We start from the raw sequence: 57,671 nt of genomic DNA, 5'->3' as shown, positions 1-57,671 counted from the left end.
GAGCCCGAGGTCCTGGGCGACGCGTTCATCCGCGATCCGGCCGGCTGTTCCGCCCGGACGGATCGCCGCAAACACCGTATCCGTTCCCGTGAGCGCTTCGCTGAGCGACGTGGTGGCAATGACTTTGGGGGGCAGCCCGACGGCGGAGCTTCCGTTCGGCGCGGTGGCCGCCCCTGCGAGGGACCGCAGCACGGCGCTGATGGCGGCCAGGCGTCCGGGATCGACGTCGTAGAGCACCAGCTCGCGGACCAGGCCGGCATATGGCCCCGAGCAGAGCGCCCGGTACACCAGGGGAACCCGGAATCCGCCGCCACCGGCGATCATGAGCCGCATGGCAAGGAGTCTATGCGCAGTCACCCTCTGCGCGCCCATCCTCCATGCCCACCCACCGTCCGAGCCGTCTCGGACCGGCCGCAGACTCTGCCGGACCGGCCGCACCCCCAGATCTCGGGGTTTCAACCACAAGGCCCACAGCGTAATGTGCCGAACATGGATGCGATTCCCGCACGCCGCTTCGATCCGCTGTCTGCCGTCCGCACGCCGTCGGCCGGAGGATTTGACCTGCTGCTGGCCGGAACGGTGTTTCAGGACATTATCTTCACGGGGCTGCCGCATGCGCCCGAACCCGGAACCGAAATCTGGAGCGAGGGGATGGGAAGCTGCCCCGGCGGCGTGGCCAACCAGGCCATTGCGGCTGCCCGGCTGGGGCTCCGGACCGGGCTGGCGGCCGCCTTCGGCGATGACGGCTACGGGGACTACAACTGGAAAATCCTCGCAGGGCAGGAGCACGTGGACCTGTCCCTGTCCCGGCGGGTTCCGGGGTGGCATTCGCCGGTGACGATCTCCCTGAGCGTCAACCACGACCGCTCCATGGTCACCCACGGGCATCCCGCGCCCGTGTCGTCGTCCGAGCTGATCGGCCGGCCGCCTCCCGCGCTGGCCGCGGTGGCGGACCTTGGCCACGAGCTGGAACCGTGGGCCCTTGAGGCCCACGGCGCGGGCGTGAAGCTGTTCGGCGACGTGGGCTGGGACCCCAGCGGCGAATGGTCACAGGCGCGGCTGGAGAACCTGCGCTACTTCCATGCCTTCATGCCCAACCAGCGCGAGGCCATGGCCTTCACGGGCAAGGGCGATCCCTGGGCCGCCCTGTACTCCCTCGCGGACCGCGTGCCCGTGGCGGTGGTGACGCTGGGCCAGCAGGGATCCATGGCCGTGGACTCCGAAACGGGCGAGGAGGAATGGGTGCCGTCCCTGCCGGTGGCGGCCTACGATCCCACGGGGGCCGGGGACTGCTTCGGGGCGGCGTTCGTCGTCGGCTGCCTGGCGGGGTGGCCGCTGGGAGACCGGCTGCGGTTCGCCAACCTCTGCGCCGCGCTGGCCGTGCAGGAGGTGGGCGGATCCCTCGCCGCGCCGGGCTGGGGCGACATCGCCGACTGGTGGAAGCGCGCCAACGCCCGTCCGGAACGCCGCGGCAGCCAGTGGCTGCGCCGCTACGCGTTCCTCGCGGACATCGTCCGGGACGTGCCACCGGAAGCCCAGCGGAGGGCGGCGGCCACCATCGCGCACCTCTCGGACGCCTGACCCGTCCCGAGTCACATCCCGTTTCCAGGGAATTATCCGGCCCGCAACGCCAGCATTAGAATCAGTAGAGTGACTTATCCAGCAGCAACAGGAGACCTCCAGCCTGTATCAGGCGCCGTCCGGCCGCCGTCCTATGAACGGTCCGCCGTCATTGACCTCGAGGCCATCCGCCACAACGTCCGGCGCCTAACCGCCGCCGCTTCGCCGGCGCAGGTCATGGCGGTGGTGAAGGCGGACGCCTACGGTCACGGCGCGGTGCCCGTGGCGCGCGCCGCCCTCGAAGCGGGAGCCGGCTGGCTGGGCGTGGCGCATATTTCCGAAGCCCTGGCCCTCCGCGCCGCCGGCATCGAAGCGCCGCTGCTTGCGTGGCTGCACACGGCGGAAAGCAACTTCGGCGCGGCGGTGGCCGCCGGCGTCGACATCGGGTGCTCCGGCTGGGAGCTGGAACGGATCGTGGCTGCCGCCCGCGAACAGGAGCGGCCGGCACGCATCCACCTGAAGGTGGACACCGGCCTCGGGCGGAACGGCGCCACCGTGGAACAGTGGGACCGTCTGGTGGGCGAGGCCATGGAGTACCAGGACGAGGGACTGCTGCGCGTGGTGGGCATCTTCTCGCACCTCGCGGTCGCCGACGAACCCGAACGCCCGGAAACGGATGAGCAGCTCGCCGCGTTCCGCGAAGTCCTCGCCATCGCCGAGGACGCCGGCGTGGACCCGGAAGTCCGGCACCTGGCCAACACCCCGGCCACGCTGTCCCGGCCGGACACGCATTTCGACCTCGTCAGGGTAGGACTGGGCATCTACGGACTGTCGCCGTTCGTGGGGCAGACGCCCGCTGAACTGGGCCTCCGCCCGGCCATGACCCTGCGCACGGTGGTGGCCCACTGCAAGGACGTGCCGGCCGGCCAGGGCGTTTCGTACGGCTTCAACTACCGCACCTCCGGCGCCAGCACGCTGGGACTGATCCCGATGGGCTACGCGGACGGCGTCCCGCGCGTGGCCACCGGCGGCCCGGTGCGCGTGGAAGGCGTAACCTACCCGGTGGTGGGCAGGATCGCCATGGACCAGATGGTGATCGACCTCGGCCCCCGGCACGTCTCCGCCGGCGGGCACAGCGTCCTCGGAGCCGAGGCGGAGCTCTTTGGCGACGGCGCCGACGGCGGCCCCACCGCGGACGACTGGGCCCGCGCCGCCGGCACCAACAACTACGAGATCGTGACCCGCATCAGCCCGCGAGTCCCGCGGACCTACGTCAACGAAACGCCCGTCAACGAAACGGCCGTCGACGAATCGCTCGCGCCGTGAACCTTCCGGCGGCCGGCACCGCGCCCCTCTGGGTCCAGACCCTGAGGGTCTCGACGGCGGAGCAGACCCACGCGCTGGGCGCGGCGCTGGCGGAGCTGCTTCGCGCGGGGGACCTGCTGGTCCTCACCGGCGAACTCGGCGCCGGCAAGACGACGTTCACGCAGGGCCTCGGCGAGGGCCTGGGCGTGCGCGAGGGGATCATCTCGCCCACGTTCGTGCTGGTGCGCATCCACCCGAACCTCCCCGACGGGCCCCGCCCAGGCGGCCCCGACCTGGTCCACGTCGACGCCTACCGGCTGGGATCGGCGTCGGAAATTGACGACATCGACCTGGAAAACACGCTGGACTCCTCGGTCACCGTGGTGGAGTGGGGACGCGACCGGGTGGAACACCTGAGCGAGAGCCGGCTCGAGGTGGAGCTGCACCGCTCCATCGGCGGCGCGGCGGCCGCCCACGCGGCCGGCGTCAGCCCACTTGATGGCAACCCAACCGGTGGCGCGGCACCAGAGGCGGTCCTGGACTTCGACACGGACGACGACGACGAGCCCCGCACCATCATCATCCGCGGCTTCGGGCCGCGCTGGGCGGACCAGCCCGTCCTCAAGCAGGCCTCCGAAGGGACACGCTGATGCTCATTCTTGCCATCGACACCTCCGCCGTGGCCAGCGCCGCGCTGATGTCCGACGACGCCATGGAGGGCGTCGTGGGAAGCTTTTCCACCGAGGACACACGGACGCATGCCGAGGTGCTCGCGCCGGGAATCGAGAATCTGCTGGCCGAAGCCGGCGTGACCGGTGCCGACATCGACGCGATCGTCGTCGGAGTGGGCCCCGGCCCCTTCACCGGGCTCCGCTCCGGGATCGCGACAGCCCGCACGCTGGCCCATGTGTGGAACAAGCCGCTGCACGGGCTCATGAGCCTGGACGCCGTCGCCCTGGAAGTGGCCGAATCCACCGACGCGCCGGCCGAGTTCCTCGTAGCCACGGACGCGAGGCGCAAGGAGGTGTACTGGGCCCGGTATACGCTCACCGCCGGCCAGCTCCCGAAGCTGGTGGACGGGCCGCATGTGGGCTTCGCCGCGGATCTTCCGGACCTGCCGGCCTACGGAGCCGGCGCCGGACTTTATTCGGATGTCCTCCGCGCTGATCCGGACTTCAGCGAGGAGCATCCGGACGCGCTGTACCTGGGACAGTTCGCGCTCGCCAAGCTGGCGGCGGGGGAGACGCTCCTCGACTCCACGCCGCTGTACCTCCGCGAGTCCGACGCCCAGGTTCCCGGCCCCCGGAAGCGGGCCCTGTGAGCGGCCTGCCCGGAAAGCCAGTCCGTCCCGACGCCGCCGTGACGGTACGGGACATGCTGCCGGCTGACATTCCCGCCGTCCATGAGCTGGAGGTCCGCCTTTTTCCCGCGGACGCGTGGCCGCTGCACATGTTCGTCGACGAACTGGCCCAGCCCGAAACCCGCCGGTACCTGATCGCCGAGGCGCCGGACGGGATCGTCGGCTACGCCGGCCTCATGTGCGTCGAGCCGATCGCGGACGTCCAGACGATCGCCGTCGTGCCGGAGTATGAGGGCAGGGGCATCGGCTCGGCCCTGCTCAGGGAGCTGATCAACGAGGGGCGCCGGCGCGGCGCGGCTGACGTGCTGCTCGAGGTCCGGGCCGACAATCCGCGCGCCCAGCAGCTGTACCGGCGGTTCGGGTTTGAGCAGATCCACGTGCGGCGGAAGTACTACCGTGACGGCGTGGACGCCCTCATCATGAGGCTCCAGCTGGAGGACGTCCTGGCCCTGCACGAGGACGTCATTCACCCGGCCGATGGACAGCAGGACGCTGTGCAGCAGGGTCCCGCGCACCAGGACGCCGCTCAGCGGCACGACCCGCGCCGTTCCGGCGAGACCACCCCGACGAAGGCAGACCAACAATGAACCGTTCGCAGCCACTCGTGCTCGGCATCGAGTCCTCGTGCGACGAAACCGGCGTCGGCATCGTCCGCGGCACGGAACTTCTGACCAACACGGTGTCCTCCTCGATGGACGAGCACGTCAGGTTTGGCGGCGTCATTCCGGAAATCGCATCACGCGCGCACCTGGATGCGTTCGTTCCGACCCTCGAGGCCGCGCTCGCCGAGGCGGACGTAACGCTGGATGAGATCGATGCCATCGCCGTCACCTCAGGACCCGGGCTGGCCGGGGCCCTGATGGTGGGGGTGTGCGCGGCGAAGGCCCTGGCCGTCGCCACAGGCAAGCCCCTGTATGCGATCAACCACCTCGTCGCCCATGTGGGCGTCGGGCTCCTGGACCCACGTCCCGGCGGGGCCGGGGAAACCGGGAACGGCCCGGCGCTCCCGGAGAACTTGGGCGCCCTGCTGGTTTCCGGCGGGCACACCGAGATCCTGCGGATCCGCAGCATCACCGACGACGTCGAGCTGCTGGGCTCCACGATTGACGATGCCGCCGGCGAGGCCTACGACAAGGTGGCGAGGATCCTGGGCCTGGGCTATCCCGGCGGCCCGGCCATCGACCGGCTGGCCCGCGAGGGGAACGCCAAGGCCATCCGCTTCCCCCGGGGCCTGACCCAGCCCAAGTACATGGGCACCGCCGAGGAGCCCGGGCGGCACCGCTACGACTGGTCCTTCAGCGGGCTGAAAACCGCGGTGGCCCGCTGCGTGGAGCAGTTCGAGGCAAAGGGGGAGGCCGTTCCGGTGGCGGACATCGCCGCGGCGTTCCAGGAGGCCGTGGTGGACGTCATCACGTCCAAGGCGGTTCTGGCCTGCCGGGAGCACGGCCTCACCAATGTGCTGCTGGGCGGCGGAGTGGCTGCGAACTCGCGCCTCCGCCAGCTGACCGAACAGCGCTGCTCCGCCGCCGGGATCAGGCTGCATGTGCCTCCGCTGGACCTCTGCACGGACAACGGCGCCATGGTGGCCGCCCTCGGTGCGCAGCTGGTCATGGCGGGCATAGAGCCCAGCGGCCTCGCCTTCGCCCCGGATTCGTCGATGCCCGTCACCACGGTTTCGGCGCCGGCACCGGAAGCCGCCCAGACGGCGGCCGTCTAACCTGCCTCGCGAGCCCACGGAGTCCGGCAGCAGCCAGCGGGGACTTCAACCGGGCGGGCCTTCAACCGGGCAGGCCGCGCTTACGCCGTGGGCCCGTTCCGCATCTGCTCGACCAGGTCCAGCACCACGGCCTGGAGGTTGCCGCCGTTCTCCGCAGCCACGCGCCGCTGGCGCTGGTAGCCGGCTCCGCGGCTGATGATTTTTTCGACGTCGGCCAGCTCATCGGGGCAGCCCAGCTTCGCGGCGATGGGCTCGAGCCGGTTCAGGGTCTCCAGCAGGTGCTCGGTGACCAGCTGCTCGTTGCCCTCGGCGTCCAGGATGATGATCGCATCCATGCCGTACCGGGCAGCGCGCCACTTGTTTTCCTGGACGTGCCACGGCGGCATGGTGGGAATGGTGCCGCCGTTCTCCAGCGTGGTGGAGAACTCATGCACAAGGCACTGCGTCAGGGCAGCAACGGCGCCCACCTCTTCAAGCGTGGCCAGGCCGTCGCAGATGCGCATCTCGATGGTGCCGAGGTTCGGGACCGGCCGGATGTCCCAGCGGATTTCCGAGAGTGTGTCGATCACGCCGGTGGTGAACATGTCCTGGACATAGGACTCATATTCTTCCCATGAGCGGAACTGGAACGGCAGTCCCGCCGTCGGAAGCTGCTGGAACATGAGGGCGCGCTGGGACGCGTAGCCGGTGTCCTCGCCTCCCCAGAACGGGCTGGAGGCGGACAGCGACTGGAAGTGCGGGAAGTAGTTGACCAGGCCGTCCAGCACGGGGAGGACCTTCTCGCGCCGGTCGAGGCCCACGTGCACGTGCACGCCGTAGATGACCATTTGGCGGCCCCACCATTGCGTGCGGTCGATCAGCTTGGCGTACCGTTCCTTGTCCGTGACCGGCTGCAGCTGCGGAGGGCTGAAAGGGTGGCTGCCCGCCGAGAAAACTTCCACTCCCATGGGATCGGTGACTTCGCGGACGGCCGCCAGGGACCGGCTGAGGTCCTCTTTGGCTTCCGCGGCGGTCTCGCAGATCCCGGTGACCAGTTCCACGGTGTTCAGGAGCAGTTCCTGCTTGATGTGCGGGTGTTCGTCGTCCTCGTTCAGCTCGGGGTGGTTGGCGGACACCCCGCGCAGGACCTCGTTTGCCACGGACGCCAATTCGCCGGTCTGAGCATCAACCAGGGCGAGTTCCCATTCCACACCAAGAGTTGATTGCCGGGATGAAGCGAAATCAATCTTCATGTGTTCCTCTCGCAGTTCTGCTGTCCCGTGGTGGCCGTTTCTGGCAGAACGGCTGGCAGGGGAACGGTCTTTCAAGTCTAGTGCAGGGGTAGCATCGAGATGATGGCTTGGTTACAGAGAGCGCGTGAAAGTTTTCACAGGACCACCTTCCCGCACCAGACCAATGACGGACCCGCCCCTTACCGGCCTGCCCGGACGGCGGCAGCCCTCGCGGCGCTGCTCGCCCTGGCGTCGTGCACTGCCCCGCCACAGCCGCCTCCCTCGAGTGCGGCTGCTCCGGAGGCCCCTGCGCCGGATCAGGGAGAATCCCCGACGGCGGCCCTGCCGGCTCCCGCATCGTCCGCACCGAAGACTGCGGACGGGAAACGGGGAACGGCACCCCTGGGCTGGGGTCCGCAGCAGCGGGACCTCGAGGCGGCCAGCGCCGCCGTCGCACGGATGACGCTGAGCGAGAAGGCCGGGCAGGTGCTCCTGCCGTCCTTTGCCGGCCTCGATCACCGGACCCAGGCGGCCACCGTTGAGCGGCTTCATCTCGCCGGATCAATGATCATGGCCGACAACGTGCCCGGGACTCCCGGCGGACTGGTCGACGTTCCGGCGCTGACCGCGGCGACCCGTCGGCTCGACGCGGCTTCGCGGTCCGGCGGACGAACCTGGCCCGGCCTGATCGGCGTGGACCAGGAAGGGGGAATGGTGCAACGCGTGGGTGCCCCGCTCACCGGCTGGCCGTCCCCCATGAGCTATGGCGCGGCCGGCAGCGTCCCGCTGGCAACCCAGGCCGGCGCCGGGCTGGCGGCGGAACTCGCGGCCGTCGGATTCACGGTGGGCTTCGCGCCCGACGCCGATGCCACCATAGGTCCCGCCGATCCCACCATCGGGGCCCGCTCGATGTCAGCAGATCCCCGCGCGGCGGGAATCCTCAGCGTCGGCTTCTCCAAGGGCATGCTGGAGGCCGGTGTGCTGCCGGCCGCCAAACATTTTCCGGGGCACGGCTCGGTGACGTCCGATTCGCACACGGACCTGCCGGTCCAGAAGGCCACAGTGGCCCAGCTGAAGGCCAGGGACTGGAAGCCCTTCCAGGCCGCTGTGGCGGCAGGTTCCCCGATGATCATGACCGGACACATCGCCGTTCCTGCCCTGGAGCCGGGCGTTCCGGCGTCGATCTCGAAAGCCACCTACGCGGCCCTGCGGGGTCTGGGGTTCAAGGGAGTGGCCGTCACGGACGCGCTGAACATGGGCGCCGTGAGCGGCCGGTACCCCCAAGGCTCGGCGGCCCCCGCCGCGCTGGCCGCCGGTGCCGATCTGCTGCTGATGCCGGTGGATGTGAACACAGCCCACTCGGCCATTGTCAAAGCCGTCGGGGCCGGAAAGCTTCCGCTGTCACGCCTGGATGAGGCCGCGCGGCGGGTGGTCACGATGATGATCTGGCAGGGCCGCACAAAGGCGCAACACCCTCCGGCGGCTCCGGGCAGCGGCGAGAGCTTGTCCGCCGAAGTCTCCGCCCGGGCCGTCACCGTTCTCTCCGGACGGTGCAGGGGGGCGCACGTGGCGGGCCGCGTCCGGCTGGCCGGAGGCACGGCGGGGGACAGGGCCCGCTTTGCCGCTGCCGCCAGGGAGCAGGGGATCACGCTGGGGGCGGGGCCGCTGGTCACTCTCATCGGATACCGCGGCGCTCCCGCGGGCGGCGACATTGCCGTTGCCCTGGATGCGCCCTGGCCGCTGGCCCGTTCCGCCGCGCCCACCAAGATCGCCTTATACGGCCGGACGCCCGCCGCGTTCAGGGCCCTCCTGGCCGTCCTGGCGGGCAAGGCCGCAGCCACCGGAAAGCTGCCGGCCGCCGTCGGAACCTACCGCCCTGGTTCCGGCTGCCGCTGACGTCCGTGTCACAAAAGTCGGTGTCATAAAGGAAAGAATCCGGATCCGCACGGCCCGCCGGGGTGATCGCGCCGCGGCATGACCGTTTAATGGAGGAGTGCCGATTCTGAACAAAGACATGACCCTGTGCATCTCCCTCTCGGCCAGGCCGAGCAACAACGGGACGCGCTTCCACAACTACCTCTACGACCAGCTTGGCCTGAACTGGATCTACAAGGCCTTTGCGCCCACCGACCTGGCCCAGGCGATCGCCGGGGTCCGCGGCTTGGGGATCCGGGGCTGCGCCGTTTCCATGCCGTACAAGGAAGACGTGATCGCCCTTGTGGACGTCATGGACCCGTCGGCCAAGGCCATCGATTCGGTCAACACCATCGTCAATGACGCCGGCCGGCTGACGGCCTACAACACCGACTACACGGCGATTGAGCAGCTGCTCGAACGCAACGCGGTGCCGGCCGGGTTCTGCGTGCTGCTCAAGGGTGCCGGCGGAATGGCCAAGGCCACGGCGGCGGCGCTGCGCGATGCGGGCTTCAAGGACGTCACCATCATCGCCCGGAACGAGGCCGCCGGCCGCGCGCTGGCCGACCTCTACGGCTTTGCCTGGCGCGCGGACCTTGGCACCGGACCGGACGCCGCGGCGGACATGATCATCAACGTCACCCCTGTTGGCATGGCCGGGGGACCGGACGCCGAATCACTTTCTTTCCCCGCTGAGGCCGTCGAGGCCGCCAAGGTGGTGTTCGACGTCGTGGCCCTGCCACCTGAGACGCCGCTCATCAAGGCGGCCCGCGCGGCCGGCAAGAAGGTCATCACCGGCGCGGAGGTCGCCACCATCCAGGCGCTGGAGCAGTTTGTGCTGTACACCGGCATCCGCCCCACCGACCAGCAGGTGCGGGACGCCGAAGCGTTCGTTCGCGCGCAGTAGCCAGGCCGCGCAGCAGTCAGGCGTGCAGTAGTTACGCCGCGCAGTTCGGCGCCGCAGCGGCCGGCAGCCGGTTACTGCGGCTCCACCGAGACGGCCACCCGTTCCTCCCCGATCCGGGTGAGGACCAGGGTGGCTGTCTTCTTTCCGGTGCTTTTCCCTCCGGACTTCGAGCCGGGCAGCAGCTGCTTCCGCAGCTCTTCGGGGGTGACGGACGTGCCCCGCTTCTTGATGTCCAGCACGCCGATGCCGTTCTGCCTGACCCAGGCCTTGAGCGCCTTCACGTTGTAGGGCATGACCTCAAGGACCCTGTAAGCCCGCGCGAAGGGCGTGTCCACGAGGTTCGGGGCGCAGATGTAGGCGATGTGCTCGTCAACCAGATGGCCGCCCAGCTCGAGGGCAAGGTCGGCCACGAGCCCGGCACGGATCACGGCGCCGTCCGGTTCGTACAGGTAGCCCTCCACCGGGCCCACCGGAGCAACCGGACCGCCGCCGAACCCCGCCGCGCTGGTGAGCTCGGCCGCCCCCTGCGGCCCGATGACCAGCGCTGCGCGCCGGATGCCGGGGCGCGCCACCGCGTTGAACCAGAGCGCGACCTCGGTGACGTCACCGCCCACCGAAACCCACTGCGCTTCGCAGCCCCGGGGCACGGACTCGTGCGGCATGCCGGGCCCCATCTTGACGCCGACGGCGCGCCCGGCTGCGGCGAGCGACTCCGCGAAGGACAACGGAGGCGAAAAGGCCTCGGGGTCCCAGATCCTTGTGGTTCCGGAGGTGGACGTGGTGCGCCGGGCAGGATCCAGCCAGACGCCGTCCTCGTCACCGAGCGGAACCGAGGTCGCGTCCGAGTGCACCACGGTGGCGTGCGGGAAGGGAATGAGGTTGATGGTGGCGCACGCGGCGGTGGTCTCGTCGAGCTCCACGGCCGTCACGGCAATATCGAGGGACGCGAGTGCCATGGAGTCCGCGCCGAGGCCGCAGCCGAGGTCGGCCACGTGCCGGACGCCTGCCTCGGCGAAGCGCTGGGCGTGCCGGGCCGCGACGCTGAGCCGCGTGGCCTGCTCAAGGCCAGCCTGGGTGAACAGCATCTGCCGGGCGAACTCGCCGAACTTGCCCTCGGCTTTGGTGCGCAGCCGGGACTGCGTCAGCACTGCGGACACGAGCTCGGGGGAGTGCCCCGCCTTGCGGAGGCTGGAGTTGAGCGCGAAGGACTGGTCCTCCCGGTACGGACCCAGCGATGCCAGGAGCTCCCATCCTTCCTCGGTCAGGAGGTGGGCGATCTGGTCCTGCGGTGCTTCAGACATGGAGTCAAGCCTAGTGGAGGGGCCCGCCGGTGCTGTTGCCGATAGGGTGGTCTGAATGGAATCCAGCGCAACGCCCAGTCCTGACCAGCCCAACCGAAGCCGCACTGACCTGGTCCGGCATGCGCGAGTGGTCCGGTACGCACGGCCGGCCCTGATCGCCGGCGCTGTTGCCGCCGTCGTCTGCATCGTGCTGCTGGTGATCATCTTCCTCCTGGACTCCTTCAACGCCACCGTCTATTCGGTGGGCGGCAAGAACATCAGTGACGCGACCGACGAAGCCCGCCAGATCCGGGAGCTGTACTCCGGCGCCCGCATTGGCGGCGTGGTGTTCCTGATCGTCTCCGTGCTGGCGGCTGCCGCCTCCGCCGTCGTGCTGTTCCTGCAGCGGAAAAACGCGCCGGCGGCGGACGGTGAAGACGAAGAAGACCTGGGGTTTGACGACCTCGCCGGCCGCTGACGGCTGCCGGGAGGCCGCCGACTGCATCCTGCCGGCTGTTCACCGCGGATGAAATTCTGGCACTCACCTTGACCGAGTGCTAACCCCTTACATAGAGTCGTCATTAGCACTCTCCCTAGGAGGGTGCTAACACATGAAGAACTGCCAGCCAGGCTGCTGCCGGCACCGCGACGACGGTTTGCACGCTCAGGCGCAACAGTTCTACTGTCCATGAATTTGCTGACGAAAAGGAGAGGTCCGAGTGTCGGTCTCTATTAAGCCTCTTGAGGATCGTATTGTTGTCCGCCCGCTCGAAGCCGAGCAGACCACGGCTTCCGGCCTGGTCATCCCGGACTCCGCGCAGGAGAAGCCGCAGGAAGGCGAAGTTGTTGCAGTAGGCCCCGGCCGCTTCGATGACAACGGCAACCGCGTTCCGATCGACGTAGCCATCGGCGACGTCGTTATCTACTCCAAGTACGGCGGAACTGAAGTCAAGACCGGTGGCACCGAGTACCTCGTGCTGTCTGCCCGCGACGTTCTGGCGATCGTCGTTAAGTAACTCTTGGACCCCCGCGCCGCCGATCTTGTCTGACTGGATCAGCAGCGCGGGGTTTCTGTCTTGAAAGGACAAAACCATGGCAAAGCAGCTCGCGTTTAACGACGCTGCCCGCCGGTCGCTTGAAGCCGGCATCGACAAGCTCGCCAACACGGTCAAGGTGACGCTCGGCCCCCGCGGCCGCAACGTCGTGCTGGACAAGAAGTGGGGCGCCCCCACAATCACCAACGATGGCGTGACCATCGCCCGGGAAGTCGAACTGGACGACCCGTACGAGAACCTTGGTGCCCAGCTGGCCAAGGAAGTAGCCACCAAGACGAACGACGTCGCCGGTGACGGCACCACCACCGCCACCGTGCTCGCACAGGCGCTGGTCAAGGAAGGCCTGCGCAACGTTGCTGCCGGTGCCGCCCCGGGCCAGATCAAGCGCGGCATCGAGGTTTCCGTCGAAGCCGTTGCTGCCCGCCTGCTCGAGAACGCCCGTCCCGTTGAAGGCACGCAGGTTGCCAACGTTGCGGCCATCTCGGCCCAGAGCGATGAGATCGGCGAGCTCCTGGCCGAGGCCTTCGGCAAGGTCGGCAAGGATGGTGTGATCACCATCGAGGAATCCTCCACCACGCAGACCGAGCTGGTTCTCACCGAGGGCATGCAGTTCGACAAGGGCTACCTGTCCCCGTACTTCGTCACCGACGCGGAACGCCAGGAAGCAGTGCTTGAGGACGCCCTCATCCTGATCAACCAGGGCAAGATCTCCTCGGTGCAGGACTTCCTGCCGCTGCTGGAGAAGGCGCTGCAGAGCTCCAAGCCGCTGTTCATCATTGCCGAAGACGTCGAGGGCGAGGCACTGTCCACGCTGATCGTCAACCGCATCCGCGGCACCCTGAACGTCGTTGCCGTCAAGGCTCCGGGCTTCGGCGACCGCCGCAAGGCCATGCTGCAGGACATCGCCACCCTCACCGGTGCGCAGGTTGTCTCCCCGGAGCTGGGCCTCAGCCTGGATTCCGTTGGCCTCGAGGTGCTGGGCACTGCCCGCCGCATCACGGTCACCAAGGACAGCACCACCATCGTTGACGGTGCCGGATCGGCCGAGGACGTCGCGGCACGCGTCGCCCAGCTGCGCGCCGAGCTGACTCGCACCGACTCCGACTGGGACAAGGAAAAGCTCCAGGAGCGCCTGGCCAAGCTTGCCGGCGGCATCGGCGTGATCAAGGTCGGCGCAGCCACCGAGGTCGAGCTGAAGGAAAAGAAGCACCGCATCGAAGATGCAGTGTCCTCCACCCGCGCCGCCCTCGACGAGGGCATCGTGGCCGGCGGCGGCTCCGCGCTGATCCACGCACTGAAGGCCCTGGATGAGGATCCGGCCGTCACCGCGCTCGAGGGTGACGCAGCCGCTGCTGTGGGCATCGTCCGCCGCGCTCTGGTCCAGCCGCTGCGCTGGATCGCCCAGAACGCCGGCTTCGACGGCTACGTGGTAGCTGCCAAGGTTGCCGAGCAGGACACCAACGGCGGCTTCAACGCCAAGTCCGGCGAGTACGTGGACCTGATCGCGGCGGGCGTCATTGACCCCGTCAAGGTCACCCGGGCAGCCCTGCGCAACGCGGCCTCCATCGCCGCGCTGGTGCTCACCACCGAGACCCTCGTGGTTGAGAAGCCTGCCGAGGAACAAGAGCACGCGGGCCACAGCCACTAGGCTGTAGCCTCACTCAAGCCTCGCGAGGGGGCCGGCCCAGCTGCTGCTGGGCCGGCCCTTTTCGTTGCCCGAGGAGGCCCGCAGGGAGCGACACGCGGAGCCGCCGATTGGTCTGGAAGATCACGAATTGGTAACATGGATGCTTTGTGCCGCGGCTTTGGAAAGGTTGTTTGTGTCAGCGAGAACGATGGAACCGCCGCACCAGGAACCGGACCACCAGTCACACCAGTCACACCGGGAACCGCGGGCCGCCCGGGTGAAGGCCAAGGCGGGGTACCGCCCCGAGGTCCAGGGCCTCCGCGCCCTGGCCGTGCTCATGGTGGTCACGTACCACGTGTGGCTCGGCCGCGTCTCCGGCGGGGTGGACATCTTCCTGCTGATTTCAGCGTTCCTGCTGACCCTGTCGTTCGTGCGGAAAGTGGAGAGCGGCAAGCCGCTGCGCCTGGTGAGCCACTGGCTGCACCTCTTCAAACGGCTGATTCCCGCCGCTGTCGTGGTGATCCTTGGTGTTCTTGCGGGCACCTGGCTGGTGATCCCGCAGAGCCGCTGGCCCGACGTCCTCAATGAGGCCTGGGCTTCCCTGCTGTACCGGCAGAACTGGCTGCTGGCGGAAACCGCCGTCGACTACTACGCCCAGGACCATGCCGGAGCCAGCCCGCTGCAGCACTTCTGGTCCTTGTCCATCCAGGGCCAGGTCTTCATTCTCTGGCCCCTCATCTTCGCCGGCGCCGCCGTGGTGTGGCGGATTTTGCAGCGCCGACGGAAGGTCAGTTACCGGCTGGTCCTGATGGTCGCCTTCAGCGGCATCTTCATCGCCTCGCTCATCTTCTCGGTCGACCAGACCGCCACGAACCAGGCGTACGCATACTTTGATACCCGCACCCGGCTCTGGGAGTTCGCACTGGGATCCCTCCTGGCGCTGTCACTGCCCTACCTGAAACCCGGTAAAGCCCTCCGTATGGTGCTGGGGTGGGCGGGGCTCGCGGCCATGATCTCCTGCGGCCTGGTGCTCACCGTCGACCGGTCCTTTCCTGGCTTCATCGCGCTGTGGCCCACGCTGGCGGCGGCGGCCATCATCGTTGCCGGCCAGAGCGGCAGCCGGTTCGGCGTGGACCGCGTCCTGAGCTCGAAGCCCCTGGTGGCCCTCGGGGACAACTCCTACGCCATGTACCTGTGGCACTGGCCCGTCCTGGTCCTGGCGCTGGCCGGCACCGGAGTCGTCGCCCCCAACCTCGTCCAGGGCCTGGCGATCGTGGCCGCCTCGGTGGTGCTTGCCGTGCTGACCACCCGCTTCGTGGAAAAACCGCTGCGTGAATGGCACTGGCCGCAGCTGCGGGCGTGGCGCACCGCCGTCGTGATCGTTGCCTGCGGTGCCCTGCTGGCCGGTCCCGTTGCCGTCTGGCAGACGCGCCTGACCGCGGACGAAGCGGCGGCCGCCGCGCAGCCGCGGGAGCTGACGCCGGGTGCGGCCGCCCTTGCGCCCGAAAATGCCGGCAAGCCCACTCCCGAGGCCACCGTGATTCCGGCACCTGCCGCCATGAAGAACGAGTGGGCGGACATCGACGGACTGTGCACGGACGGCAACGTCCCGAGCGACCCGCTGCTCAGCGGCTGCCTGCAGAACAGCCGGCCGGACAAAGTCAAGAAGCGCATTGTGGTGCTCGGCGACTCCCATGCCCAGCAGTACATGGCCGCACTCGGCCCCATCGCCAAGGAACACGGCTGGGAAGTGGTGACGCTCCTGAAGGGCAACTGCCGGTTCGGCGCCGAATCGCCTGAGCGCGACGCCGACTGCAACGCCTTCAACAAGGCCAGCGCGGCCTACGTGATGGAGCACAAGCCCGACGCCGTGTTCACGGTGGCGACCCTGACGCACAAGGAAGCGCCCTTCGAGACCGAAGTGCCCGGATACCTGGACGGCGTCAGGCCGTTCACTGACGCGGGAATGGATGTGGTGGGGATCCGGGACAACCCGCGCTTCAACATCAACATGCCCGAATGCGTCCAGAAGTACGGCGCCCAGGCAGCCGAGTGCAACGCGCCGCTCGGCGAGTCCCTGGCAGAGTCATCGCCGCTGGACGCTTACAAGGGCAGGGTGGACGGCCTGCACCTGATGGACATGAGCGACTTCATTTGCGCGGACGGCATCTGCCCGGCGGTGGTGGGCAACGTGTACGTCTACAAGGACGACAACCATCTGACCAAGACGTATGTGCAGTCGATGATCCCGATGTTCGAAAAGCGCCTCCTCGCCGCCACAGGCTGGAAATAGCGGCAGCCTGACCATGGCGGCCGCCGGCCCCGCGTGCCATTGCTCACATTGCGGTTCCGGAATATGGGGATCGCCGCGGAGGTTCTAGAATTTATTCAATACTTCTGCACAGGCCAGTCCCGTAATGACGGGCTGGTCATCAGCTGCAACCCCTACCCGTGAACCCCATAACCAAGGTAAGAGGCGCACTCATGACCCAGCCCGAACACGACCCCTTCGGCTTCGTCGGCCTGACGTACGACGACGTCCTGCTGCTTCCCGGCCACACGGACGTCATCCCGTCCGATGCGGACACGTCCTCCAAGATCTCCAAGCGGATCACCGTCCAGACGCCGCTGCTCTCTGCAGCCATGGACACCGTCACCGAGTCCCGCATGGCCATCGCCATGGCACGGCAGGGCGGCCTGGGCGTCGTGCACCGCAACCTCGCCATCGATGACCAGGCCGACCAGGTGGACCGCGTCAAGCGCAGCGAATCCGGCATGATCACCAACCCGCTGACCATCCGCCCCGAGGCCACGCTGCAGGAACTCGACGAGCTCTGTTCGCAGTACCGGGTTTCCGGACTTCCCGTCGTCGACGAAGGCAACCGGCTCCTGGGCATCGTGACCAACCGGGACACCCGCTTCGTGCCGGAATCGGACTTCCCCCTCCGCCTGGTCAGCGACGTCATGACCAAGATGCCGCTGGTCACCGGCCACGTCGGGATCAGCCGCGAAGAGGCCTCCCACAAGCTGGCCACCAACAAGATCGAGAAGCTGCCGCTCGTGGACGAGCAGGGCCGGCTCAAGGGCCTCATCACCACGAAGGACTTCACCAAGGCCGAGCAGTACCCGCTGGCCACGAAGGACGACGAAGGCCGGCTGCGCGTCGGCGCCGCCATCGGTTTCTTCGGTGACGGCTGGGAACGCGCCATGAAGCTCGTGGACGCCGGCGTTGATGCGCTCTTCGTGGACACCGCCAACGGACACTCCCAGGGCGTGCTGGATATGATCCGCCGCCTGAAGTCGGATCCGGTCGCGGCGCACGTGGACATCATCGGCGGCCAGGCCGCCACCCGCGAAGGCGCGCAGGCCCTGATTGATGCCGGCGCCGACGGCATCAAGGTGGGCGTGGGCCCCGGATCGATCTGCACCACCCGCGTGGTGGCCGGTGTGGGCGTTCCCCAGATCACCGCCATCTACGAGTCCGCCAAGGCGGCCATCCCGGCCGGCGTCCCGCTGATTGCCGACGGCGGCCTGCAGTACTCGGGCGACATCGGCAAGGCGCTGGTCGCCGGAGCCGACACCGTCATGCTCGGGTCGCTGCTGGCCGGCTGTGACGAGTCCCCGGGCGAGCTGATCTTCGTCAACGGCAAGCAGTTCAAGAGCTACCGCGGCATGGGCTCGCTGGGCGCCATGCAGTCCCGCGGCAAGAACACGTCCTACTCCAAGGACCGCTACTTCCAGGCCGACGTTTCCGGCGACGACAAGCTCATCCCGGAAGGCATCGAAGGCCGCGTGGCCTACCGCGGGCCGCTCGCTTCGGTCGCGTACCAGCTGGTGGGCGGACTGCGCCAGACCATGTTCTACGTCGGTTCGCCGACCATCGCCGAGCTGAAGGCCCGCGGCAAGTTCGTGCGGATCACCCCGGCCGGGCTCAAGGAATCGCACCCGCACGACATCCAGATGACCGTCGAGGCCCCGAACTACGGTTCACGCTAAGCAGCACCGCCGGTTGAGCCTGGGGGGTGGCTCAACCGGCGGGGCCGTGCAGGACTAGGCTGAATCCATGTCCCAACCACGGCACCCCGTCGAGCTGAATCCGAAAAAGGAACTCCAGCGGCGGCTCGCCCTGAAGCCCTACGCCCGAGCTGTGGCGCAGGTGCTAAGGGTCAGTTTCAGGGCCTCGCCCGGGGCTGTTGTCATGAAGGTGGCGGGATCCCTGATCTCGGCTCTGCTGCCGCTCGTCACCACGTATTTCGCTGCGCTCACCACCACGGCGTTGGCGGCGGCCTACACCGGGGACGCCGCTGCGGGGCAGCAGGCGATTGTCTATGTCATCATCACGGCCGCCCTCGGCCTTTTCTGGGGCGGATTCAGCAGCGTGGACCGCTACATCCAGCAGCTGATGAGCTTCAAGGTGGGCGCCATCGTCGGCGACCTCATGTACGAACGCTTCCTCGCCCTGGAGTTCTGGCGCTACGACGACAAGGAAACGGTCGACCTGTACGACCGCGCCAAGCGATTCTCCGACTCCTACGCCAGGGTCCTGGACCGGATCGCCGCGATCTTCACGCAGCTGGTCTCGGTCATCCTGGCCATCGGCGCGCTCCTGCTCGTGAGCTGGTGGATCGCCGTGATCGTGCTGGTGGCGATTGTTCCCAGTGTCTACCTGCAGTTCAAACTCTCCCGCGAGCAGATTGCCCACTGGAACACCCAGGTGGACTCGCGCCGCCAGCGCCGCATGATCGAGACCAACCTGCTCCGGCCCCAGCACATCGCCGAAATGCGGCTGTACGGGATCGTCGGATACCTCATGGGGCTGCGCTCGAGGCTGCGTGAGGCCGACGAGCGGCGCAGGCTCGACTTCCAGAAGCGCTACATTCCCAAGCAGCTCGCGGCGGACGCCCTGCAATATGGCGCGGAAGTGGTGTCGCTGATCTGGGTGGTGGGCCAGATCATCGCCCGCGCCCAGCCGGTGGGCCAGTTCCTCTATGTGCAGCAAATCGTCAGCCGTGCCCTGTCCACGGCCAACAACCTCGTCTCCTCCCTGAGCTCCATCGACGAGGACCTCGCCAACCTCAAGGACTACGAACTGTTCATGGCGCTGCCGGTCCACTCCGACCATTCGCCGCCCGTCCTGGGGGCGCCGAAAATGGTCGAGCTGCGCGATATCCGGTTCACGTACACGGGCAGCGAACTGGAGGTCATCAAAGGCATTTCCCTGACCATCCGGGAGGGCCAGCACATCGCGATCGTGGGGGAGAACGGGGCAGGCAAGTCCACCCTGATCCGGATCCTCGCCGGGCTGTACCGGCCCGATTCGGGACAGGTGATGCTCGACGGCGTGGACCTCGCCGCCGTCGACGTCACATCCTGGCATCGCCACCTGGCGGTGCTGAGCCAGGAATTCCTGAAGTACGAGTTCGCCACGGCTGCGGAAAACATCTACTTCGGCGATGTCGACGCCCCGCGGGACGACGCCCGTATCCGCACGGCGGCCGCGGACGCCGAGGCACTGGACTTCATCAACAAGCTGCCCAACGGCCTGGACAACCACGTGAGCAACTGGATGGAGGACCCGCGCGGCCGCAAGGGCAGCGGACTGTCGGGCGGCCAGTGGCAGCGGCTGGCCATGGCCCGGAACTTCTACCGGAATGCGTCCTTCATGGTGATGGACGAGCCCACCTCCGCCATCGATGCCCTCGCCGAGCACCGGATCTTCAGCCGGCTTTTCGCTGACCGGAGCAGCACCATCATCGCCATCAGCCACCGCCTCGCGACGATCGAGAAGGCAGACATCGTGTACATGCTGGAGGACGGACGGATAGTCGAACGGGGCACGCACAAGGAGCTCGTGGCCCTGCGTGGCCGCTACTTCAGGATGTTCGAATCCCAGCTCAGCGTGGACGAGGGAGTCTGACGGCGGCTTCCGCAGTTGCCGGCCTCCGCAGAAAGCAGAAAGCAGGAAACCGCCGGCCGCGCAGTGCGCAGCCGGCGGCCTGATGGGGCCTGATCCCCCTACGAGGTGCTCACCGCGGTGTCATCGATGGCGAAGAGCGTCTGCAGGGATGAATCCTCGGCACCCAGGAACCTGAGCGTGATGCTCTGCCCCTTGTAGGCGGTCAGGTCCAGTTGCTTCTGCACGTAGCTGGAGGACTTGTTGAGGTTGGAGTAAGTGGCAAGCGTGGTTGTCACGCCGCCGCTGATGACCTGGACCTTGAGCGTGTCGTAGACCTTGTTGGGCGTGGTTTCGTCAGACAGTACCTTCAGGTAGAAGGAGAGAGCGGCGCCGGATACCGCCGCCGGGACGGCGAAGGCCTGGTCCAGCTTGAAGGAGGTTACCTGGCCCCAGCCGTTGAGGCCGGCGAATCGGGTCCCGGTCCGGGCGTTTGCCCGGGTCTCAAAAGTGTCGGCATGATCGGAGGTCCAGGAGACTGCGCCCTCCTCGAAGCCGGGGTTCAGCAGCAGGTTTCCCGCGGGCGGCGGCGGGGTCACGCCCCGCCATAGTTGGAGTAGTAGGACAGCGTGCCGCTCGGGTTGCTGGCGGCCACGCTCACCCCATTGCCGCAGTTGGCGGGCCGGAAACCGGACGCGTCCTGGTTGCTGTTGCCTGCCGCCACCACCACCGTGGTTCCGCGGGAAACGGCGGAGTCGATGGCCGTCTGATAGGTGGTGCCGCAGGCGCCCGAGCCGCCGAGGCTCATGTTGATGACCTTGGCGGGGTTGGCGTTGGCGGGGATGCCCGCGACCGTTCCGCCCGATGCCCAGACGATGGCTTCGGCGATGTCTGACAGGGAACCGCCGCACTTGGCCAGGACCCGCACCGGCACCACCTTGGCGCCGGGGGCCACGCCGGCCACTCCGGTGGCATTCACGGCGGTGAAGTCCCACTGCTCGCTGTAGCGGGTGTCGTCCGGGGTCAGGGCCGCCCTCATGCGGGCGTCGGGCTCCACTGAATGCACCGCCCCGGACGCGGCAATCCCTGCCATGAAATCCTCGGCGGCCTGGCCGGAGAGCGGCTTGTCGGCTCCGATCAGGGTGCCGCCGGTGGCCAGCGTCCGCAGCTCCTTCACGGACACGCCCTGATCCCGGGCCGCCTTGCCCCAGGCATTGGCGCGGCCCCTCGGCGTGGCGTTGGCCGCGTCCTTCGTGAAGCCCACGATGAATCTCGTGTATGCCTCTCCGGAGGCTGGCTCCTGCACGGCCACGGTGCTGCGTGCGGATGTGGTGCTGTCGACTGCTCCAGGGTTGGCGGAGACGGGCGAAGCGGCGAAGGCCAAGGTGCCTACGACCGCCGTCAGCGATAACGCCAGGGCGCGGGTGGTCCTGGCTGTTGATGCACTTCCCATTGGATCTGCTTTCTCGCATCGGGCACACGGGTAGCCCGAAGTTGGGTGGAGTGAAAAGCGGCCACCTGGCGTCTCAGCCGGTAACCGAGAGCAAACTTAGGTCTATTTTCATGTTCTGTAAACCGTTGACAAAAGCGGTCAAGAGAGTGTGAACTGTCAGTTCCTGTTCGTCCCGCCAGGCCGTCATCGGCCGCAGCCCGCGAGGTCAAGTAAAGTGGTCACGTGACTTACGAGATTGAGATTGGCCGTGGCAAGCGTGGGCGTCGTGCCTACTCCCTGGATGACATCGCGATCGTCCCCAACCGTCGTACGCGTGACCCCAAGGATGTCTCCGTCTCGTGGCAGATCGATGCCTACAAGTTCGACATGCCCGTCATCGCCGCGCCGATGGACTCCGCCATGTCGCCCGCGACCGCCATCGCGCTGGGTCGCCTCGGCGGACTCGGCGTCCTTGACCTCGAGGGCCTCTGGACCCGGTATGAGGACCCGCAGTCCGTGCTGGACCAGATCGCCGCGCTGGAGGACGAGACCAACAGCCCCGCAGTCACCCGCCGGATGCAGGAGCTCTACCAGGCGCCCATCCAGCCGGACCTGATCACCTCCCGCCTCGCGGAAATCCGGGCCGCGGGCGTCACCGTGGCCGGTTCCCTCACCCCGCAGCGCACCCAGGAGCACTACAAGACCGTGCTGGCGGCCGGCGTCGACATCTTTGTGATCCGCGGTACCACCGTCTCCGCGGAGCACGTTTCGAAGGACCACGAACCGCTGAACCTGAAGCAGTTCATTTATGAACTCGACGTCCCCGTCATCGTGGGCGGCGCTGCCGGCTACACCCCGGCCCTGCACCTGATGCGCACCGGCGCGGCCGGCGTGCTGGTCGGCTTCGGCGGCGGCGCCACCACCACCACCCGCCGGGCGCTGGGCATCCATTCGCCCATGGCATCCGCCATTTCCGACGTCGCCGCGGCCCGCCGCGACTACATGGACGAGTCCGGCGGACGCTACGTGCACGTGATTGCCGACGGCGGCATGGGCGCCTCGGGCGACATCGTCAAGGCCATCGCCATGGGAGCCGACGCCGTCATGCTCGGCAGCGCCCTGGCCCGGGCTGAAGAGGCACCCGGCAAGGGCTGGCACTGGGGCCAGGAGGCGCACCACCTGGAGCTGCCCCGCGGCGACAGGGTCAATGTCGGCACCGTGGGTCCGCTGGAGGAAGTGCTCTTCGGCCCGGGCCACCACACCAACGGCACCTCGAACCTCATCGGTGCGCTGCGACGGTCCATGGCAACCACCGGCTACTCGGACCTGAAGGCGTTCCAGCGGGTCGACGTCGTGGTGTCGCCCTACTCCGGCAACTGACCCTTTCGCGCCTGCCGCACCCTGCCCATCCGCTGACGTTGGAAGTAGTCTAAGGAACTACAACGTCGGCGAGGATGGAGGCCTGTCATGAGCGGTTTTGCTGAAGGTGCGGAGGCGAGCAAGGGAGCCTTGGGCCCCGAGGCGCGGGAAGCTTCGCTCGCGGCGCTCAAGGCCACCACGGAGCCGGGCAAGGAACTGGACATCCTCGTCGTGGGCGGCGGAATAGTCGGGACCGGCACGGCCCTCGACGCAGTGACCCGCGGCCTGAACGTGGGCATCGTGGAGGCAAGCGACTGGGCGGCGGGGACGTCGTCGCGCTCCTCCAAACTGATTCACGGGGGTCTCCGCTACCTCGAAATGCTGGACTTCGGGCTCGTGAAGGAGGCGCTGCACGAACGTGGCCTGCTCCTCTCCGAACTGGCGCCGCACCTGGCGCGGCCCGTGCCGTTCCTCTACCCGTTGTCCAAGTCGTTCGAGCGGCCGTACGTCGGGGCGGGCATTGCGCTGTACGACATCATGTCCATCTCCGGCGGCCACAAGCGCGGCGTGCCCTTCCACAAGCACTTGACCCGGCGCGGCACACTGCGGGCGGCGCCAAGCCTGAAGGACGACGCCTTCGTGGGCTCCATCCGCTACTACGACGGCCAGGTCGACGACGCCAAGTACGTGGCCAACCTCATCCGCACCGCCGCCTACTACGGGGCCCACGCCGTCAATCGGGTGGCCGTGGTGGACTTCCTCCGCGAGGGGGAGCGCGTTGTGGGGGCCAAGGTGGTCAACCATGAGGACGGTTCCACGTTCAAGATCCGGGCCAAGCAGGTCATCAACGCCACGGGCGTCTGGACGGACGAGACCCAGGCCATGGTCACCGAGCGCGGCCAGCTCAAGGTCCGTGCCTCCAAGGGGATCCACCTCGTGGTGCCCCGGGACCGTTTCCAGTCAACCGTGGGCCTCATCCTGCGCACCGAAAAATCCGTGCTGTTCGTCATCCCGTGGGGACGGCACTGGATCATCGGCACGACGGACACCGACTGGCACCTGGACAAGGCCCACCCTGCGGCATCAAGCAAGGACATCGACTACCTTCTGGAGCACGTGAACAGGGTGCTCAAGCGTCCGCTCACCCGGGAGGATGTGGAGGGCGTTTACGCCGGCCTGCGGCCCCTCCTGGCCGGGGAGAACGACTCCACGGCCAAACTGTCCCGCGAACACATCGTGGCCCATCCCGTGCCGGGGCTTGTCGTGGTGGCCGGAGGCAAGTGGACAACGTACCGGGTCATGGCCAAGGACGCCGTGGATGAAGCCAGCCGCAGCATGGACGAACGCGTCCCCCCGAGCTGCACCGAATCCGTACCGCTGCTGGGCGCCACCGGGTTCAAGGCCGCCTGGAACCGGCGCAACCGCACCGCGGAGGAGACCGGCGTGCACGTGGCGAGGGTTGAGCACCTGCTGAACCGGTACGGGTCCATGGCGACCGAGGTGCTGGCCCTCATCCATGAAAAACCCGAGCTCGCGGAGCCACTGCCCGGCGCTGACGATTACCTGCAGGCCGAGGCCGTGTACGCGGCAACCCACGAGGGGGCCCGGCACGTCAACGACGTCCTGACCCGCAGGACCCGCATTTCCATTGAGTCGTGGGACCGGGGTGTGTCCGCCGCGCCGGTAGTCGCTAAGCTTATGGGAGAAATTCTTGGCTGGAGCGATGCGCAGCGGGAAAGCGAAATCAAGCATTACCTTGCGCGGGTGGAAGCCGAACGGCTCAGTCAGCAGCAGCCGGACGACGAGTCCGCAGACGCTGCCCGGCTGGGCGTGGAAGACATCGTCCCGTTGCGCTGAAATCACAAGCCGCCGCGGAAATGGGGCTCCGGGCCTCACTGAAGGGACACCACTTGGCGGAACCACTGGACCGTTATGATGCTGAACTCACCACACCGGAGATGGTGATTCTGGAGATGGACGCCACGGACAAGCTGGATGCGTCGACCCAGCTTGCCCGCAGGCTCTACGACGCCGGCCGGATCTCTGACCTCGAGGGCTTCCTGGGGCACGTCAACGCACGTGAACACCAGCTCGCCACCGGGCTTCCCGGGGGCGTGGGCCTGCCGCACGCCCGCAGTGAATTCGTCTCCCGGACCTCCATCGCCGTCGGCATCACCAAGTACGGCAGGGCCCTCGATTTCGGGGCCGCGGACGGCCCCGCCACTGTCGTTCTGCTCATCGCCACCCCGGCAAGCTCGTTCTCGGACCACCTCGAGGTGCTGGCCACCCTGGCCAGGTCGCTGTCCAAGGAGTCCTTCCGGGAATCGCTGCGCCGCGCCTACGACGCCGAAGTCATCGCGGAGCTGATCAACTCAAGCCTGGTGTTCTTCGACCACTAAAGATTGGGGCAGGCCCTTTCGTGTCGACTCCGTCGCCACGTAGGGACCCTGCTGCCCCACTCTAGGGGCAGGCCCTTTCGTGTCGACTCCGTCGCCACGTAGGGACCCTGCTGCCCCACTCTAGGGGCAGGCCCTTTCGTGTCGACTCCGTCGCCACGTAGGGACCCTGCTGCCCCACTCTAGGGGCAGGCCCTTCTCCAGCCCGTTTCGTTGTTCTACGCGGGGACGAAGTACGGTTAAGGGGTGTGGAAAACAGCCCTCCAGCCCCGGTGGATCGCAGGCCTCGTCTTTGCGATCGTCATTTCGGGTGTCTTCGTGCTGTTGAGCCAGTGGCAGTTCGGCCGGTCCACCCAGCCCGAGGTGCCCATCAGCCCCACCACCGAGGAAGTCAAGAACCTCACCGACACCCTGAAACCCGGCGAATTCTTCCGGGGTTCGGTGGCCGACCAGATGGTGACCGCCACAGGCACGTACGACGGCTCCAGGCAGGTCCTCGTTCCGGGCCGGCTCAAGGACGGCAAGACGGGATTCTGGGTGGTGACGGCGTTCGCCGTCGCGGATGCCCCCGTGCTCAAGGGCGCCGCAGCCTCCCCGGAAACCTGGATACCCGTGGCGCGCGGATGGATCGCCGATCCCGCCGAAGCCGCCGACCCGCCGTCGGGCACTATCCGGCTGACCGGACGGCTCCTGCCGTCCGAGGCGCCGGTTCCCAACACGGCTCCCTCGCCCGGGCAGGCATCCGCCGTCTCTGTCGCCGAACTCATCAACATCTGGAACGTCAGCAGCTACCCGGCCTTTGTTTCGGCCACCGCCGAAATTTCCGGCACGTCCGACGTCGGTGCTGCCGCCGCCGGCAGCGCCCTCCGGCCGCTGAGCATCGGCGCGCAGCCGCCGCCCCCCAAGGTCAACTGGCTGAACCTCTTCTACTCGGTGGAATGGATCGTCTTCGCCGGGTTCGCCCTCTTCATCTGGTGGCGGCTGGTCAAGGATGACTACCGGCGCAGCCTCGAGGAAGAGGAAGACGACGGCGGCGACCACACGCCAGAAGACACGCCCCAGCCAGACGCGACCCACCCTGGCGCGACCCAGCCAGACACGACCCAACAAAAGGTACAGCCATGATCGAACCCAAGCCTGCCATCCAGCCGCAGCCGTCGAACCAGACGGGCACAGGAGCGGCGAAGAAGCGACGCTTCGGCGGAACGGAAGCGCAGATTCGCTCGGCCCTGAAGTTCTACAAGGTCATGGCGTACCTCACGGGCGCCATGCTGCTGCTGCTCTGTTCGGAGCTGGTGGCGCGCTACGCCTTCGGCCAGTACTTGTTCGCGGGCGGAACCAACGCCGTCACGGGCCAGCCGTTCGGCTTCGGATTTGCCGAGGCCGAGCCCAAGGGCGTGCTCAACGGATTCAACGTGTCGGTGGCGGTGCTGATTGTCCACGGCTGGATGTACGTGGTGTACCTCATGTCGAACTTCCGGCTCTGGACGCTGATGCGCTGGCCCTTCGCCAAGATGATCCTGCTGGCACTGGGCGGCGTGGTGCCGTTCCTCTCCTTCATCGTGGAGAAGAAGTTCCACGCCGAAGTTGACGCCGAACTGGCAGCCAACCCCCAGGCGGCCAGCCGGTACTAGTCCCGGCCGCCGGTGCGCCGGAGTTTCATGCGTCACAGCGGGCGCCCTCAAGATGCGTCGGGGCAACGGTGCAAAGTAGTCTAGGACAGTGACTACTCCCACTGCATCCCAAACTTCCCAGAAGCCGGTGCTGGTTGTTGACTACGGTGCCCAGTACGCGCAGCTGATTGCCCGCCGCGTCCGGGAAGCGAATGTGTATTCGGAAGTGGTTCCGCATACCTACAGCACCGAGCAGCTCCTGGCCAAGAACCCAGCCGCCATCATCCTGTCCGGCGGACCCTCCAGCGTATACGCGGACGGCGCCCCGAACGTCGGAGCCGACCTCTTCGAAGCCGGCATCCCGGTTTTCGGCATCTGCTACGGCTTCCAGGCGATGGCCAACGCGCTGGGTGGCAAGGTGGCCCAGACCGGACTCCGTGAGTACGGTTCCACCGAAGCCACCGCAGTGGGCGGTGCCCGGTCCATCCTGTCCGGCGTGCCTGAACTGCAGAACACCTGGATGAGCCACGGCGACTCCGTCCAGGAAGCACCCGAGGGCTTCGACGTCCTGGCAACCACCGCCGGCGCTCCTGTAGCTGCGTTCGCCAATGAGGAAAAGTGCCTCTACGGCGTGCAGTGGCACCCGGAAGTCAAGCACTCGGCGTACGGCCAGCAGGTGCTGGAGAACTTCCTGTTCAAGGGCGCCAAGCTGGAACCCAACTGGACCACGGGCAACATCCTCGAAGAGCAGGTTGACCGCATCCGCAAGCAGATCGGCGATGCCAGGGTTATCTGCGGCCTCTCCGGCGGCGTGGACTCGGCCGTCGCCGCCGCCCTCGTCCAGCGCGCAGTCGGCGACCAGCTGACCTGTGTGTTCGTGGACCACGGACTGCTCCGTGAAGGCGAAGCGGAACAGGTTGAGCGGGACTTCGTTGCTGCGACCGGCGTGAAGCTCTACGTCGCCAATGAGCAGGAACGCTTCCAGGCAGCCCTCGCGGGAGTCAGCGATCCCGAAACCAAGCGCAAGATCATCGGCCGCGAATTCATCCGTGCCTTCGAGGAGGCGGAACTGGCCATCATCGCCGAAGCCGCGGCCCACGGCGAGAAGATCAAGTTCCTGGTCCAGGGCACCCTGTACCCGGACGTCGTCGAATCCGGCGGCGGCGAAGGCGCTGCGAACATCAAGAGCCACCACAACGTGGGCGGCCTGCCCGAGGACCTGCAGTTCGAGCTCGTCGAGCCGCTTCGTGCGCTGTTCAAGGACGAGGTCCGTGCCGTCGGCGCCCAGCTGGGACTGCCGCAGGAAATCGTGGGCCGCCAGCCTTTCCCGGGACCGGGCCTCGGCATCCGCATTGTCGGCGAAGTGACCAAGGAACGCCTGGACCTGCTCCGCAAAGCCGACGCGATTGCCCGTGCCGAGCTGACCGCAGCCGGACTCGACAACGACGTGTGGCAGATGCCGGTAGTGCTGCTGGCGGACGTCCGCAGTGTTGGCGTCATGGGCGACGGCCGTACCTACGGCCACCCCATCGTGCTGCGTCCCGTTTCGTCCGAAGATGCCATGACGGCCGACTGGTCACGGCTCCCGTATGACCTGCTGGCCCGCATCTCGAACCGGATCACCAACGAGGTGGAAGGCGTCAACCGCGTGGTGCTGGACGTGACCAGCAAGCCGCCGGGAACCATCGAGTGGGAATAGCGTTTTGAGTGGCCGGTCTCCGCAGGGAGGCCGGCCACTTCCCTTTTGTCCCCGTCGTCCGGGCAGCTGTTTGGTCCGGCAATCCGGGACACGGTTCGAAATCCGCCGCAACTTAGCCCGTTCCAGTGTTGCGGTCTCTCACCCGTGGCTGTTTGCGGCTACGCTCGAAAGTATGCCCGTATGGTCCAAGGCGTCACGTGCAAGCGCAGAAAAGAAGGCAGCAGTGTCAGTTGGTCAGGTCGACTCCGAGGGTTCGGAGGAGCTCAGGAAGTGGCTGTCCGGGCTCAAGCCCGTTACCGGGGCGGACACCATGCTGCGCTTCACCAAAACCCCTGAGGGCTCGATCGACCTCACCAACGCGCACCCGTCCGGCCTTGCGCAGCTCATGGCCGGGCGCCGCACCCGGCTTTCCACGCTGATCCGCGACCAGCAGCAGTACGTTGTGGCTGCAAGGGCCTCCCGGAACCTGCGGTCCAAGATTTTCGAACTGGCCAATGACCGCGGCATCGAGGCCGGCTACTTTTCGGCCGGAACCGTGGTGTGGACGTCCGCCGTCGGCGGTAAGCCGCAGCGTATCTCGGCGCCGGTCATGCTGACCGCCATCTCCCTCACCATCCGCCCCGGCGAAGGCGACTACGAGCTGCAGCTCACGGAACAGGCCCGCATCAATCCGGCCCTGATCCGGCACCTGAAGACCATCCACGGCATCGTGTTCGACGTCAACGCCGTGACCCGGATGGCGTACAGCACAGCGCGCTTTGACCCCCAGCCCGTCCTGGACCGCCTCAGCACGCTGGTCAAGCCGATCCACGGCGCCGAGGTGGAGCACAACCTGCTCGTCTCCACATTCGCGGACCTGTCCGGCAACCTGGATGACCCCTGGATCAACCAGCAGAATACGCTGGTGGCCTCCCTTGCCCGGGCCGCCTCGGGCGAACTCGTGGACGTGCCCGCGCTGCAGCCCGGCCGCTTCCCGAGCGTGGACGAGCGGGACCCGGCCAGTGAGCTGCTCCTTCTGGACGCGGACGCGGACCAGCAGTACGTGATTGACGCGGTCCGGGCCGGGGACTCGCTGGTGGTCAGCAGCCCGCCCGGGACAGGGCAGACCCAGACGGCGATCAACACCATCGGCGCTTTGGTGGACGAAGGCAAAACTGTCCTCGTGGTGGGGGACCGGCGCGCCAGCCTCAACGAAGTGGCCGGCAGGCTCGAGGACCTGGGCCTGGAGTCCATCTTGTTCCAGCTGTCCGGCAGCGCAACGCCCCAGCAGCTCAAGGGCCAGCTGGTCCGGGCCATCGTGCGCAACGAGAAATCCAGCGAGCCGCAGCTGGGCAACCTGCACAAAACTCTCATCGAACACCGGCACGCCCTGATGGACCACGTGGCGTCGCTGCACAACGTCCGCAAGCGATGGGGCTGCTCGCCGTACCAGGCGATGCAGTCGCTGGCGGAGCTGACCTCGATTCAGCCCGCCCCGGCCACCACGGTCCGGCTGAAGCGCAGCGTGCTGGACAGCATCAGGGACCGCGAGGAACTCGCTGGCAGGCTGAAGCGCGCGGCCGAGCTCGGCAGTTTCAGCAGCGCCTCCACCTCGAGCCCCTGGCACGGTGCCCGGCTGGTGACCCGCAAGGAGACCGAGGAAGCGCAGGACCTGGCGCGCTCGGTGGAGAAAAAACTGCCGCTGCTGTACGAGCGCATGAAGGACGTGGCAGGCCACGCGGAAATCCGACTTGGTACGAACTTTGCCGAGTGGGGCTCCCAGCTCAAGCTGCTGGTCGCCGTCCGGGAGAGCCTGGACAAGTTCACGCCCGACATCTTCGACCGGCCGGTGCACGACCTCATCTCAGCGACCGCGTCATCCGCCTGGCGCCGTGAGCACAACATCGACATGGCGTCGATGCAGCGTTCGCGCTTGCGCAGGGTGGCAAAGGAGTATGTCCGGCCCGGCGTGCACATCGCCGATCTTCACAGTTCACTGGTGCTGGTGCAGGAGCAGCGCGCACAGTGGTCGGACTACGCCACGACGCAGCGGCATCCCGCGGTGCCGTCCGGGCTGGCCGAGATCAGCATCATGTACCGGGGGCTGACCCGCGAACTGAAGCTGTTGGGCAATGCGCTGCGGCACACGGCGGCGGGCGGAGCCTTGGAAGATACGGCCTACCCGGAACTCATGGAACGGTTGGAACGGCTCGTGGCCGACACCCAGACGCTCAAGACGCTGCCGGAGCGCACGCTGCTGATCGAGAACATGCGCGAGCACGGCCTGGGCGAATTGCTGGCAGACCTCTCGGAGCGCGAGGTCCCCGCCGAGTCCGTAGCCGCGGAGCTGGAGCTGGCCTGGTGGCAGTCCGCCCTGGAGGCCATGATCAGCGGCGATGACTACCTCGCCATGTCCGACGGCGACGCCCTGCGCCAGCTTGAAGCCGAGTACAGGCTGGCCGACAACGCCCATATCGCCAGCGGCGCCGGACGGCTCCGGTGGCAGCTTGCCGAGCGCTGGCGCGCCGGGATCGCCCAGAACCCCCGCCAGGCGGACCTCCTCAGGAGCCTGCTCAAGGACGGGCGGGTGACTCTGGCGGCGCTGACTGCCCAGGCGCCGGAGCTGGTTCCCATGCTGGTTCCTGTCTGGTCGGTGAGCCCCTACCTGATGACGGGTCTTCTCCCGGCCGAGCAGAAGTTCGACGCCGTGGTCATCCTGGACGCCGAAGCGACCTCGCTGCAGGCCGTCCTGCCGGCAATTGCCCGCGCAAAGCAGGTGGTTGCCTTCGGCGACGACAAGATCGCAAGCCCGCGCACGTTCACCGTCGCGGTCGAGCGGCTCGCCGCCGGCGAGCAGTCGCACCAGAGTGTTGAGAGCGCCTTCACTGCGTTGGCGGCGGTCCTGCCGACGTGGCGCCTGCACTCCGTCTACCGCGCGGTTGACGAGGATCTGGTGCTCCAGCTGAGCAAGGGCTTTTACGACGGCGGCCTCCGCCGCCTGCCCGAAGGCCAGTCCGCCACGGGGCTGGACCGCGCCCTGCTCGTGGAGTACCTACCCGAGGGCACGGGACTGCCGAGCGCCGATCACGAGGGCGTGGAGTCGGTGGTGGCAGAGGTCAACCGCGTGGTGGAGCTGGTGTTCGAACACGCCCGGCTCCGGCCGCGCACAACGCTGGCCGTCGTCACAGCCAGCCTCCGGCACGCGGCGAGGATCGGCGAGGCCATCCGGCTGCAGCTGCCCAACCATCCGTCGCTCGCAGGATTCTTCACCGCCGGCGATGAATCGTTCCGAGTGGTGGATCTGGAGCGCGCGCAGGGGCTGGTCCGCGATCACGTGATTTTCTCCCCGGGCTACGGCCGCACACCCCACGGGCGGGCCCTGCACAACTTTGGTCCGCTGTCCGCCGAGGGCGGCCGGGCCAAGTTCGCCCTGGCCATGACCCGGGCCCGCCAGTCTTTGCACGTCCTGACGTGCTTCAAGCCGGAGGACCTTGACCGGACCCGGCTGGCCCACGGGGCGGTGGACCTGTACGAACTGCTGGACCGCGAGATCTCAGGCAACACGGACCTCGGAACCCCGGCGTCCCGGGCGGCCGCGAGCGAGCAGGCGCTGGGGGCGGATCCGCTCGTGGCGGACCTTGGCGACCGGCTCCGGGCACGCGGGGCCCGTGTCTGGCACCAGTACGACGGTGTCATCGACGTTGTGGCCGCGGCCGACCCTCTGAGCACCATGGGCCGGGACGAAGCCGAGATTCCGCGGCCGGTGGCCATCGAGTCCGACGGGACCGAGCAGTACCGGCAGATGACGGTGCGGGAACGCAGCAGGCTGCGCCCGCAGCTGCTGGAGCGCCTTGGCTGGCGTTACCTGCCGCTGTGGACGATCGAAGTCTTCACGGACCCGTCGGCCTGCGCCGACCGGATCGGCGGCTACCTCGGACTCGAGAAGCCCGCGCTTCCGGTCCGGTCCGTGGGATCGCCGGGCTTCCTGGACGACGACGTCAGCACTCTGGCCGAGGGGCCCTACGAGGACGGTGACGAAGGCGACTACGAGGGCGACTACGGCGGCTCGTACGACGATGACCACCAGGGTTCGGACGAGGGTGTCGGGACCGGCGGCGGGAAGGGCTTCGGGGCGGCTGAAGGGTTTGCCGACGGCGGCGCCGAAAAAGAATACAGCGGCGCCCCTGAAAACGGCTATGAGAACGACTACGACGGTGATACCGCGGACAGGAAGGACGGCACGCAGTGAACGCCGGTGCACTGAACGAAGGCTCGCGGAAGGGCAATGGCTCCCGGGATGAGGATGCCCCCGGCGCGGCGGAGAAGACCCCCGGGCCGGCTAAGAAGACCCCGAAGCCGGTGAAATCGGCGGGCGTGGTGCCAAACAGGGCGTCCGAGGACGATCCCCGTGCCTGGGGCGACTCCGGTTCCGACAACGACCACGATGCCTGGCTGAGGGAGCAGAAGCCCCCTCACTGGGGTTAACTGCCCGCGGACCCCACGAGTACGAAGAACAGCTTTCCCTGGGTTGACGCACCCGCCAGCGCACTGGCCTGGGCCGGTGTGGCCGCCACCACTATCAGGCCCTCCGAATCGCCGGTGCCCAGCCACTGACCGCTCTGGCCTTCTTGAGCCGACGTCCACAGCACCGGCACTGAGCTGGCCAGCACTTTTGACGACGACGCCTGCTCGTAGCCGTTGCCGTTCGTCAGCACGATGTTGACCAGCTGGCCGGGGGAGACCAGCTGGATGGACGCAGGATCAGCCATGCGCAACGGCACTGCGGCCGAACCCGGCGGAGCTCCTGTGAGCAGGCCGGGGCCCACGAGTTGGGCGTCCGAGAGCAGCTGCCCCTTGCGGAGAGGGGCGGCCAGCTGTTTTCCCTCCAGGCCCGAGGTTTCCGTGAAGGACCCGGCAGCCAGCAGGGCCGGCGGGATGCTGACCGCCGCCATGTCGCCGCCGCCCAGCGCCGCTCCGGCCGGAAGGTCCCGCGCCGCGGCTATGGCCTTGACGGTGTGGGCGGGGGCGGGGGTGAGCTGGTGGACGGCAACGCCGGCGGCCAAACAGAGCAGCAGCGACACGGCCAGGCGGCGGTTGCGGGTCAGCCAGCCAGTGACGTGCAGGGAACGGCGTTGCGGGCGGCCCGAACCTCCGGGCAGCCCGTTGCGGCGGCTGGCGCGACCGGCGGGACGGGAGGTCCGTACTGGGAGAATTCCGATGGCTGGCATACTGCCACGCTACGGATCCTGGGCCACTGGGTGACAGGCGCGAGTTGCCCTATGTGGAAAAGCGGCCCGTGAAGGAGCCGCCTATGTGGACATCCACCGGGCGGATATCCTGCCGGAGCTCCGGCAGGCCATCCGGGCGGCGTCAGGTGGCGGAAGCGGCGGAGGCGGCGGGCGCGGCGGGGGCCGAAGCTGCCGGTGACGGCGAGACCGTGCTGCCCTTGGCGTCGCGCGAATCTGTCCGGTAGAACCCGGATCCCTTGAAGACAACGCCGACGGTGTTGAACTTCTTGCGAAGGGTTCCCTCGCACTGGGGGCAGGACGTCAGAGTGCTGTCAGTGAATGACTGCACGATGTCGAAGGCATGGCTGCAATCCTTGCAGGCATAGGCATACGTGGGCACTGTGGATCCTCCTCGTGGACAAACGACAGGTCCCGTGCTGCCAAGCTTCATTTCCCGGACGTTCCGTGACGGACGTCCGCGGCGGAAATGACCCCTTTAGCAGTCGCAGGGCCTGAGTGCCAATTCTATCACCCCGCCGAGGCCGCTTTCACGCCAGCGGGACGACGCCCGATGGCGTGAGAACCGCATCGACGGGCCGGTCGAAGCTTTCAGCCGGGATGGCCGACACGGGCAGGAGTTCCGCGTCGTAGATGACAGCGGCCCTGGGGACGTGCATGCCGGTGGCGTCCACCTCCGCCAGGAACTTGTCGTAGTACCCGCCGCCCTGCCCGATCCGGTTGCCGCTCATGTCCACGGCCGTGGCGGGGAGGAACATGGCAGCCACCTCCTTCATGACCTCGAGGCCGTGGCGCTCTCCGGCCGGCTCCTGGATGGGCGCGTACCTGCTGCGGACAAATTCGGTGGCGGGGTACCAAAACACCCAGCTCAGGGCGCGGTCCGGTTCGCAGACGGGAAGCAACACCCTGTGTCCGGCCTCGTGGAGAGCGGTGATCAGGCGGAGTGTTGGCGGTTCGAAGGCCACGCCAACATAGGCGGTGAACGTCGCCGGCCTGCCGTCCGCGATCGTCTCGGCCCACGCCAGGCCATGGGCGGCAATTCCCTCTGCGGCCTCCGACCGGGCACCGGCCGGCATGCCCGCCCGCAGCTTCCGGTGCCTCGAACGGATCTCATCCTTAGCCGGCGGGTTCTCTGGTGACATGGCGGGCCGTCCTTTGTCGTGGCAGGAGTCCGGCCGGGCCACTGCCGGAAGCATTTACCGTATGAATGTTCCCTCCGATAGATTAGTCGAGTGACTTCCACTAATTGTTCAGTCCGCAAGGCCGTTATCCCCGCAGCGGGCCTCGGCACCAGGTTCCTGCCCGCCACGAAGGCGATGCCCAAGGAGATGTTGCCGGTGGTCGACAAGCCGGCGATCCAGTACGTCGTCGAAGAGGCCGTCAAAGTTGGCCTGAGCGACGTCCTGATGATCACCGGACGCAACAAGCGCGCCCTCGAGGACCACTTCGACCGCGTTCCCGCCCTGGAAGCGACTCTGGAGGCCAAGGGAGATACCGCCAAGCTGGAGTCGATCCAGGCAGCGAGCAACCTGGGGGACATCCACTACGTCCGCCAGGGCGACCCCAAAGGGCTGGGCCACGCTGTCCTGCGCGCCCGCCAGCACGTGGGAAACGAGCCGTTCGCCGTGCTGCTGGGTGACGACCTGATCGATGCCCGCGATGAACTGCTGAGCACCATGATCGAGGTCCAGGCCAAGACCGGCGGTTCCGTCGTGGCTCTCATCGAAGTGGATCCCTCCCAGATCAGCGCGTACGGCTGCGCCGATATTGCTGAGATCGACGGCGAGGGCTTTGTCCGGATCAACAAGCTCGTGGAAAAGCCGGACGTCGACGAGGCTCCCTCCAACCTGGCGATCATCGGGCGGTATGTGCTCCACCCGGCAGTATTCGATGTGCTCGAACGGACCGAACCCGGACGCGGCGGCGAAATCCAGCTCACGGATGCGCTGCAGGAACTGGCTGCCAGCAACGGAGACGGCTACGGCGTGTACGGCGTGATTTTCCGCGGCCGGCGGTACGACACCGGCGACAAGCTCAGCTACCTCAAGGCCTGTGTCCAGCTCGCCATTGACAGCGACGACCTTGGCCCCGGCCTGCGTGCATGGCTGCCGGAGTTCACCGCCGGACTGAACAAGTAACCTTCCATGAGGGTCAGCCACATCTGGCCGGTCACGCTGGAGTGCGGGGACATCGTCCTGCGTCCCATTCGCCACCGTGACCGCAAGGAATGGACGGAGGTCCGTACGCGCAACAGCGAGTGGCTCGCACCCTGGGAGGCATCCAACCCTGCGCCGGGGGGTGCGCTGCCCGATTACCGGCAGATGGTGAAGTCCCTGAACGCCCAGGCGGCCCAGGCAACGGCCCTGCCCTTCCTGATCACGGCCTGGACCCCCGGGTTCCGCGATCCGGTCATCGTGGGCCAGCTGACTGTGTCCAACATCGTCTGGGGCTCGGCCATGATGGCAACACTTGGCTACTGGGTGGACGAGGCCAGGGCAGGGCAAGGTATCGCCCCCACCGCTGTCGCCATGGCAACGGACCACTGCTTCAAGACGCTGGGTCTGCACCGCATGGAAATCAACATCCGGCCGGAAAACGGTCCCAGCCTCCGTGTCGTGGAGAAGCTCGGCTTCCGCGACGAGGGCTACAGGCCACGGTTCCTGCACATCAACGGGGAATGGGCGGACCACCGCACCTTCGCGCTGACGTCCGAGGAAGTTCCGGAAGGACTTCTCGGGCCGTGGCTCCGCAGCAGGCCGGCTTGAGGGGCCGGAGCCGCGAAACTTCTGCGGCATAAGTCCATTGATTTGAGAGCCCGCCCGCGACACACCGAGACGAATGCCACACCCGGTCGCCTATTCCTCATACGGTTTTGTATGTGGACTTCCCCCTTAGCAGCTCAGTCATCCTTGTGGTTGCTGTTGCGCTCTGGATTGTATGGGTTGCCCCCTACGTGCTTCGCAACCGCCGGCATCAGTTCCAGGCTGCCGGCGACCTGATGATGGAGACCGTTGACGCCGAAACTGCAAACCCGCAAGCCGGGAGGGTCGCACATATGACCGCCCAGCAGGAGAAACGCATGGACACCAGGAAGAGCAGCGAATCCGCAGCCGGCTTCACGCCGGCCACGTCCGCCCGCCAGCCGGCCGCAAAGGACGGCGGTGCCTTCCGGATCCGCTACGGGCGGACAGCCATCGCCCTCGCCGGGTTGCTGTCCGTCATCACCGCGGTGGTCAGCGGCGTCCTGCGGATCTTCGGCCTCGGAAATCCCTGGCTCCCCGCCGTGGCGTTCCTGGCAGGCGCCGCCGCCGTCGTGCTGCTGCGCCGGCTCGCCGTCCGGGACCGCCGGAAGAAGATGAACGCCGCATTCCGTGCAGCCATGGGATCCCGGGCTGAAAACACTGTTCGCACGGAGCGGCATTCGGGTCCTGCCCCGTCCGGTGAAGTCGCCGTCCAGCGCGAAAGTACCCTCTTCGACGCCGAAGCCGCCGCCCCCCGGCCCAAGCCCCTGACGGCGGTGGAACTCCGCGAGGCCGCCCTGGCTGTGGCCCTTGCAGCGGGAGACAACAGCGCCCAGGCTGCCAGCGGACCGGCGACGGCGGCCACGGCAACGGCTGAAAACACCAGCTGGGAGCCCGTGGAAGTTCCGAAACCGACCTACGTTGAGGCCGCGAAGGCAGATCGCCCTGCCCCCGAACCCCTCGATCTGCCCGAGTCTCCCAAGGCCGTCGGCAAGCCCTCGCTCAAGCAGGGCCCTGCCGCTGCGCCCGCCGTCGCATCGCCGAACGCCGGCCCCGCCCGGCCCCTGACCAAGGCGCAGAGCGCGCTGAGCAACCTGGACGACGTCCTGCAGCGTCGCCGCGCGTAGCTCGCCTCGCGCCGAGTGCAGCCACAGGTCATGACCCGCATCTGCGTTGCCGGCGGCACCGGCGAGGTCGGCCGCGAAGTGGTGCGCCAGGCGCTGTCCGGCGGGCACACCGTCGCCGTCCTCAGCCGCAACCCGCCGCCGGAAGGTTCTCCGGAACACCACGACGGCGCCACGTACTTCCGCGCGGACGTCACCACCGGCGAAGGGCTCGCGGAAGCGCTGGCGGGTGCCGACGTCGTCATCGATTGCCTCGAGGGGCAATCAGGCAAAGCCCTGAGGAGGTTTGCCGCCGGCGGTGCGTTGTTGCTTGCCGAGGCCATCGCGGCCGGCGTCGGAAGGGCGGTCCTCCTCTCCATCATTAACTGCGATCAGAGTACTTATGGCTTCTACCGGTCGAAAGCGGACAAGGAACGGGTGTACGCACGTTCGCAGCTCGAAACCGTGACAGTGCGCGCCACACAGTTCCACAGCCTCGTGGCCGGGCTTTTCGCCGCAGGGTCCCGTGTTGGCCTGATTCCTGTGATCAGGGGCACTCGGTTCCAGACGATTTCCCCGGCCGATGTTGCCGCCGCGCTGATTGAAGCGGCCGTTGAGTCGCCGGCCGGCGACCGGCACAGCCTGAGAACGGTAGGCGGCCCGGAGATCGAAGGCATGAGAGCCCTGGCGCGCACGTGGAAGCGGGTGACGGGCGCCAGGGGAGTTGTGGCAGTGTTCCCGTTGCCCGGCTCCATGGGCAGATTCCTGCGCGAAGGCAGAAACCTGGCGCCCGGGGAGCGCCACGGAGGCGAGACATTCGAAGGCTGGCTGGAAAAGCGGACGGAAAATTTGTAGCCTAAGGAAACCGGCGTTGCGGTTGCTTCTGGCAGTGGCGCCCCGGGGTTATAGCTCAGTTGGTAGAGCGCTTCGTTCGCATCGAAGAGGTCAGGGGTTCGAATCCCCTTAGCTCCACGAATTGCAGGGGATTCTGCGTCTTTGGGTCTCCAGAACAAACACTTTGATAACACTTTGGCCCAGAAATTGCCGCTGGGGGAGCTGTAGATGCGATAGTCATGGGCTCATTGTAGTGAGACCTGATACCGGCGATTCGGTAGTGTTGAGGCCATCTGGGGCTGGAAGCCGACGGCAAAGAGACGAAGGCCGATGTGCTTCTCGTCTCCATGCGCGCTGCCGGGTAGCCATACGATGGACCCGTGAAAACCAACACGATCAGCTGGCGGCAGGACGGCGTCGACTGCACGTACGAGTCGATGGTCCCCGTGTTTGGCGACAGGGAGTGCACCGCTTCACCTATGGCGAGGAACCCAAGGTGGTCGCCGTGCTCCAGCTGCCTGACGGCGGACGGTGGAGGTGCATGGCTACGCCGGCCACTGGTCTTCCGAGGAAGTTTCCGTCACCTGGTCCGACGACAACATTAACCACCTCAACTGCTGGGTGCCCGCCAGACAGGTTAGGCGCGCCCAGCAGAGGGTGAATGGCACGGCAACTACGTGTCGCACTGATCCGGCTACGAGCAGTCGACGCCTTGGGGGCGCGGGGGCCTGTTAATCAGGTTGCTGATATGCGTAGACAAGGTTATGCCCAGCCAGGTGTCTTTCTTAGCGCACAGTTCTCGGCCATTGACTTCGTCGCTCTTGATCCAAAGGGGCTGGCGGAAACGGTCAATGATCAGCGTCTTGCCAGCCTGCTCCCCCATCACGTACCCCACCACCGGATTGTCCGCTGATTGGAGCGTGATCTTTTCCAGCGGCTGCCACGGAAGGATGAGCATCAAAATCGTCGCCACCGTCGCGATTAAGGCCAGGACGGACCGGCGCAGCTCCTTACGTCTGCGGTCTTCGCCGCTGACGGCCCAGACAATGAGCACACCTGCACCAATGCTGGCCAGCGCCACAGGCGATAGGGCCGAAGCCAAAAGCGGCGCGAGAGGCAGGCATGCTACCGCGGCGATCATTCTCACAGAGGTGGAGGCGCCAGGGTTGTATCCGGCGAAAAACCATTTGCGATAAGGCCGTATGAAGATCAGGAATGGGGCGAAAACAGCCAGGAAGTTCAGGAGCGTAGATACCAGGACTTGGGTTCGGTTAACTACGGAGAGCACTGTGAGCGCCACGTCAGGGCTGAACGCCGAAAAGTAGTAGACCCGGACAACGGACAGCAGTACTAGCGCCGCAGAAGCAGCAAGGGCGAAATGCTCCCCGAACAGTTTGGAGATGCCTGTTCGCTCTGTCCCTTGATCACCCGGTGGCTCGCTCATGCGATGATCCTTACACAACTGCCGGGCACCCGGCTGCGGCGCCTCGCCGATGCCGCTGAGTCAGCCGGCTGGCCCACCACCAAGAAACCTTGGCAGGGTGGGCCAGCGGCGAGTAGGTGTTACTTGATCAGATGGATAAGGCTAGCCGCCACGTACAGGAGAGGGGCCACCAGCCGCGTAAGCTGATGGTCCGCCTTCCTGTGATCGCGCCGGCAACGGTTTGGTTTCTTCCTGGCCATGCAGTGACTACTTCCCGGAGCGCCCTACCATAGTTTGCGGACACGCAAGGCGCGCGGCTACCATGAGCAGAGACACACCTATCAACGGGTGTCCTTAGCCGGTGTCCCTCCGTCGCCAAACTTCTGGGACACCGGCTCTTACATTGCTAGGGTAGCGACAATTTCTGACATTGGCGTGCGTCAGGATTACACCTGTCGTATTCCCAGCGCCAGAAACTGTGCAGCTACCTCTCTAACGCTCAAAGCGTAGCCGGAACATTGGGGATTTCCCCATCCTGCATAGTGTTCTCGCGGTACACAGAGCCTGCTCGAAACTGTGGATAACCCCTGATTCGGCGTACAGAGCACTGAATCACATAACTATCCACAGAACCATCCACAGCCTTATCCACAGCCTCGCGTTAAACAAAGAAAGCCCCACCGCAGGAACCCGAATAAATGGGGACCGCGGTAGGGCTTTTTTCGTAGGGTTTAGAGTCGGCCGAGGAGCCCGCCGATCAGGGCGAGCAGCAAAAACCCCGCCAATCCCTGCTAGATGGTGAGGGCCACAGCGCCTGTGGTGGCGACGAGCAGCAGCCACTTCCGATGATGATCAGGCCGGCGACGCCGAGGATGGGTCCGAGCTTCTCAACGCGGCCTGTGGACTGAAAAAAGTTTTAGACATTCTTGGTGATCAGTTTTAGACATTCTTGGTGATCACCTGTCGAGTCATGGGGCGATGGCTTGTGCGAGTGTTAGCGGCCATGAAAAACTGCCCATAGGCGGCCACGAAAATGCCCACTGACGGCCAGTAAAACTGCCCACCGGTGGCCATGAGATCTGCCCACTTCCTTACTGAACCGACCGCGCCTTAAGCGGTGAAGGCCTCTCCCTGGGATTTGATGACGGTGTCGAAGCGCACCAAAGTCACTCAGGAAGAGGCCCTGTATGAAGTCTGACGGAGAAATCATGGAAATTCTTGCTGCCTACGATCTGACCGGATCGTTGCGTGCAACAGCGGAACTGACGGGCTGTTCCCACCACACCTTTGCCAGGCATGTCGCTGCCCGGGACGCCGGCCGGCCAATCGGAGAACCGCCGGCGCGGGGCCGTGTCACCGACGCGTTCCTGCCCAAGATCGAGGAATGGATCGAGGCGTCCAAGGGTCGGATCCGGGCCGACAAGGCCCACGAGAAGCTCCTCGCCCTGGGCTACGCGGGGTCGGAGCGGTCCACCCGCCGGGCGATCGCGCAGGTCAAGGCCGCGTGGCGGCTGGGACACGTGCGGGTGCACCGGCCGTGGATCACCGAGCCGGGGATGTGGCTGCAGTATGACTTCGGCGACGGGCCCCGTATCGACGGGGTGAAGACCATCCTGTTCGTGGCCTGGCTGGCGTTCTCCCGGTTCCGGATCGTGATCCCGCTGCGGGACCGGACCGCGCCGAGCGTGTTCGCCGCGCTGGACCGGTGCTTCCGGATCCTGGGCGGGGCACCGACCTATGTGCTGACCGATAACGAGAAAACCGTCACCACCGCCCATGTCGCCGGGGTTCCGGTGCGGAACCAGCAGACCTTGGACTTCGCCCGCCAGTACGGGGTCACCGTGCTGACCTGCCAGCCGGCGGACCCCGCCACGAAAGGCGGGGTCGAAGCTAGCGTGAAACTGGCCAAGGCCGATCTCGTGCCCAAAGACACCAATCTGCGCGGTGATTACGCCTCCTTCGGGGAGCTGGAGGCGGCGTGCGAGGCGTTCATGGACGAGGTCAACAACCGGGAACACCGCGCGACCCGCCGCAAACCCGCCACCGTGCTGGCTGAGGAACAGCCCCGGCTGCACCGCATCCCGGATACCGCCCATACGGTCGCCTTCGGGCTCTCCCGCAGCGTCCCGGAGAACACCCCGATGGTCACCTTCGAAAACGCCCAGTACTCCGTGCCCGCGCACCTGCTTGGCGCACGGGTGTTCGTCCGCGCCCACGGCACCGGGCCCGATGAACAAGTCATCATCGTCCACCACGGCGCCGCAGGTCCGGTCGAGGTTGCACGTCACGACCGGGCCAGGCCCGGCAGCCCCGCCATCAACGACGAGCACTTCCCCGGAACCAGGACCAGGATCCCGGGCGACTATGCCGTGAAGGCCCGCAACGCCGGTGAGGCCGAGTTCCTGGCCATCGGCGAGGGCGCCAGGACCTGGCTGCTGGAAGCCGCCGCGGCCGGCACGCCACGGATGAACGTGAAAATGACCGAAGCCGTGACCCTGGCGAAAATCGCCGGCAGTGAGAGGGTGGACCGGGCCCTGGGCACCGCGGCATTCCACGGCCGCTTCGCCCACCAGGACCTGGCATCGATCCTGAACACCAACGTCAGACGCACCACCACCCACGCCGCGGACGAGACCCGGTCCCTGACCCAGGGCACCAGTGCCTGGGCCGCCATGGGCGCCGGACCCTCCACCGCCTCGAAGGAGCAGAACCGATGAGCCCGGTCAGCACCACGAACACCACCGCCCCGGCCCTGCCGACAGACCTCGAAGCGTTGATGCGTCAGCTGAAGATGCCCCACGCCCGCGCCCTCGCCCCGGAACTCATCGCCACCGCACGCGCCCAGCGCTGGGAACCGACCGAGGTCATCAAGGCCCTCTTCACCGAGGAAGCCGCCGGCCGGGCCCGGTCCATGCTCGCCACCCGGCGCAAAGCAGCAGGATTCCCCACGGGCAAAACCTTCGACGCCTGGGACCCCGCAGCCTCGTCCATCCCGGCGCCGACCCAGCAGGCCCTGCGCACCCTGGAATGGATCACCCGCAGGGAAAACCTCGTCGTCTGCGGACCCTCCGGCACCGGGAAAACCTTCTTCCTCGAAGCCCTCGGCCAGCAAGCCGTCGAAGCCGGCATGCGCGTGGCCTGGTTCAGGCTCGAGGACCTCGGCACCCTGATCCGGGCGCACCGCACCGATGACAGCGTCACCCGCGCCGTCGCCAGAATCCTGCGCGCCGAGCTCGTCGTGATCGATGACATCGGCCTCCTGCCGGTGGCCACCGACGCCGCTGAAGGCCTCTACCGGGTCGTGGACGCCGCCTACGAAAAACGCTCTATCGCGATCAGCTCAAACCTGCACCCCGCAGGCTTCGACGAGCTCATGCCCAAAACCCTGGCGACCGCCACCGTCGACAGGCTCCTGCACCACGCCCACGTCTGCCAGACCAGCGGCGACTCCATCCGCCTCACCCAGGCCCTCACCGGTAAAGGAGTCACCCAACTGAACTAAACCAGCCAAACGATGGCCAATCCCGCCGAACCACTCAGTGGGCAGATCTATTGGCCATCACCGGGCAGTTCTACTGGCCACCAGCGGGCACATTAACTGGCCGCCCGTGGGCAGAAACTCATGACCATTGACATGCGAGGAAGAACAGGAGCACCTCCGCCAGGACATACGGGTACAGAGGCCAGACGTTCCACCATCTCCTGGGCCTGATCTGAGCCCAGAGCCGGATCGCCCCGTCATCCGCGATGGCCCTCGTGTTGGCTGGCTCCGACCTCTGGAACGTACGGTCTCGTGCAATAACAGGAAGGGCCGCGTGCCCCCGCAGAGCTCTAAACCCCGGGCTGGGGCATTCAGCTCCCTCACCGCCTGCCCGGCCCTTAGGGTGTGCTTTGCGCCGGTCGAACCTCTCTCCGGCACCTTTGCTCTTGGTCTGGCACCAGCGAATCCGTGCCATGTGTGCTGCATGGCTGGGAAGGCTGTGCACAAGCGCAAAACCCGCCCCAATCCAGGCACGGGTCTTGCTGTTCCGAGCAACGGCGAAATTGGCTTCAGGTCACTGTTGTCAACGGCAACTTAGAAATGACCGTTGGCGGCATGTTGGTTTGCCCGCTGGCGGCAGGTGTTTGACCGGTGGCGGCAGGTATTTTTGGACAGGGTCAGGCGCCTGGGCGTGCCGGGTGGCCGGGCGCCTGACCAGGTTTTGGGGTCAGCTTATGGGGCGGGTTCCTTTCCCGTTTTGGGCTTGCATGAGCCGGACGGACTCACCGCTGGTTTGGCAGAGGTGGGCGTGGTGGAGGAGCCGGTCCACGGTCGCGGTGGCAATGGTTTTGGGCATGAGCTCGTCGAACCCGGAGGGGTGGATGTTCGAGCTGACCGCCAGGGAGCGCTTCTCGTAGGAGGCCTCGACGACCCGGTAGAAGCCCTCAGCCGCGTCGGCGGAAACCGGGAGGAGTCCGATGTCATCGATACAAATCAGGTCCACGTTGGTGGCGCGGGTGATGGCTTTGTTGACGCTGTCATCGATGCGGTGCCGGCGCACGAGGGCGCCGAGGTCTTCCATGCTGAGCCAGGACACGGACATGCCCTGATCGATGGCCTGCTGGCCGAGTGCTTCCAGGAGCAGGGTTTTCCCGGTGCCAGAGGGCCCGCAGGCGATCAGGTTCTCTCGGCGCCGCACCCATTCCAGTGTCCGCAGGAACGACGTTGTTGCCGCCGGCAGGGTGGAGAGGGCCTCGTCCCAGACCTCGAAGGTCTTCCCCGTGGGGAAGCCTGCACGTTTGCGGCGGGTGGCCAGCATCGACCGGTTCCGGCCTGTGGCTTCGGCTTCGAGCAGGACGCGGACGACTTCGGTGGGGTCCCAGCGTTGGGCTTTCGCGGTGGCCAGGACGTCGGCGACGACAGCGCGGGCGTGCGGCATCCGGGTCGTGCGCATCAGCGCGATCACGTTCTCCACCGCCGTGTCGGTCAGGGCCGGGGTCATGGTGTTAGTGCTCATCGATGGCTCCTTCAAAGTCTTCATCACTGGTGGCGGCAGGGGTGGTGCCGAAGTTGGCCCAGCCGCTGGTTCCCTGGCTCAGCCATTGGCCCTGGTCGGTGACGGTGTGGGTGGTGCTGGTGTTCTGGCGTGCCCCGCCGCCGGTGTTGACGATGGAGAGCAGGTCCTCGTGGGTGAAGCGTTGATGCACCGCAGCGGCGCCCAGCCCTTTATCGACTTCGTCGGTGCCCAGGACCTTGGCGAGGGTGACGGCGCGTTCCATTTTGTGCCGGATCTTTTGGGTTCCGGCGGCGGCGGCTTCCTTGAGCCAGAGCGCGGCGCCGGCGCCGAGGGCCAGGAACTCTTCCTCGGCTTTGTTGGTGGGGCGGATGACCCGTTCCAGCGCCCCGGCAGGGGCGGGCGGGAAGTGGGTGTCGATGATCGCGGGGGTGCCGGGGCGGGTGAGTTTGTGGCGCGCGACCTCGATCGGGCCGGTGTCTCCGACGTGGACGATGACGACCTCGGTCTCGGTCCCGCGGACCCAGACCATCTGGCCCATCAGGGTGTGCGGGACGGAGTAGCGGGATTGTTCGAAGGTGACCATGGGTGTGTTCGGCGGGACCTGGCGGGTTTGTCCGAAACTCGCCGTGACCGGGGTTGCCGGGATCGGATGCAGCCGGGGGCGTTCGAGCACGCGGAGCATGTCCTTCGGGATTTCCAGTGTGGCCCGGTGCACCCGCGAGTTCACGTCCTCCATGAACGCCTCGCAGGCCGCGTCCAGCTCGGCGAAAGACCCGTATTTCGGCAGCAGGTTCGTATCCTGCGGGACCAGATCGGCTTTGGCGATCTTGACCGCGTTCTCCGCCCCGCCCTTCGACGCCGGGTCAGCCGGCAGGCAGGTTTGCAGCGAGGTCGAGTAGTGCCTGGCAAACGCCACGATCTGGTGGTTGCGGACCGGGATCCCGGCGACGTGCTCGACCGTGACGGTCTTCTCGTTATCGGTCAAAATGTAGGTCGGGACCCCGCCGATCAGGCGAAACGACCGGTCCAGGGCGGCGAACACGCTCGGCATGGTCTTATCCCGCAAAGCGATCACGATGCGAAACCTCGAGAAGGCCAGCCAAGCGACGAACAGTACCGTCTTCACGCCGTCAACGACGGGTCCGTCGCCGTAGTCATACTGAAGCCACAGACCCGGCTCAGGAGTCCAGGGACGGTGCACGCGCACGTTCCGGGCCCGGTATTTCGCCTTCAATTCAGCCAGGGTGGTCCGGGTCGACCGCTCACACCCGGTGAACCCCAAAGCGAGGAGCTTCTCATGCACGACGTCGCCGCGGATCTTCCCGCGGGACTGCTCCACCCAGGAGGCCATCTGCGGAAGGAACGGGTCGGTCATCCGGCCGCGTCGGCGGGCCACCGGGGCCTGGGCGCCTTCCTGACGGGCCTTCACATACGAGCGCACCGTGTTATGCGATACGCCGCAGATCTTCGCGGCATCCCGGTACGACCGGGTCAAATCATAAGCAGCTAAAATTTCCATGAACTCTCCTGGAGACTTCACAACAAGCCCCTTCCTTCCCACGACGGGTGAAATACAGACGATTGGCATCGCCATTTCACCGCGGAAGGAAGGGGCTCTCCCCGTAACGACACGAGGGATGGACAAGGGAATCCCCGGCACGCGAGACCACCAAAGGTGGCGGACTGCTGTTCAAAAATGCTTGCCGCCGCTGGTCAAAACCACTGCCGCGAACGGTCAGTCAGATTTTCCGTCTCCGGTCAGTTTAAAGTTGCCGCTTACACACTGTTGCTTAGTCATTTCGGTAGCACTGTACGTTGACTTGGAAAGCACCAGATCCATTGCCGGGGACGTCATCGTTGATTCGCAGGTACAGGTGCCCTTGGTTGGGCGTTTGATCCAGCCGGGCATAACGGCCAATCGGGAAATACCCGGTGTCGAGTTTGCCCAACAGTTGAAATGGATGGGCGCCCGGTAGCGGGAATTTGGGGTCGTGATCTCTATGGTTCCAGCCGTTGGGTCCGTTGAGTCCTGTAAACCAGACACCGGACCATATAGACCCGTTGGTGTGGAAGATGAGGGTGTCGCCAGCCCTGACATCAATGTGAGTATCCACATCCTCGTCGCGCTCGTTTACTTGTACTTGCCGTGAAGCGAGCAGATGCCATGCCATTGTCTTTCCTCTTTCAATGCGTATTTATTGGGATCTATTTGCGATGTCCGGCGGCGCGGTTAGGTGGCGGCCGGATTCGTATATCGTTGCGTCGGCTCGAAGTTCACCCCCTATTTTTGGGATGCCCTGGAAGTTGCGCAGATCTGAAGGTCAGGCCTCTTTGACGTAGCTGTAGCCGTCCAGGGAGAGGATCGAAAATTTGGAGCCATAAAGATCGGGCGAAGTTTGGAGTGTCCAGCGGCGGGTCTGTTCTCGTCCTGTGATCTCAGATGTGAACTTCATGGACGATTGGTCAAGGGCGACGACTCCACTATCCGAATAGCCGTATCTTGCATTCGATAGTTGGTACCGACCATCGTTTGTCAGTGTCAGCCAGAACTCGCCAGGGTCGGGGCCTCCGTTCCACTCGCCGACAAGTTCATCCGGGATGGCGGTTCGGGACGCGGTCTTTGTTTTGGTTGGGTCGACAGTTTGGGTGGTATTGGTTGGCTCGGTGCCCGGGGTAGGGTCGGTGCAGGCTGAGAGAGCAAGCGCCGCGACGAGAATGAGCAAGGCCAGTTGAATAGCGCGCCCTGCGCTCCTTGCACGCCGCTGTGATGAGCGACGACTGAGGCTCGTGTTATCCGTCATTGTCGTGCCTTTCCTTTGTATGGGTGCCCTTCCTGTTCGGAAAGGTGCATCCAGAGTGCGCGCCCGGCACTGTGGCTCGCGTCGACCTGGAGAACCTATTCGGAGGCACCTCCCGAGGTGTAGGGGAATCAATCGGCAGGCTGACAGCTGATCCGTTGTGCGGGATACTTTGCGACATGCAGGCAGAGCCAAAGTTCCACTGACCTTCGTGGGCGACTCTCAGGAACCACGGAAACTTCGCGTTGTCCTCATAGATGACGAGGAGTTGATCAGGGCCGGGCTTGCACTGGTGCTAGCAACCGAACCGGACATTGAGGTCATAGGAGAGGCTGGAGACGGCCAAGCAGGGCTAGAACTTGTTGCAGGCCTTCAGCCGGACGTCGTCGTGATGGACATTCGAATGCCCACCATGGACGGCGTCGCTGCTACGAGGATTCTTACCTCTGAGGAGTTCCGACTTAACGGGGCAGGGGCCATTCCCGTTCTGATTCTCACGACGTTCAATGACGAAGAGGCTGTTCATGCGGCCCTTCGTGCCGGGGCTTCAGGCTTCGTCCTGAAGAATTCAGCCCCGAAGATACTGGCGGCGGCGATTCGTGCTTTGTCCAAAGGCGCCGGCTGGCTTGACCCGAACGTCACCAAAGGGCTCCTCGAGGAATTTTCCAGCAGACCTGGGCCCCAGATTCCGAGGACCGCCGAGTTCCACGATTTGACCAGGCGGGAGATGGAGGTGCTCGCGGCTGTCGCGAACGGCATGAACAACTCTCAGATCGCTGAAAAGTTCTTTCTTAGCGAAGCGACGGTAAAGACGCATGTGCATCGCATACTGATGAAGCTCGGAGTCACGGATAGGTCCCAAGCAGTCGTGGCCGCATTCAGATGGGGTCTCGTAAAGCCGGACGATCGCTAACGGCCCATATCAGCGTTCGGACAGGGACGAGTACACCTTTCGGTGTATCCGTGTTGCATCCCGAGGGTTGATGTTTGATCAGGCAGTGCGGGCGCAGACTGCTGGTAGGGCGGTATCACGGACGAGGTCTCTGTGTATGACCGACTAACAGAGGCGAAGGGCGAGGCTGTGACTTTCAAGGATTCGCGTACTGATCCTGTTCTGGGTGAACGGGCCGTCAGCCGCGTGCGCGTGAGGGCGACTGATGTTGCAACGGCGGCGATAGCCATTGCCTACGATGCGAGCAACTTCCTGATCAATGCCCCTGGGGTTATCCCGGACTCCTGGGTGCCTGCAGCCATTTTTCTGTTTACGGGATGCTGGGTTCTGATATGGAGACATCGGGCGCCGCTGGCAGTGCTGGCGATAATCATGTTGCACGTAACCCTGTTCGTGACGTTGTTCCTCGGAGGTCCCCTCAACCCACGCGGATACGAGTACGGCGGCTATGTTCCCTTCGCGACCGTTTTGGTGGCGTTGGCTGCCGTCGCGGCGAACGTGCCAATTCGCCGGTCCATACCTGTATCCCTAGCCGCTGTTCTCTTGCTCGCACTGCTTCAAGCAAGCGTTCCGACGCTGGTGACTACTCATGCCTGGATTCTATTCGGGAGCGTAACTGGTGGCGGCCTGGCTTGGTCATGGGGGTGGATTACCGGGCGAAGCCGTCGTCGAATTACAGCCCTGGAGGAGGAGCAGCGGAAGGCTCTTGCGGCGGTTGAAACTGAGCGGACCCATATCGCCAATGAGCTTCACGACATTGTCGCCCATGCTGTCACGGTGATGATGCTCCATGCCGCCGGCGGACGTCGAGTCATCGAAACTGACCCGGTCCGTGCCGCCCACGCTCTGGACGTCATTGAGACCGTCGGAACGGAGGCAACCCAAGAGCTTGCTCGATTACTCGGGGTTCTAAGGCCTAAGGATGGGTCAGCTGCAGGCGATGGGCTCGGGCCCTTTCCCGGATTGGGGGACGTAGGCCAGCTCGTCTCCACTGTCCAAACAGCTGGAGTGAACGTTTCCCTCGTCGAGAGAGGTGAACCCCGAAAGCTGGGCGTCAGCGTTGGCCACGCGGCATATCGGGTGGTTCAAGAAGCACTCACCAATATCACTAAGCATGCGGGACCTGGGACGAACGCTACGGTCACGATCACCTGGGAACAGGATTCGCTCGGCGTTGTCGTTTCCGATGACGGAGCGGGCCAGCCGCCCCTGCCACGATCAGACAAGACATCGGGGTATGGGCTGCTTGGACTCCGGGAACGGGTCACTGTGGCAGGCGGTAGCGTGACCTGGGGGTCTCAAGACGGCGGGTTCGTTGTCGATGCCAGGATCCCGGTGGCGCCTTGACTGAAGCGAAGATACTGGGAGACTGCATCGACCATCCCGGCACCAAAAGCCCGCCCCGCCGTTAGGCAGAGCGGGCCTCAGAAGGTTGGAACAGGAGCGTCGCGGGTACGGATGCCCTTGCGGTCGGAAGGGGTCCGCGGACGTCGCCGCCGTTGAGGAGCATCCAGCCCCGTACCGCCGGCCCGCCCAGCACGAGCACTGTGATGACAACGGCCAAGATCATCGTCTTGGCTGTGGTGCGCGGCGGCTTCTTGGAGGTCATGGCCTTCTGGATGTCCGCTTCGACGTCGAACTTGGGGATGGCGCCTTCGCCCATCTTCACGCGCGTCGTTGCCGGCGTCTGGGTGGCGACCGGCTCGGCGGCCGCAAGCTCCGAATACCCGACCTGACGGCCGCGTTGCTTGAGGGCCTGATACAGCTCGTCATGGGCGAGGCTCGCCGGCCACCGCCCGGGCCGTAACCGGGTCAGCGTCTCTGGCGTCCGGATAGAACGGCGTGACTTCCCCCGTCTCGGAAACGAGGTCGCGCGTGACCCGGCCGTTGGGGTGCGTGGCCGTCATCAGCAGCTTGCCGTTTTCGCCGGCATAGCGGGTGAGCAGCTGCAGCACAGCCATCGTCAGGCCCGAGCCACCGGACACACGGCATCACCATCGATCAGGACGTCAAGGGCCCCGTTGTGGTTGACTCTGGCTTCCAGGGCGGTGTACTCGTCCACGCAAGCCGCCGACCGGCCCGGCCGTTGACAAATGGAAGACCAAATGGGATCTGGCGCTGACCAAACTTTCCGCTTTCATTGCCCGCGAAGGCCACGCCTCGGTTCCCACCAAGCACGTCGAATCTGGACACAATCTGGGCGCATGGATCAACACCGAGCGCAACGCACTCCGCCTGGGCACCATCACCCCGGAACGGCTTGCTGAAATCGACGCGTTCGACGTTTCGTGGCGCAAGGGCAAGCGGGCTCCATGGGAATCAGAACAGGTCGACGGGACACACCAGAAGCCCACCGAACCTGCGGTCATCGAGATCCGGCCCGCTGACGTCGACCCCTTCGGGGGCTTCCCGGGCACGCCGAAGCCTGGCCCTGTTCGCCTGGCAGACGTAGATGACCCGTTTGCCGACCCCGCCGCGAAACCCGGCAGGGTCCTCCTGCTGGAAAAGGATGACCCTTTCGCCTGACCTCTCCTGGGGATGCGCCGGCCGGTGGTCGGGTCGCAGCGGTACACCGTCAGACTAAGACGGGGCTTCTGCTTTTCAGGGAGTGGCGACCCAGTCCTCTACGGCGGTGGGAGCGCAAAATACTGGGCTGACGGACCAACCACATATGGTTAGGTTACCCGCACCCCCGGCCATCACCGGGGAAGTCGTCATCGCATCCAGAACCATAGAAATTTGGGGGACATGAAGCACTACATCTCTGCCGTCCTGGCAGCCACATTCATCGCCGGCCTGACGGCGTGCGGGGGAGGGGCGCAGGAAGCCTCGCCGTCCACTGCCTCCGCGTCTGCGACGCCGACCCGAACCGCCCGCGCCATCCCCGACTTGGCCAGGAAGTCCTTCACGGACGCCCAGGACACGCTCCGCGGCGACGGTTTCGTCGTGTCCATCGTCGGCAAGAACGGCACGGAGTGGACCGGCGGTGTGGATGACACCGTCAAAGTTGTCTCCACGGTCCCGGCCGCAGGGGAGGTCACCAACGCCACGGACATCGCCGTCACGGTCAACATCACCCAGGATGAGTTCCTGGCTGCCAGCGAGGCCAGGGCCACGGCGGAGAAGGCAGCAGCAGACGCCGCAGCTAAAGCCGCCGCAGCACCCAAAGTGACTGGCCTGGCGGCAACCCTGCCGAAGCAGTTCCCCGGGTATCCACTCATCGTCCACGGCTCCAGCCTCGACTACCGTGTCGCCAGCTGGTTCGAGGGCAAGCTCGTCGACGATCAGGTTGTCGCCCTGATCCCCGGGGTCTACACCCCGTATAACCCGAAGGTGACGGACCTTCTTGCGTACTACGAGGACGGCGGAGACGGCGACTCGATCATGCGCAAGCAGTACATGCCGGAGGCCGGAGGGGCTGGATGGTCCGGCGTGCTGCCCGGCCCGGAAGAACCAAAGTAAGCCAGCGACTCATGACCGCGCCGCCAAGGAACCGTCGTCCGATGAGAGGGGCGGCGGTTCCTTTTTGTATCAAGCACGTTCGCCCTGACGGGCCGTCAAGCGCCGGCCCGCATAGGATCGTCATGGGCTGGACCCGGTCAGAGTCGTAGAGGAACGCGAGCCGTTCACCGTTGCCGGCGAAGCCCTCGGCGACGTCCGAGGCGATGACCCGCCAATTCGGACCCAGTCGCTCGAGCAGGGAACCGGAGCGCCTTGGTGCTGCGGCGCGCTTCCTGCAGGGTGATGACGTCGAATTGGGAGATGACCTCGGCGATGCACGCCGCGGCGTGCCAGTCCCGCTTGGGGGAATCCCTCGGCCCGGCCGCCCATTTGTTGGTCAGGTCCCCGAACGCCCGGACGTTCCAGGTGGCGACCAGCAGATTGGTGTCCGTCCTGGCCGGAATGGTCGTGTCCAAGGCCTGGGAGGCTGTCCAGATCCTCGGTGACAGCGGCTGGGGGAGCTGTAGTCATGGCTCCATCGAATCACGCAGGCCGGAGTCGGCTCCGTAACGAAGGCGGCGAGCCGTAGGGGCAAGGGCGCCAGCATCAAAATGAATGGCGCCAGCATCAAAATGAATAGATCGTCAAGAAGGAATCGAGATGCGGCTGAGACGTTGCGTCCAGTAAGGCTGCCCCTGGCGGGCGGCGGGCCTCTACGACGAACCCTCCGCCATCTCGGCCCTGGCACCGCGTCAATCTGGGGATGCAAGGCGGGTACATCCTGCGGTGCAGGTTCACCTTGGCTCGGTATCCAGCTCAACGCCCGTCTGGTTGACCACCCCCACGGTACGCAGCGGCCACGGCCTGTGCCCGACCAGCCACACCGAGCCTTCATCGGGACGCGGTGAACGCGCGGCTTCTCTGGCGGTGATGCATGGAAAGTAGCCCCAGCGAGACTAAAAAGCCAAGTGCCTGCCCTTAGGGAATTGCACGCGATCGGATCAGCCTGCGTGGCGCTGGCTATCCCACTCAGGATCGAACCATGCGCCCTGGATGTCTCCCCGGGGTCGACTTCGTCAGCCCTCTGAAGTACCACCAGGGATCGATTCGCACCGCCTTTCAAAGACGAACACTTGAGCTACGACCTATTGAAAGGAAAGACAATGCAAAGCATAGATGGAGGAGCTGGGATCGTCGTTTTCGATGTGCCCATGTGGCTGGTTATCCAGCTGATAGCGGGTGCGCTTCTCCCCTTGGTGGTGGGTTTCATCACGCACAAACTAGCTGACCCCGGCCTCAAAGCCACTCTGCTGATCGGTCTTTCGACAGTCACGTCGCTCCTCACCGAACTCGCAGATGCCCTTCAAACAGGTGTCACTTACAACTTGGGCAGCGCATTGATTTTTGCGCTGATCACCTTTCTAACTGCCGTGGGCACGCTGCATGGGTTCTACATGCCACATGGTATGGACGAGGCCGTTGCTGCAAAGGGCTTTTCCATTGGTCAGCAAGACGCCCCCCGTCGCGGCCGCCGTCCAATACTGAAGGGCTGACGAATGTCACATTTACGCCCTGAGCATTCAGCATGCATCGGCGAACCGGTCGTCAAGCCCGCCTACTGCAACTGCTACTGCTCGATGTCGTACGCCGACTGGCTCGCATGGAACGTCGCCGAGGACGTGCCCATCTCATGGGACAGATCCGCTGATCCGACCTTTTCCTGAGCGCCGGCTTGTCTTCCAAAGGCAGGGGCGCAACCTGAACCGATTCCCAGGTCAGCACGTGTGCCGCGCCGCTAACCATTCGGGATAACGAAAAAGAAGGCTTGCAAAGCCGAAGGCACCACCCTCAACCGAAGGAGCAACACCTTCATGTTCCACAGCACGATTCGATCCAGCATGGCCAGGCCCGTGACCGCGGCCCTGATCGCCACAATCCTGACTGCCCTCGGTCTGGTGGTCGTCGGCATCACGCTGACCGCCACTCCTGCCCAGGCGACGTGCATCGGGACCAGCCCGGCGACGGGCAGCTGGCACAACACCGACCCGAACACCAATTCGATCACGCGAGTGGTTGTCGATTGGGGCTGCCCTGACCAGGGGGCTTACCATCCCGTTGGGACTATACGGGTCTTTGGCAAGTGCCACCCGACTGACTGCGACTGGGGTACCCGAAGGACCTATGCGGAGACAGGCGGATGGGAACGCGCCCGCTATGACCACAGTTGGGCCACCAAGCACGTGTGGATCAAGCCCTACTCGTTCTATGGGCGGACTTACCTGCGAGTCTGGGTCTATACGGACTTCGCACCGGCTGACGGCCGCAAGGACTATGTCACAGACGTGTGGATGCTGAAGTAAATTCGGGTTCAGCTGACTGAAGTCTGGGACTCAGCCACCTGTATGCACCATTCGCGCGTGTGGCTGTCGAGAGTGCGACGGCCACACGCGCCGGCCCGTGCCTCAGACTTCACGTGGCCTCCGGCCGCGTTTTCTGCCAGTCCGCCACCCGGGGACGGCGGCGTCCAGGGCTTCGGCCTTCTGTGGATCGAGCTGCCCCCGGCGGGCCTTGTACCGCTGAGTGTGCAGCCATACTCCCAGCTCATGCTCTTCGCCGATGACGGATGCTTTGTGCCGGGGCCAGTCATTGCCTGCTGCCCGGTATGCGGTCAATGCCGTCAGCCGCTCCTGCCATCTGTTCTCGTCGGCTTCTACACGCGGCTTGCCCTCCGAGCCAGGCAGGACCGCAAGGCCCTCCCTGAAGGCCGGCGCCAGGTTCCCGGCCTGTGCGTCCTCCCGCCGGCGCTGAAGCCGCGCCGCCAGGGTGCGTTCGGAGGTGCTCACTGCGTTCGTGGACGGGTAGCGTCCCGTCGCCCGGACCAGGGCCACCAGCTGCTGCATGCGCTCCAGGCCCTGGGCGGTCACCATGGTTGTCCTGGCGGCGGCCGCTTCGTGCGCCAGGCGCAGTCCGGGATCCCCGCCGACCGCGATGCGAAGGTGGTACCCGACCGTCGAGGCAGGGGCTCTCACGAGTTCGGCGATCCCTGCCCGGGTGAGGCCGGCCCGGTACATCAGCACCCACTCCGCATTCGGAGCCGCGTCCCGCCTCGTCTTCGCCACGGGATCCATCCTGCCAGCTGAGCGCGCTCCCTGATCACCCCCTCCGACATACCGAAGGTGTCGCGATTGGCCCGTCCGCTGGCACCCCTCACGTCTAACCAATCCGAAGTTCCACAGTCCCGCTCCTATAAGCTGACAGGGAGTATTCAGCCAACAGTCAGGAAGTATCCGTGAAGAGGAAGTCCGGGTCCAACGCACTTGTAGGGGTAGGTGCGATAGTTTTCGCTATGGGGTCAATCGTCGGGCTCAGGCCATTGATGCTCAACGATGAATACAGCTGTGGCTCAGCTTGGTTCCCGGGGAGTTGCACGCCTGGCATGCATAACTCTTCAATGACTATTTCTATGGTGCTCTTGCTCATTGGTGCAGCAGCGGCCATTGCCGGAATGGTTGTCCGTAGTCAGAGGCAGCTCTGACAAATGGCTCCTTTGTAGATGGTGCTGCGATCGTCGACCTGACCACAGTCTGCTCGACGTTGCCCTTCTGGGTCGTGTGCTGCTGCATCGAGCGAGAACAGCCCTATCACCTACCGGTCCCCGCGGGCCGCGGATCCCTCCGATAGAAATCTCCGCAGAGGACACCAGCGATCTCCGCCGCTTCGAAGCCGGGCGGGACGGGCACCCAGGCAACAGTCCGATAGCACCGGAGTACCAGGCACTTCTCGTCAGGGCCTACCTGCGGGGTACGACGGGCCGAATTCGAGGCGGCTACCGGCCAGAACTGGGAAACGGTCCGGAAGCGACTCGTCCGCGCGGGGTACCTGGCCGGGACGGCAACGACCCGAACCCGTAGCGCTGCGGGCGAATGGATCTACAAGGTGGTTCGAATGACGATGAGCCTGTTGCCCTCCGGGATCATGGCCTCCAGTGCCAGCCTGGCCTCTTCGTAGCTCGCGCCTGCCGCGGTGACGCGACTGTGGCCACCCTCGGGGTCTTCAACCGTACCTGTAATCTCCACCCCAATACCTTAGGCCCCCGTCTCGCCACTCGTACGCGGTGAGCGAGGATAGCCTCGATGGCAGTAAGGGGTGGCCTTGCGCCGTCATCACGACCGCACAAGGTCGAGAGGATTCTTACCTTCCGGTTGGGCCCCCTCCGCCGTGTGCTTGGGGCCACAGACGACGGCGGGGACGTTAGGGGTTACTTGTCGATGCCGGAGTGCTCCGCGGGCGTGACGGCGGCGTCGACAGTGCTGCGTATGACCGGCTTCCTTGCCGCTAAGACAGTCTCCTCGAGGAGCATCAATGACCCCGCGCTCGACGATCAAGACTTGATCAAGAAAAACAGTCCTGCTGCGACCACGCATGCCGCTACGATGTCGGCACGCCCGAGAGGATCATGTACATCCAGCTGAAGACCGGCTACAACACGGATCGCGGGCCGGCCTGGATCGCCAGGCTGCGGTTTTTCAAGTCATGGCAGACGGCCTATTTCCGTGGCCGCACACTGGCCCGGGGCTATCCGTACGGTGGCGACTCCAACTTCTATGACGTCGACACTGGCGAGGAGTTTTGGATCTCCGGACCGAAACGTGACCGCGCAGATGCCCGGTACAGCAGCCAGCAGCCCGAAATCGATGAGGACGCGCGGGCCGAGTACGAAGCGTTCCTCAACGGCGCCCCGCTGCCAGGGCGGGAGAACGGTTGACGACAGCAGACATGGCCAGGGGAAGCAGCATGTGTTCCGCCCAACCCAACAGGCCACCCACCACCACACCCGGTGCGAGGACTCCGGCCATGGTTCCCGCCCAGGTGACGGAGGATTCGGCACCCGCTACTTCTGACATGTAGCCGCGGAGTCCGGCCGCCCACGCCAGCGCGCAGACGGCAGAACTGTTCTCACGGCTGCCCTACCGTCTCTGCACTCGCCGCATCTCGTCGGTCAACATCGACCCGGTCACCGCGCCAGAGGAGCCAGCCGAGGTGGCCAAAGAGCAGCACCCAGATCCCGATGCCGATCCGGCCGGCGATGTGGGGTCCCATGATGGCCGGAATCAGCGCCACGAAGACGTAGATCCCCAATACCAGCGGCAGGAATCGCTTCGCCCCCTTCCAGGCGCCAGCCCGAAGGACACCGATGCCGCCCAGGACCAGCCCGATCCCTGTGAGCATTGTGGGGATCGCGAAGAGTGACTGGACCAGGCCGTACAGCGGTTCCCCGGAAACGGAGTGCGCGGCCGCGATGGCCGCCAGCTCCAGGAGAGCCAGCAAAGCCAGACCCGCGATGCCAATGCAAAGGCCTGCACGCGCAAGCCGTGAGGATCCGACAGCCGGGGTCAGCAGCAGCGCAATGACCGCTGCCACGATCGTGACGTGTTGCACCGCAAAGAACACCTGCGCAATAGTGAATCCGGTCGCGTTGAAAGGGTAGCTGAACTGCTCCGGGACAACCACTGGCGGATAAACGATCAACACGAGTGCAGAAAGCGCGCCGGCGATTCCTCCCCAGAAGCCGACCGCGCCGAGTCGCCGGACAATTCCAGCTGATTTGCCTGCCATTGGAGTTCTCCCTGGTGTCGTGGGGCTTGCTGATTTGTGCCCAGTTCGTTCATGATGCTCGCCGGATGCACGCGGGGCATCCGTGGAACCACCTGTGTTGGCACCTAGGACGGGCATAGCATGGGCAAATGACGGGGCGGGCAGAAGGATCGGCGGGGCCCATCGAGGCCGCAATCCGTGCAGCCGGCGTGGCCAGCGCCCGCCGCGCCCACG

52 protein-coding genes, 1 tRNA gene and 2 pseudogenes (1 of these 55 running past the window's edge) are annotated in these 57,671 nt (G+C 66.0%); 36 read left to right on the top strand and 19 right to left on the bottom strand.

The window, feature by feature from the left end; translation table 11 throughout:
• Positions 1-333, bottom strand: the 5' portion of a protein-coding gene (locus J7I89_RS22245) for a 6-phospho-beta-glucosidase (RefSeq protein WP_214974878.1). It extends 1,152 nt beyond the left edge of the window; 333 of the gene's 1,485 nt are visible here — the first part of the coding sequence; its start codon is at positions 331-333; its stop codon lies off the left edge, out of view.
• Between the two features lie 156 nt (positions 334-489).
• On the opposite strand from J7I89_RS22245, the gene J7I89_RS22240 reads away from it, so the two are divergent.
• The 6 genes and pseudogenes from J7I89_RS22240 (at position 490) to tsaD (ending at position 5,942) form a co-directional block, all read left to right on the top strand.
• Entirely contained in the window at positions 490-1,581 is a 1,092-nt protein-coding gene (locus tag J7I89_RS22240; protein ID WP_214974876.1) for a carbohydrate kinase family protein, read from the top strand.
• Positions 1,582-1,650: 69 nt separating this feature from the next.
• Entirely contained in the window at positions 1,651-2,886 is a 1,236-nt protein-coding gene (gene alr / locus J7I89_RS22235) for an alanine racemase (protein WP_214974869.1), read from the top strand.
• A complete protein-coding gene (gene tsaE, locus J7I89_RS22230; protein ID WP_214974867.1) occupies positions 2,883-3,515 on the top strand; it encodes a tRNA (adenosine(37)-N6)-threonylcarbamoyltransferase complex ATPase subunit type 1 TsaE in 633 nt (210 codons plus the stop codon). Before alr ends, tsaE begins: the two co-directional genes overlap by 4 nt.
• Entirely contained in the window at positions 3,515-4,186 is a 672-nt protein-coding gene (gene tsaB, locus J7I89_RS22225; RefSeq protein ID WP_214974865.1) for a tRNA (adenosine(37)-N6)-threonylcarbamoyltransferase complex dimerization subunit type 1 TsaB, read from the top strand. Before tsaE ends, tsaB begins: the two co-directional genes overlap by 1 nt.
• 53 nt (positions 4,187-4,239) lie before the next feature.
• Positions 4,240-4,659 (top strand): annotated as a pseudogene (gene rimI, locus J7I89_RS22220) (ribosomal protein S18-alanine N-acetyltransferase); the annotation flags it as partial.
• 149 nt (positions 4,660-4,808) lie between these two features.
• The gene (gene tsaD, locus J7I89_RS22215; RefSeq protein WP_214974862.1) at positions 4,809-5,942 is read left to right on the top strand and encodes a tRNA (adenosine(37)-N6)-threonylcarbamoyltransferase complex transferase subunit TsaD; all 1,134 of its coding nucleotides are present in this window, start codon (positions 4,809-4,811) and stop codon (positions 5,940-5,942) included.
• Between the two features lie 80 nt (positions 5,943-6,022).
• Here the strand turns inward: tsaD and J7I89_RS22210 are convergent, their stop codons facing one another.
• On the bottom strand, positions 6,023-7,174 hold the full coding sequence (locus J7I89_RS22210) for a glutamate--cysteine ligase (RefSeq protein WP_214974860.1): 1,152 nt from the start codon (positions 7,172-7,174) through the stop codon (positions 6,023-6,025).
• A 102-nt stretch (positions 7,175-7,276) separates the two neighbouring features.
• On the opposite strand from J7I89_RS22210, the gene J7I89_RS22205 reads away from it, so the two are divergent.
• Together J7I89_RS22205 and J7I89_RS22200 are read left to right on the top strand one after the other, a co-directional pair.
• A complete protein-coding gene (locus J7I89_RS22205) occupies positions 7,277-9,049 on the top strand; it encodes a glycoside hydrolase family 3 N-terminal domain-containing protein (RefSeq protein WP_308160005.1) in 1,773 nt (590 codons plus the stop codon).
• Positions 9,050-9,146: 97 nt separating this feature from the next.
• Positions 9,147-9,974 carry a shikimate 5-dehydrogenase gene (locus J7I89_RS22200; RefSeq protein ID WP_308160004.1) on the top strand — a complete coding sequence of 276 codons (828 nt, stop codon included), beginning with the start codon at positions 9,147-9,149 and terminating at the stop codon, positions 9,972-9,974.
• A 71-nt stretch (positions 9,975-10,045) separates the two neighbouring features.
• On the opposite strand, the gene J7I89_RS22195 is transcribed toward J7I89_RS22200, so the two are convergent.
• Positions 10,046-11,275 (bottom strand): class I SAM-dependent methyltransferase, encoded by a 1,230-nt coding sequence (locus J7I89_RS22195; protein ID WP_214974857.1) that lies wholly within the window; start codon positions 11,273-11,275, stop codon positions 10,046-10,048.
• Between the two features lie 55 nt (positions 11,276-11,330).
• On the opposite strand from J7I89_RS22195, the gene J7I89_RS22190 reads away from it, so the two are divergent.
• The 6 genes from J7I89_RS22190 (at position 11,331) to J7I89_RS22165 (ending at position 19,853) form a co-directional block, all read left to right on the top strand.
• Positions 11,331-11,732 carry a hypothetical protein gene (locus J7I89_RS22190; RefSeq protein ID WP_214974855.1) on the top strand — a complete coding sequence of 134 codons (402 nt, stop codon included), beginning with the start codon at positions 11,331-11,333 and terminating at the stop codon, positions 11,730-11,732.
• A gap of 241 nt (positions 11,733-11,973) precedes the next feature.
• Positions 11,974-12,270: a co-chaperone GroES gene (groES, locus tag J7I89_RS22185; RefSeq protein WP_056635831.1), complete on the top strand. Its 297-nt coding sequence runs from the start codon at positions 11,974-11,976 to the stop codon at positions 12,268-12,270.
• A gap of 76 nt (positions 12,271-12,346) precedes the next feature.
• Entirely contained in the window at positions 12,347-13,957 is a 1,611-nt protein-coding gene (gene groL, locus J7I89_RS22180; RefSeq protein ID WP_214974853.1) for a chaperonin GroEL, read from the top strand.
• Positions 13,958-14,144: 187 nt separating this feature from the next.
• Complete coding sequence (locus J7I89_RS22175) at positions 14,145-16,229, top strand: acyltransferase family protein (protein ID WP_251045719.1); 2,085 nt, start codon at positions 14,145-14,147, stop codon at positions 16,227-16,229.
• A 191-nt stretch (positions 16,230-16,420) separates the two neighbouring features.
• Positions 16,421-17,932 (top strand): IMP dehydrogenase, encoded by a 1,512-nt coding sequence (gene guaB, locus J7I89_RS22170; RefSeq protein ID WP_214974851.1) that lies wholly within the window; start codon positions 16,421-16,423, stop codon positions 17,930-17,932.
• Between the two features lie 67 nt (positions 17,933-17,999).
• Positions 18,000-19,853 (top strand): ABC transporter ATP-binding protein, encoded by a 1,854-nt coding sequence (locus J7I89_RS22165; protein ID WP_214974849.1) that lies wholly within the window; start codon positions 18,000-18,002, stop codon positions 19,851-19,853.
• A 98-nt stretch (positions 19,854-19,951) separates the two neighbouring features.
• Here the strand turns inward: J7I89_RS22165 and J7I89_RS25425 are convergent, their stop codons facing one another.
• Positions 19,952-20,428, bottom strand: a complete 477-nt coding sequence (locus J7I89_RS25425) for a hypothetical protein (RefSeq protein ID WP_251045711.1) — start codon at positions 20,426-20,428, stop codon at positions 19,952-19,954.
• The gene (locus tag J7I89_RS25420) at positions 20,425-21,282 is read right to left on the bottom strand and encodes a S8 family serine peptidase (RefSeq protein ID WP_251045710.1); all 858 of its coding nucleotides are present in this window, start codon (positions 21,280-21,282) and stop codon (positions 20,425-20,427) included. The genes J7I89_RS25425 and J7I89_RS25420 overlap by 4 nt, the downstream gene beginning before the upstream one ends.
• A 222-nt stretch (positions 21,283-21,504) precedes the next feature.
• Between J7I89_RS25420 and J7I89_RS22155 the strand changes: the two genes are divergently transcribed.
• The 8 genes from J7I89_RS22155 (at position 21,505) to J7I89_RS22120 (ending at position 32,792) form a co-directional block, all read left to right on the top strand.
• A complete protein-coding gene (locus tag J7I89_RS22155) occupies positions 21,505-22,641 on the top strand; it encodes a GuaB3 family IMP dehydrogenase-related protein (RefSeq protein WP_214974847.1) in 1,137 nt (378 codons plus the stop codon).
• Positions 22,642-22,728: 87 nt separating this feature from the next.
• Positions 22,729-24,477, top strand: a complete 1,749-nt coding sequence (locus J7I89_RS22150; RefSeq protein WP_214974845.1) for a glycerol-3-phosphate dehydrogenase/oxidase — start codon at positions 22,729-22,731, stop codon at positions 24,475-24,477.
• Between the two features lie 53 nt (positions 24,478-24,530).
• Positions 24,531-25,019 (top strand): PTS sugar transporter subunit IIA, encoded by a 489-nt coding sequence (locus tag J7I89_RS22145; protein ID WP_214974843.1) that lies wholly within the window; start codon positions 24,531-24,533, stop codon positions 25,017-25,019.
• A 243-nt stretch (positions 25,020-25,262) separates the two neighbouring features.
• Complete coding sequence (locus J7I89_RS22140) at positions 25,263-26,141, top strand: SURF1 family protein (RefSeq protein ID WP_214974841.1); 879 nt, start codon at positions 25,263-25,265, stop codon at positions 26,139-26,141.
• On the top strand, positions 26,138-26,650 hold the full coding sequence (locus J7I89_RS22135) for a DUF3817 domain-containing protein (protein WP_214974839.1): 513 nt from the start codon (positions 26,138-26,140) through the stop codon (positions 26,648-26,650). Before J7I89_RS22140 ends, J7I89_RS22135 begins: the two co-directional genes overlap by 4 nt.
• A gap of 88 nt (positions 26,651-26,738) precedes the next feature.
• The gene (gene guaA / locus J7I89_RS22130; protein ID WP_214974837.1) at positions 26,739-28,328 is read left to right on the top strand and encodes a glutamine-hydrolyzing GMP synthase; all 1,590 of its coding nucleotides are present in this window, start codon (positions 26,739-26,741) and stop codon (positions 28,326-28,328) included.
• 172 nt (positions 28,329-28,500) lie between these two features.
• Entirely contained in the window at positions 28,501-32,556 is a 4,056-nt protein-coding gene (locus tag J7I89_RS22125) for an AAA family ATPase (protein WP_251045709.1), read from the top strand.
• Complete coding sequence (locus tag J7I89_RS22120) at positions 32,553-32,792, top strand: hypothetical protein (protein WP_214974835.1); 240 nt, start codon at positions 32,553-32,555, stop codon at positions 32,790-32,792. The genes J7I89_RS22125 and J7I89_RS22120 overlap by 4 nt, the downstream gene beginning before the upstream one ends.
• On the opposite strand, the gene cpaB is transcribed toward J7I89_RS22120, so the two are convergent.
• From cpaB to J7I89_RS22105, 3 genes are all read right to left on the bottom strand, one after another.
• Positions 32,789-33,535, bottom strand: a complete 747-nt coding sequence (gene cpaB, locus J7I89_RS22115) for a Flp pilus assembly protein CpaB (RefSeq protein ID WP_214974833.1) — start codon at positions 33,533-33,535, stop codon at positions 32,789-32,791. The two genes, J7I89_RS22120 and cpaB, sit on opposite strands and share 4 nt — an antisense overlap.
• Positions 33,536-33,677: 142 nt before the next feature.
• The gene (locus tag J7I89_RS22110) at positions 33,678-33,935 is read right to left on the bottom strand and encodes an FmdB family zinc ribbon protein (protein ID WP_214974831.1); all 258 of its coding nucleotides are present in this window, start codon (positions 33,933-33,935) and stop codon (positions 33,678-33,680) included.
• Positions 33,936-34,083: 148 nt separating this feature from the next.
• Positions 34,084-34,695, bottom strand: coding sequence for a 5-formyltetrahydrofolate cyclo-ligase (locus tag J7I89_RS22105; RefSeq protein WP_214974829.1), 612 nt, complete (start codon positions 34,693-34,695; stop codon positions 34,084-34,086).
• Between the two features lie 90 nt (positions 34,696-34,785).
• Here J7I89_RS22105 and galU point away from each other — a divergent pair, with 90 nt between their 5' ends.
• From galU to J7I89_RS22080, 5 genes are all read left to right on the top strand, one after another.
• A complete protein-coding gene (gene galU / locus J7I89_RS22100) occupies positions 34,786-35,691 on the top strand; it encodes a UTP--glucose-1-phosphate uridylyltransferase GalU (protein ID WP_214974827.1) in 906 nt (301 codons plus the stop codon).
• A 6-nt stretch (positions 35,692-35,697) separates the two neighbouring features.
• Positions 35,698-36,318: a GNAT family N-acetyltransferase gene (locus J7I89_RS22095; RefSeq protein WP_214974825.1), complete on the top strand. Its 621-nt coding sequence runs from the start codon at positions 35,698-35,700 to the stop codon at positions 36,316-36,318.
• Between the two features lie 113 nt (positions 36,319-36,431).
• Complete coding sequence (locus tag J7I89_RS22090; protein WP_214974823.1) at positions 36,432-37,421, top strand: hypothetical protein; 990 nt, start codon at positions 36,432-36,434, stop codon at positions 37,419-37,421.
• A 30-nt stretch (positions 37,422-37,451) separates the two neighbouring features.
• Positions 37,452-38,252, top strand: a complete 801-nt coding sequence (locus tag J7I89_RS22085) for an SDR family oxidoreductase (protein WP_214974816.1) — start codon at positions 37,452-37,454, stop codon at positions 38,250-38,252.
• 44 nt (positions 38,253-38,296) lie between these two features.
• Positions 38,297-38,369: transfer RNA gene (locus tag J7I89_RS22080), tRNA-Ala, on the top strand.
• A 556-nt stretch (positions 38,370-38,925) separates the two neighbouring features.
• Here the strand turns inward: J7I89_RS22080 and J7I89_RS22075 are convergent.
• The gene (locus J7I89_RS22075) at positions 38,926-39,675 is read right to left on the bottom strand and encodes a hypothetical protein (protein ID WP_214974814.1); all 750 of its coding nucleotides are present in this window, start codon (positions 39,673-39,675) and stop codon (positions 38,926-38,928) included.
• A gap of 1,166 nt (positions 39,676-40,841) precedes the next feature.
• Here J7I89_RS22075 and istA (J7I89_RS22070) point away from each other — a divergent pair.
• Together istA (J7I89_RS22070) and istB (J7I89_RS22065) are read left to right on the top strand one after the other, a co-directional pair.
• Entirely contained in the window at positions 40,842-42,371 is a 1,530-nt protein-coding gene (gene istA, locus J7I89_RS22070) for an IS21 family transposase (protein WP_285290261.1), read from the top strand.
• Positions 42,368-43,156 carry an IS21-like element helper ATPase IstB gene (istB, locus tag J7I89_RS22065; RefSeq protein ID WP_214974812.1) on the top strand — a complete coding sequence of 263 codons (789 nt, stop codon included), beginning with the start codon at positions 42,368-42,370 and terminating at the stop codon, positions 43,154-43,156. Before istA (J7I89_RS22070) ends, istB (J7I89_RS22065) begins: the two co-directional genes overlap by 4 nt.
• Before the next feature lie 706 nt (positions 43,157-43,862).
• On the opposite strand, the gene istB (J7I89_RS22060) is transcribed toward istB (J7I89_RS22065), so the two are convergent.
• The 4 genes from istB (J7I89_RS22060) to J7I89_RS22045 form a co-directional block, all read right to left on the bottom strand.
• Positions 43,863-44,651 (bottom strand): IS21-like element helper ATPase IstB, encoded by a 789-nt coding sequence (gene istB, locus J7I89_RS22060; protein ID WP_214974803.1) that lies wholly within the window; start codon positions 44,649-44,651, stop codon positions 43,863-43,865.
• On the bottom strand, positions 44,641-46,191 hold the full coding sequence (gene istA, locus J7I89_RS22055) for an IS21 family transposase (RefSeq protein WP_214974801.1): 1,551 nt from the start codon (positions 46,189-46,191) through the stop codon (positions 44,641-44,643). Before istA (J7I89_RS22055) ends, istB (J7I89_RS22060) begins: the two co-directional genes overlap by 11 nt.
• 250 nt (positions 46,192-46,441) lie before the next feature.
• Positions 46,442-46,822, bottom strand: coding sequence for a hypothetical protein (locus J7I89_RS22050; protein ID WP_214974799.1), 381 nt, complete (start codon positions 46,820-46,822; stop codon positions 46,442-46,444).
• 150 nt (positions 46,823-46,972) lie between these two features.
• Positions 46,973-47,452, bottom strand: coding sequence for a hypothetical protein (locus J7I89_RS22045; RefSeq protein WP_214974797.1), 480 nt, complete (start codon positions 47,450-47,452; stop codon positions 46,973-46,975).
• A gap of 208 nt (positions 47,453-47,660) precedes the next feature.
• On the opposite strand from J7I89_RS22045, the gene J7I89_RS22040 reads away from it, so the two are divergent.
• Together J7I89_RS22040 and J7I89_RS25685 are read left to right on the top strand one after the other, a co-directional pair.
• Positions 47,661-48,362 carry a response regulator transcription factor gene (locus tag J7I89_RS22040; RefSeq protein WP_214974795.1) on the top strand — a complete coding sequence of 234 codons (702 nt, stop codon included), beginning with the start codon at positions 47,661-47,663 and terminating at the stop codon, positions 48,360-48,362.
• 168 nt (positions 48,363-48,530) lie between these two features.
• Positions 48,531-49,748 (top strand): histidine kinase, encoded by a 1,218-nt coding sequence (locus J7I89_RS25685; RefSeq protein ID WP_214974793.1) that lies wholly within the window; start codon positions 48,531-48,533, stop codon positions 49,746-49,748.
• 61 nt (positions 49,749-49,809) lie between these two features.
• Here J7I89_RS25685 and J7I89_RS22030 read toward each other — a convergent pair whose 3' ends face one another.
• Together J7I89_RS22030 and J7I89_RS22025 are read right to left on the bottom strand one after the other, a co-directional pair.
• Complete coding sequence (locus tag J7I89_RS22030; RefSeq protein ID WP_214974791.1) at positions 49,810-50,070, bottom strand: hypothetical protein; 261 nt, start codon at positions 50,068-50,070, stop codon at positions 49,810-49,812.
• 100 nt (positions 50,071-50,170) lie between these two features.
• Complete coding sequence (locus tag J7I89_RS22025) at positions 50,171-50,386, bottom strand: hypothetical protein (RefSeq protein WP_214974789.1); 216 nt, start codon at positions 50,384-50,386, stop codon at positions 50,171-50,173.
• A gap of 121 nt (positions 50,387-50,507) precedes the next feature.
• Here J7I89_RS22025 and J7I89_RS22020 point away from each other — a divergent pair.
• Both J7I89_RS22020 and J7I89_RS22015 read left to right on the top strand, forming a co-directional pair.
• Positions 50,508-50,927, top strand: a pseudogene (locus J7I89_RS22020) (helicase associated domain-containing protein); the annotation flags it as partial.
• Between the two features lie 222 nt (positions 50,928-51,149).
• Entirely contained in the window at positions 51,150-51,863 is a 714-nt protein-coding gene (locus J7I89_RS22015; protein WP_214974787.1) for a PASTA domain-containing protein, read from the top strand.
• A gap of 164 nt (positions 51,864-52,027) precedes the next feature.
• Here the strand turns inward: J7I89_RS22015 and J7I89_RS22010 are convergent, their stop codons facing one another.
• Positions 52,028-52,318 carry a hypothetical protein gene (locus tag J7I89_RS22010; protein WP_214974785.1) on the bottom strand — a complete coding sequence of 97 codons (291 nt, stop codon included), beginning with the start codon at positions 52,316-52,318 and terminating at the stop codon, positions 52,028-52,030.
• A 687-nt stretch (positions 52,319-53,005) separates the two neighbouring features.
• Here J7I89_RS22010 and J7I89_RS22005 point away from each other — a divergent pair.
• Both J7I89_RS22005 and J7I89_RS22000 read left to right on the top strand, forming a co-directional pair.
• Complete coding sequence (locus tag J7I89_RS22005; RefSeq protein WP_214974783.1) at positions 53,006-53,395, top strand: hypothetical protein; 390 nt, start codon at positions 53,006-53,008, stop codon at positions 53,393-53,395.
• A 318-nt stretch (positions 53,396-53,713) separates the two neighbouring features.
• On the top strand, positions 53,714-54,202 hold the full coding sequence (locus tag J7I89_RS22000) for a hypothetical protein (protein ID WP_214974781.1): 489 nt from the start codon (positions 53,714-53,716) through the stop codon (positions 54,200-54,202).
• Positions 54,203-54,304: 102 nt separating this feature from the next.
• On the opposite strand, the gene J7I89_RS21995 is transcribed toward J7I89_RS22000, so the two are convergent.
• On the bottom strand, positions 54,305-54,961 hold the full coding sequence (locus J7I89_RS21995; protein ID WP_374102037.1) for a helicase associated domain-containing protein: 657 nt from the start codon (positions 54,959-54,961) through the stop codon (positions 54,305-54,307).
• A gap of 810 nt (positions 54,962-55,771) precedes the next feature.
• Complete coding sequence (locus tag J7I89_RS21990) at positions 55,772-55,918, bottom strand: hypothetical protein (RefSeq protein ID WP_214974778.1); 147 nt, start codon at positions 55,916-55,918, stop codon at positions 55,772-55,774.
• Positions 55,919-56,298: 380 nt separating this feature from the next.
• Between J7I89_RS21990 and J7I89_RS21985 the strand changes: the two genes are divergently transcribed.
• Entirely contained in the window at positions 56,299-56,607 is a 309-nt protein-coding gene (locus J7I89_RS21985; RefSeq protein ID WP_214974770.1) for a hypothetical protein, read from the top strand.
• Between the two features lie 191 nt (positions 56,608-56,798).
• Here J7I89_RS21985 and J7I89_RS21980 read toward each other — a convergent pair whose 3' ends face one another.
• Positions 56,799-57,458: a hypothetical protein gene (locus J7I89_RS21980; protein ID WP_214974763.1), complete on the bottom strand. Its 660-nt coding sequence runs from the start codon at positions 57,456-57,458 to the stop codon at positions 56,799-56,801.
• Positions 57,459-57,671: the final 213 nt, after the last annotated feature.

Source organism: Arthrobacter sp. ISL-5 (assembly GCF_018613835.1).
In the GTDB taxonomy this organism is placed as follows: domain Bacteria; phylum Actinomycetota; class Actinomycetes; order Actinomycetales; family Micrococcaceae; genus Arthrobacter.
This window is presented reverse-complemented; position numbering and strand designations above follow the sequence as displayed.

Bases quoted from the DNA above. Each gene is read 5' to 3' on its own strand.
- J7I89_RS22240 (WP_214974876.1), top strand. From the start codon at position 490: ATGGATGCGATTCCCGCACGCCGCTTCGATCCGCTGTCTGCCGTCCGC.
- tsaB (WP_214974865.1), top strand. From the start codon at position 3,515: ATGCTCATTCTTGCCATCGACACCTCCGCCGTGGCCAGCGCCGCGCTG.
- tsaD (WP_214974862.1), top strand. From the start codon at position 4,809: ATGAACCGTTCGCAGCCACTCGTGCTCGGCATCGAGTCCTCGTGCGAC.
- J7I89_RS22210 (WP_214974860.1), bottom strand. From the start codon at position 7,174: ATGAAGATTGATTTCGCTTCATCCCGGCAATCAACTCTTGGTGTGGAA.
- J7I89_RS22205 (WP_308160005.1), top strand. From the start codon at position 7,277: ATGGCTTGGTTACAGAGAGCGCGTGAAAGTTTTCACAGGACCACCTTC.
- J7I89_RS22195 (WP_214974857.1), bottom strand. From the start codon at position 11,275: ATGTCTGAAGCACCGCAGGACCAGATCGCCCACCTCCTGACCGAGGAA.
- J7I89_RS22190 (WP_214974855.1), top strand. From the start codon at position 11,331: ATGGAATCCAGCGCAACGCCCAGTCCTGACCAGCCCAACCGAAGCCGC.
- groL (WP_214974853.1), top strand. From the start codon at position 12,347: ATGGCAAAGCAGCTCGCGTTTAACGACGCTGCCCGCCGGTCGCTTGAA.
- J7I89_RS22175 (WP_251045719.1), top strand. From the start codon at position 14,145: ATGGAACCGCCGCACCAGGAACCGGACCACCAGTCACACCAGTCACAC.
- guaB (WP_214974851.1), top strand. From the start codon at position 16,421: ATGACCCAGCCCGAACACGACCCCTTCGGCTTCGTCGGCCTGACGTAC.
- J7I89_RS22165 (WP_214974849.1), top strand. From the start codon at position 18,000: ATGTCCCAACCACGGCACCCCGTCGAGCTGAATCCGAAAAAGGAACTC.
- J7I89_RS25420 (WP_251045710.1), bottom strand. From the start codon at position 21,282: ATGGGAAGTGCATCAACAGCCAGGACCACCCGCGCCCTGGCGTTATCG.
- J7I89_RS22150 (WP_214974845.1), top strand. From the start codon at position 22,729: ATGAGCGGTTTTGCTGAAGGTGCGGAGGCGAGCAAGGGAGCCTTGGGC.
- J7I89_RS22135 (WP_214974839.1), top strand. From the start codon at position 26,138: ATGATCGAACCCAAGCCTGCCATCCAGCCGCAGCCGTCGAACCAGACG.
- J7I89_RS22125 (WP_251045709.1), top strand. From the start codon at position 28,501: ATGCCCGTATGGTCCAAGGCGTCACGTGCAAGCGCAGAAAAGAAGGCA.
- cpaB (WP_214974833.1), bottom strand. From the start codon at position 33,535: ATGCCAGCCATCGGAATTCTCCCAGTACGGACCTCCCGTCCCGCCGGT.
- J7I89_RS22105 (WP_214974829.1), bottom strand. From the start codon at position 34,695: ATGTCACCAGAGAACCCGCCGGCTAAGGATGAGATCCGTTCGAGGCAC.
- J7I89_RS22095 (WP_214974825.1), top strand. From the start codon at position 35,698: ATGAGGGTCAGCCACATCTGGCCGGTCACGCTGGAGTGCGGGGACATC.
- J7I89_RS22085 (WP_214974816.1), top strand. From the start codon at position 37,452: ATGACCCGCATCTGCGTTGCCGGCGGCACCGGCGAGGTCGGCCGCGAA.
- J7I89_RS22075 (WP_214974814.1), bottom strand. From the start codon at position 39,675: ATGAGCGAGCCACCGGGTGATCAAGGGACAGAGCGAACAGGCATCTCC.
- istA (WP_285290261.1), top strand. From the start codon at position 40,842: ATGAAGTCTGACGGAGAAATCATGGAAATTCTTGCTGCCTACGATCTG.
- istB (WP_214974812.1), top strand. From the start codon at position 42,368: ATGAGCCCGGTCAGCACCACGAACACCACCGCCCCGGCCCTGCCGACA.
- istB (WP_214974803.1), bottom strand. From the start codon at position 44,651: ATGAGCACTAACACCATGACCCCGGCCCTGACCGACACGGCGGTGGAG.
- J7I89_RS22050 (WP_214974799.1), bottom strand. From the start codon at position 46,822: ATGGCATGGCATCTGCTCGCTTCACGGCAAGTACAAGTAAACGAGCGC.
- J7I89_RS22045 (WP_214974797.1), bottom strand. From the start codon at position 47,452: ATGACGGATAACACGAGCCTCAGTCGTCGCTCATCACAGCGGCGTGCA.
- J7I89_RS22015 (WP_214974787.1), top strand. From the start codon at position 51,150: ATGAAGCACTACATCTCTGCCGTCCTGGCAGCCACATTCATCGCCGGC.
- J7I89_RS22005 (WP_214974783.1), top strand. From the start codon at position 53,006: ATGCAAAGCATAGATGGAGGAGCTGGGATCGTCGTTTTCGATGTGCCC.
- J7I89_RS22000 (WP_214974781.1), top strand. From the start codon at position 53,714: ATGTTCCACAGCACGATTCGATCCAGCATGGCCAGGCCCGTGACCGCG.
- J7I89_RS21985 (WP_214974770.1), top strand. From the start codon at position 56,299: ATGTACATCCAGCTGAAGACCGGCTACAACACGGATCGCGGGCCGGCC.
- J7I89_RS21980 (WP_214974763.1), bottom strand. From the start codon at position 57,458: ATGGCAGGCAAATCAGCTGGAATTGTCCGGCGACTCGGCGCGGTCGGC.